Here is a 57,050-nt window from a genome sequence, read left to right on the forward strand (position 1 = left end):
GAAGATCGGCACCCTCTTTGTGGTTTATCGCCAATCTTCTTGTATGATTAACCATATAAATAGCGTAATATATTTATATTGTCAATTATTATTGTAGGCCAGACGTGCAGATGACTGCCGCGAAGAACCTCGCGTGAAATGCACAATCGCTATCTTGATAGATTGAAGGTGCTGTTCTTATCGCTTGAAACGTCGCGTGATCAGCGCCGGTTCAAACCCTGGCGGCTTTCAGGATTTCCTTGGCAAGTGCGGCAATCTCTTTGGCCGCCTTGCTGCTCGGCTGCACCTCATTGACCGCACGGCCCTCCGCAAGCGCGGCGGCGAAAACGACGCGATTGCCGACCCGTGACTTCGCGACCTGGGCACCAAAGGCCTTCATCTCGGCCAGCATCTCGTCGGTCAAATTGGCGCGCGGCGGCACTCGATTCAGCACAAGGAGCACAGGCACTTTCTCCCCGGCGGCCATTTCGAGAGTGGGCCGCGTCGCCCAGACATCCATCGGCGAGGGCTGAACCGGGATCACCACCAGATCGGCGGCGCGAACCGCCACCCTAGCCTCGGTCTCGGCATGCGGGGGACTGTCGATCAGCACAACATCATGAGAAGCCGCCAGCTTGTCCACCTCATTGCGGGTCCGCCAGCCCTTGACCTGATTGACCAGCAATCCCGCGCCCGCGTCGCCCAGTTGCTGTTCTCGCAAGCGGTACCACATGGTCAGCGATTGCTGCGGATCTATATCCACCACCGCAACCTTCTTGCCCACACGGGTGAAGGCGACGGCGAGATGGGCTGCAAGAGTGGTCTTTCCGGCTCCACCCTTCTGCTGGGCGACGGTAATGACGGTCGCGGTCATGGCCTGCAATCCTCTCGATAGATTTATGCTGCACTGCAATATCATATCCTGACACAGGGGTGAAGCCACCTGCAAGATGCCTCTGGAGCGCGAAGACTGGGCGCGACAACAAAGGGGCTGCGCAAGCCGAGGCAGCGCGCTAGATTGCGCCCACCCTAGAAAAAGCAGCGGCAGAAAGACCGAAACGAAGTATGGCGACCAGGATCAGAACAGCCAGCGACGAAGCGATAAGAGAAGCGGCCGCCCTGTTGCAGCAAGGTGAGCTAGTCGCCTTCCCGACCGAGACGGTCTACGGCTTGGGCGCAGACGCCACTCGTGATTCGGCCGCGGCGCGGATCTTTGAAGCCAAGCAACGTCCGAGTTTCAACCCCCTGATTGCTCATTTCGTCTCGCTGGAAGACGCGCGGACCCAGGTGGAATTCGACAGCCGGGCTGAAGCGGTTGCCAACGCTTTTTGGCCGGGCCCCTTGACACTCGTCCTGCCCCGCCTTGCCAACTGCAGTATCTCCCGCCTTTGCAGCGCGGGGCTGGAGACCCAGGCCGTGCGGATGCCCGCGCACAACATCGCCCGCGACCTGCTGACGGCCTGCGGCCTGCCTCTCGCGGCACCCAGCGCAAACCTTTCGGGCAGGGTCAGCCCAACGACCGCGGCACACGTGGCTGCCCAGATCGGGGAAACCTTGACCATGATCCTTGACGGCGGGCCTTGCGGCGTCGGGTTGGAATCGACGGTCCTCGATCTCAGCAACCCGCTTGCCCGGCTTTTGCGCCCGGGTGCAATAACCCAGGAAATGCTGATGGAGGTGGTCGGCCCGCTGGAAGTGGTCTCTTCCGATCATGTCCCATCGGAGGGAGCGGCCCTGACCTCACCAGGCCAGATGATAAGCCACTATGCGCCCACCCTTCCGGTTCGCCTCAATGCGGGTGACGTGGATCAGGATGAGGCCCTGCTGGCCTTTGGTCCCGACGTCCCGATAGGTGCTGCCCAAACTGTCAACCTCAGCCCAACGGGCGATCTGGTCGAAGCTGCGGCAAGGTTGTTCGACGCACTCCATTGCCTGGATCAAAAGCCGCTGCGGGCGATCGCGGTTATGCCGATTCCGGAAGAAGGGCTGGGCCGGGCGATCAACGACCGCCTGCGCCGCGCCGCCGCGCCGCGCCCGCCAGTGCAGGGCTGACTTCTTGTTTGGCCATTGGGCTTATCCACTGGAAAACTGTTATCCAAGGACACTAAACTCCCCACCATGACAGACCATACCCCCTACCAAGATGACGGACGGCTCAAGCGCCTCAAGGACTCGTTGATTGAGCGGCTTGGACCACAAGCGATCATCGACCAGCCCGACGACCTCGTTCCCTACGTCACTGAACGGCGGGGTCGGTACAAACCCCAGACTCCCTTCGTCGTCAGACCCGCGTCGACCCAAGAGGTCTCGGAGACCCTTAAGCTCTGCACTGCCCTGGAGGTGCCGATCGTGCCACAGGGCGGCAACACAGGGCTGGTGGGCGGTGGCGTGCCCTACGAGGGGCGCGGCGAGGTGATCTTGAATCTTGGTCGTATGAATAAAATTCGCTCACTCGATCCGGACAACTACAGCATCACCGTTGAGGCAGGTTGCATCCTGCAACGGATCCAAGAGGCGGCGGCGGACGTCGACAGGCTGTTTCCCCTTAGTCTGGGCGCAGAGGGATCCTGCCAGATCGGGGGCAATCTTTCGACAAACGCCGGCGGTATCCACGTAATCCGCTATGGGAATATGCGTGACCTCGTGTTGGGGGTGGAAGCGGTTTTACCCGATGGCCGCATCTGGAACGGTCTACGGTCGCTCAGGAAGGACAACACCGGCTACGACCTGAAACAGCTGTTCATCGGTGGCGAAGGAACCCTGGGCGTGGTCACGGCAGCGGTCCTCAAGCTCTTTGCGCGCCCACGGGAAACCGCCGTCGCCTTTGTTGCGGTTCAAGGCCCGGAGGCGGCGGTCAAGCTGCTAGGCGATCTTCGGCGCGCATCCGGCGAGGCGGTTCTCGCCTTTGAGATCATCCCGCGCATTGCCCTCGATTTTGCCTTGAAGCATGTCGCCGGGACCATCGACCCCTTGGGTCAGCCAGCGGCTTGGTACATCCTTGTTGAGTTGGCGGCCGGACGCCCGGACTCGGGTCTGGGCGACTTGCTGGAAGAGGCTTTATCGGAAGCTTTCGAGTCGGAGCTTGTTTTGGACGCCACCGTCGCCCGCAGTGAAGCACAGGCACAGCAGATCTGGTTCATCCGCGAGGCCATCGTCGAAGCCCAGAAGCACGAAGGCGGCTCAATCAAGCATGACGTCTCGGTGCCGGTAGCCGCAGTTCCAAGGTTTCTGGAGTTGGCGACCGCCAAAGTGCGGGAAATGATACCCGGAATTCGCCCTGTGCCCTTCGGACATCTGGGTGACGGCAACATCCACTTCAACCTCAGCCAGCCGTTGGGCGCCGACCGGGAGGCCTATCTGGCCCAGTGGGAAGTGGTGAACGAAGAGGTCCATATGATCGTTCATGCATTGGGGGGGTCAATTTCCGCCGAACACGGTTTGGGACGCCTGAAGTTGGAAGAGAACAAGCGGTTTAAAGAGCCGATCGAATTGGAGATGATGCGGGCAATCAAGGCCGTCTTCGATCCCAAGGGGTTGATGAACCCGGGCAAGATGATCGACTAAGGAATCCTGTGCCGAAACCGCGTCGCGCGGGCCGTCACCGACCCTCCTTCTCATCGATCTTATCAGTTTCCATACGGTGGGCTTCGATGCGCTGGCTGTCGCGTTGCGCTTCCTGCGCCGCCGCAAGCCGCTCGGCCTTGGTGCGTCCGTGCTTACGACGGTTCTCGGCCGCGCGGGCTTCCTGCTCGACTTTCTCACGCCGGCGACGCACCTGTTTCAAGCTAACGATGTTGTTCATGGCTGCCCCTCCCCGACCGAGCGCACAATATCCCAGCATTAGGCGCTTTAGGAAGAGCTAAGCACGCCATCGTGACCATACTCTGGACACGCCGGAACCCGGACTATGGTTGTGGAGGAGACGGCGGCGACGCCATAATGCAGTATGGAACTCACGTCTAGCAGACCACAGAAGGAACGGGATCGGTATGCAGGATTATCGGGCGCCTATCGAGGACATGCGCTTTGTCTTGACCGAACTAGCGGGATTGGACCGGATTTCAACGCTTGCCGGTTACGAGGATGCAACCCCGGATCTGGTCGATGCGATCCTTGAGGAAGCCGCCAAACTGGCCGGTAACGTGCTGTCACCGATCAACCAGTCGGGCGACCTACAGAAGGCACGCTTCGAAAACGGCGTCGTACGCACACCCGACGGGTTTGCGGGCGCCTACCGCCAATTCGTCGACGGTGGGTGGAACGCCCTGCCCTTCGATCCGGAGTATGGCGGCCAGGGGCTGCCCTGGTTGGTAGCGGCCCCACTGACCGAGATGTGGAACAGCGCCAACATGGCCTTCGCGCTTTGCCCGCTGCTGACTCAAGGCGCCGTCGAACTCCTGCAAACACACGGCAGTAAATCGCAGAAGGACCAGTATCTCGCCAAGCTTATCGCCGGAGAATGGACCGGAACGATGAACTTGACCGAGCCACAGGCCGGCACCGATGTCGGTGCGGTAAAGACGCGGGCACAGCCGGAAGGCGACCACTACCGGATCACGGGCCAGAAGATTTACATCACCTATGGTGAGCACGATTTTACCGACAACATCATCCACATGGTGCTGGCGCGCACGCCGGGCGCACCGGCTGGACCCAAAGGCATCAGCCTTTTCGTGGTACCAAAATTCCTCCTCGACGAAAACGGTAGCCCCGCCAAGCACAACGACCTGCGCTGCGTATCCATAGAGCACAAGCTGGGCATCAATGGTTCGCCGACCTGTGTCATGGCCTATGGCGACCATGAAGGCGCTGTTGGTTATCTGATCGGCGAGGAAAATCGCGGGCTCGAGTACATGTTCACTATGATGAACAACGCCCGCCTGACGGTCGGCATCCAGGGCATCGCCATTGCTGAACGTGCCTACCAGCAAGCCCGCGCCTTTGCGTTCGAGCGCGTGCAATCCAAGGAAATCGACAAGCCCGGCGGCGGGGCGGCGGCAATCATCAAGCACCCTGACGTGCGGCGCATGCTGGCGTCGATGAAATGCCAGGTGGAGGCGGCCAGGGCGATCGCCTACCGTGCTTCGGCCGAGTTGGACCTCGCCAAGCGCGCGCCGGAGGAGAATGCGCGACAAGGCCATCAAGTTGATGGGATCGACCTGCTGACGCCGCTCGTCAAAGCCTGGAGCACGGATTTGGGTGTCGAGATTGCTTCAACCGGCGTCCAGGTCCACGGCGGCATGGGCTTCATCGAGGAGACCGGGGCGGCGCAGCATTATCGGGATGCACGCATAACGCCCATCTACGAGGGTACCAACGGGGTCCAGGCCCTGGACCTCGTCGGGCGCAAAATACTGCGCTATAAGGGCGAAACCGCCCGTCGCTTCTGTGCCCGCGTCATCGATGAGACGGCTGCCCTGAAGGGCTCGGAAAACGTGACCGCGACCGCGCGATCCGTGGGCGAGGCAACCAAGATCCTGGAACAGGCAACGGATTGGCTCGTCGAAACGGGCAGCCGCGACCTGCGCAAGGCAGCCGCATCGGCAACGCCCTATCTCAGATTGTTTGCCACGGTTGCCGGCGGTTGGCAGATGGCGATCGCCGCAGCCCGCGCCGAGTCAAAGCTTGCGAACAGCGACGGCGATCCCGTTTTTATGGCAGCGAAGGTTAAGACGGCCGCCTTCTATGCCGACACGGTCTTGCCTCAGTGCTCAGGCCTGATGGTTTCGGCCACCAAGGGCGCGGACAGCACGCTCGCCTTTACGGACGAAGAACTGTAACAGCGCTCAAACCCGGTCGATCAAACCACGTCGCCGGACTTAAGCTGCTTGACGGCCAGCCGTGCGAGCTCGTCGGCCCGTTCGTTCTCGGGATGTCCGCTGTGGCCCTTCACCCATTCCCATTCGACTGTGTGGGGTGCCATGGCCGCCTCCAGGCGCTGCCAAAGGTCCTGGTTCTTGACCGGCTTCTTCGCAGCGGTCTTCCAGCCCTTGGCGCGCCAGCTATGAATCCACTTGGTGATACCGTCGCGCAGATAAGTCGAGTCGCTGGTCAGGCGCACCCGTGATGGCCGCTTGAGCGCCTCAAGCGCCACAATCGCCGCCATCATCTCCATGCGGTTATTAGTCGTGTCGGGTTCCGAACCGGAAAGTTCCTTCTCATGCGCGTTGTAGCGCAGCACCGCGCCCCAGCCGCCCGGTCCAGGATTACCGCTGCAAGCGCCGTCGGTAAATATCTCGATCAATGGTTCTTTCACCGTCATCCCAGGCCGTAGGCTCCGGGCCCTTTCACCAGTTGATGGAACCGCAGCTTTCGGCAGTATTCTCTTGGGTCCTTGGGCGTGACATATGCCCCCGGCGGGTGATTGAGAATGTCATAGAGCCGCGTGAGCAAAAACCGCAGCGCACTGCCCCGCGCCAGGATCGGCAAAGCCGCCAACTCGGCCTCGCTCAAGGGGCGGACACTCTGGTAGGACTGCAGAAGCATGCGGGCCTTGGTCGCATTGAAAGTGCTGGCGTCGCTCTCGAAGCACCAGGCGTTCAGGCAAACGGCAATCTCGTAGGCCAGGAAGTCATTGCAGGCGAAATAGAAATCGATCACGCCGGAGAGGCGCTCTCCGACGAAAAAAACATTGTCCGGAAAGAGGTCCGCATGAATGACACCCTCCGGCAAATCGCTTGGCCAGTTGGCCTCCAGAAAATTCAACTCCTGACGTATCAAGCCCGCAAGGCCCGGTTCAATTTCATCGGCCCGCCCCTCACAGGTGTCGACAAGCCCGCGCCAGCCATCGAGGGACAGGGCGTTGTCCCGTCTGATCTGAAAGGATTCACCGGCAAGATGCAATTCCGCCAGGGCCGCGCCAAGCCGCTGGCAGTGCCAGGGGTGAATGCGTTTGGGCCAAAGGCCGTCCAGGAAGGAGATTATGGCGGCGGGCCGCCCGCAAAGCTCGCGCAACGCAGAGCCGTCGCGGCCTTTGATTGGGACCGGGCAGGAAATACCGGCTTCCGCCAGATGCTCCATCAGCCCCAGAAAAAAGGGCAGATCGGCTGGATCAACGCGTTTCTCATAGAGGGTTAGGATGTAGTATCCGCTGGCGGTGTGCAGCACATAATTGGAGTTCTCAACACCCTCGGCGATGCCTTTCAACGAAAGCATCTCACCGATTTCATACTCCCGCAGAAACGCCTGCAGTTCCTCGTCGGAGACTTCCGTGTAAACCGCCATGACGTCGCCCGTTCCCTGACCTTTGCTCTATTCGTCTTGCTTACTGGTCCGCCCCAGCGCCCTGGAGCACTCTTGGCAGCTTGAAATGTACATCCTCACGTGTCTGCACACGCTCCTGCAGGGTCACGTCATAGCGTTCACGGCAGGCGGCAATCATTTCCTCAACCAACACATCCGGCGCTGAAGCGCCGGCCGTTATCCCCAAGGTGGAAACACCTTCCAATGCCGCCCAATCAATATCGCTCGCGCGCTGGACCAAGTAAGCCCTGTCACAGCCCGCCCGTTGGGCAACTTCCACCAGACGCCGCGAGTTGGATGAATTGGGAGCGCCTACGACAAGCAGTGCATCACACTCCGGCGCCAGCGCCTTGACGGCCTGCTGGCGATTTGTCGTGGCATAACAGATATCTTCCTTGCGGGGTGCCTCGATAGCAGGGAAGCGTGCCTGCAGGGCAGCGACGATTTCTGCGGTATCGTCGACCGAGAGCGTCGTCTGCGTCACGAAAGACAGCCGTTTGCCCGCGGGCGGTTCGAGCCGCGCCACATCTTCGAGGGATTCGACCAACGAGATGGCGCCGGGCGGCAATTGACCCAATGTACCGACGACTTCAGGGTGCCCGGCATGGCCGATCATCACGATGTGCCGTCCTTGCGCGTGATGGCGCTCGGCCTCCCGATGCACTTTGCTAACCAGCGGACAGGTCGCATCGACATACAACAATTCCCGTCGGTCAGCCTCCGCCGGGACCGACTTTGGCACGCCATGCGCAGAGAAGATCACCGGCACGCCACTCGGCACTTCATCAAGTTCCTTGACGAAAATCGCGCCCTTGGCTTCCAGCGATTCGACCACGAAACGGTTGTGCACGATCTCATGGCGCACATAGACCGGTGCACCATAAACTTCCAGGGCGCGCTCCACGATCAGAATGGCGCGCTCTACGCCTGCACAAAACCCGCGTGGTCCGGCCAGTAAAATCGTGAGCGGCTTACCTTGCATCAACTCTTCCTATCGCTCCAAGAGCATGGAACACTATATAAGAACCGTCGGCTCCCCTGTCGTTGCCCTTGTCGTCACACTCTGGCTTTTCTAGAGTGCGCTGGACAGTCGCCTGGAGTGCCGTCGGCCCGGTCGCTTGAGGACCGCGGGACAGTAAACCAGCCTGGCAGCAGAAGGAAAGAGCAAGATGGCCGATCCAATCCCCGCCCAGAAGGGTCCTTACAAGGTTTCAGTCGAGGCGGGGCGAAAATACTTCTGGTGCGCTTGCGGGCGCAGCCAGAAACAGCCATTTTGCGATGGGTCGCACAAGGGAACGGGATTGAACCCCGTACCTTTTTCGGCTGAACAATCAAAAGACTTGTGGTTTTGCGGCTGCAAGGCGACCAGTAAGCAGCCGTTTTGCGACGGCACCCACGCGAAGCTTTGAAAGGGCCCGGGGCTATGCAGAAACTCTCTCTCGGCGCCTTTGTGGCCCTGGCTTTCCTGGCAGGCTGCTCTAGCACCGGCATCTTCGAGGACGTCCAGGAAACCCGATCATTTTGCCCAGGGCTTGAACTGGTCGAAGGCGCGCAACGCATCGTCGAATACAAGGGAAGTGGCCGCGATTTGACGGACGTTTCCCATTTGGTGGTGATTTTGGACGCACAGTTCAGTTGCTTGGCTGATGACGACGAAGTCAGTGGCGACGTGCAGATCCAGTTCGAAGCGCGGCGCGGCCCGGCAAACGATGGCGTCGGCGCTCCCTTCAGGTACTTCGTCGCCGTAGCCGATTCACAACGCCGTATCCTGGCCCGCCAGAGCTTTGACGTTCTGGTGCCTTTCGAAGGCAACCGCGGACGTTTTGTTTTCAACGAAACCATCGAGCCGGAAATTCCCTTGGCCAATGAAGGCGACGGTGCGGGTTACCGAATATTCATCGGCTTGGAAGTGACCCGCGAACAATACCAGGAAAATCTTAGTGATATTCGCTAAGCGTGTTTTTGTTGACTTGTAGAAGACCCACGTTAGCCTAAGCGACGCTGAGTTCGGCTCAAGAGAAGAGTCGGAGTCTCGCCGCGAACGCCGCACGGGAGAGACCGGTCAAGACAGGCTAAAAAATGACCGGCGCCGAAGGAGCAACCGCCCCGGAAACTCTCAGGCAAAAAGGACCGTGCTGGCTAGGCGCCTCTGGAAAGCAGATGCTGTCCCTTGGGAAGGGCTGCGTCTCACCGAAGGGGTAAGTCCGGTTTTCGTCTCTCGATGATCCGGGTGATTCTCTCAGGTTTAGGACAGAGGGGGCTGTGGCCGCCAAGAGGCGGTTGCACCCTCACGTCCGTAAATGCACCTGGGAGGCGTCTTAAAAGTGGCGGAACAATCAGAAAACCTGCGGCACACGCCGCTCTATGACCTCAATGTGCAACTGGGCGGACGCATGGTCCCTTTCGCGGGCTATGCGATGCCCGTGCAGTTCCCGGACGGCATTATCAAAGAACACAACCACGCGCGCGACGCGGCCGGACTTTTCGATGTTTCCCATATGGGTCAGGCGATCCTGGAAGGCAGCAACGGCCATGATCCTGCTGTCGCCCTCGAAACCCTGCTAGCCAATGACATTCAAGCCCTGGCGCCGGGCCGCACCCGTTACAGTCAACTGCTGAACGAACAAGGCGGCATCATGGATGACCTGATGGTGACCCGGCGTGCAGACGGTCCCGGGTTGTTCCTGGTCGTCAACGCCGCCTGCAAGGACGCTGACCTGGCGCATATCGAGAAACGGCTAGACGGCAAGGCGTCGCTCACCCGAATCGAGGACCGCGCGTTGTTGGCGTTGCAAGGTCCCGCTGCCGCAGCCGTGTTAGCGCGCTTCGCGCCGGATTGCGGCGCTCTCGTGTTTCTTGAGCAGCGCGCAATGGAGGTTGCAGGCGTTCCCTGCTTGGTCGGTCGCTTGGGATACACCGGCGAGGACGGCTATGAGATCTCGGTGCCTGAAGCCGAGGCCGAGGGTTTGGCGCGACGCCTACTGGGCGAACCCGAAGTAAAACCAATTGGCCTGGGGGCTAGAGATTCACTACGGCTGGAAGCCGGATACTGCCTCTACGGGCACGATATCGATACCACCACCACGCCGGTCGAGGCGGATCTAGCCTGGAGCATCAGCAAGCGGCGGCGGCAGGAGGGCGGTTTCCCGGGCGACAAGATTATCCTCCAACAGTTCGCCGATGGGCCTCAGCGCAAGCGTATCGGCCTGCAACCGGAAGGGCGCTCGCCGATTCGCGAAGGCACGCCGCTGGCGGACAGCAGCGGTCAGGAAGTTGGCATCGTGACCAGCGGCGGATTCAGCCCTAGCTGCCAGGGACCGGTGGCGATGGGATATCTGCCTCCAGCGCTGGCCACACCCGGGACCGAAGTATCGGCAATTGTACGCGGCAAGGCAGTGCCCTGTCGTGTCGTCACCCTGCCATTTGTGCCCAGTCGCACGGTGAGCACAAAAAAGTAACCCATCAACCGAAGTCCAAGAAGCAGAGGAAACGTCATGTCGAGCATCAAGTTTAGCGAAGATCACGAATGGGTCGTTGTCGAAGGCGATATTGGTAAGGTCGGCATCACCAATTACGCGCAAGAACAACTGGGCGATGTTGTCCATGTCGAATTGCCGGAAGTCGGACGCAGCCTTTCCAAGGGCGACGAGGCGGCCGTGATTGATTCCGTGAAGGCGGCCAGCGAGGTCTACGCACCGGTTGATGGTGAGATTACGGAGATCAACGAAAGCCTGGCTGACGACTTCAGCAAGGTGAATAGCGACCCTCAGGGCGATGGTTGGTTCTTCAAGATCAAAATGTCCGACGCCAGCCAGCTTGACGGCCTGATGGATCAGGCCGCCTACGACGACTTTATCGCCGGTCTCTGAGCCAGCGCGACCGACGCATCGATAACGGGATAATCAGGAGTTCCCGCATGAACACGACTCGCACCAGCCTTCCCAGCCTTGAAGGCCAGGAGGAATTCGCCACCCGCCATATCGGCCCCGACGACAGGGAGGTCGCCGAAATGCTGGCGGTCCTGAAGGTCGACAGCCTGGATGAGCTCATCGAACAGGCCGTGCCCGCCAGCATCCGCACCTCCTTGACCGGCGATTTTCCCGACCCCCTGACCGAGCGCCAGGCCCTTGAGCGCCTGAGCGGATACGCCGCCCGCAACAAGGTCGTGAAATCGATGATCGGCCTGGGATACCACGATACCGAACTGCCCACCGTCATTTTACGCAACGTGCTCGAGAATCCGGGTTGGTACACGGCCTATACGCCCTACCAGCCTGAAATCAGCCAAGGGCGCCTGGAAGCGCTTCTGAATTTTCAAACTATGATCGCCGACCTGACGGGCATGGAACTGGCAAACGCCTCGATGCTCGACGAGGCCACGGCGGCGGCGGAGGGAATGACCCTTTGTCATCGTCTCGCCAAGTCGAAAAGCGACCGCTTCTTTGTCGATGCAAGGACGTTGCCGCAGACCATCGCGGTTCTGGAGACCAGAGCGCAGCCCCTGGGCATCGAACTGATCGTCGGCGACGCCACTAGCGAGTTGGCGAAAACCGAGGTGTTTGGCGTTCTGCTGCAAAACCCTGACTTGGATGGCCGGGTGCGTGATCTCAGCGAGACCATAGCCGTGGCTCATGAACAAGGCGCCTTGGCGGTTGTCGCAGCCGATCCGTTGTCGCTGGTGCTGGTGAAATCACCGGGTGCCATGGGCGCAGATGTCGTGGTCGGAAGCGCCCAGCGATTCGGCGTGCCGATGGGTTTCGGCGGGCCGCATGCGGGTTTTATGGCAACCAAGGATGACTACAAGCGCTCGCTGCCCGGGCGCATCGTCGGCGTGTCCGTCGACCGCAAGGGTAATCGCGCCCTGCGTCTTGCCCTGCAAAGCCGGGAGCAGCATATCCGCCGCGAGAAGGCGACCAGCAACATTTGCACGGCTCAGGTTCTCTTGGCAGTGCTGGCGGGTTTCTACGCCACGTATCATGGGCCGGAAGGCCTGCGCCGCATTGCGGCGCGCGTCCAGCGCCAAGCCAGCATCCTGGCAGCCGGCTTGAAGCGACTAGGGGCCACGCTGGCCAACGACGTTTTCTTCGACACGCTTGTTGTGGAAGCCGGCGGTGATGCCGACGGCTTCATCGAGCGTGCCTTGGCCGAAGGCATCAATCTTTGCTCACTGGGCGATGGCAAGGTCGGTATCGCAATCGACGAGACTACCGAACGGCGGCATTTGATGGCCGTCCTTCGGGCCTATGGGAAGGGTGATCCGGATTTCACGGTACTCGATCTGGACGCAGAGGTGACGGACTCCTTGCCGCAGGACCTCCTCCGAGAAGACGAGATATTGACTCATCCCATCTTCCACGCCTACCGCTCGGAAACCGAGATGTTGCGGTACCTGCGATTGCTTCAGGAAAAGGACGTGGCGCTGGATCGCTCGATGATCCCGCTCGGGTCTTGCACCATGAAGCTCAACGCCACCACGGAGATGATTCCCATCACCTGGCCGGGTTTTGCCAAGATTCACCCCTTTGCGCCCCTCGATCAAAGCGAAGGATATCGCACGCTGATTGGCGAGTTGGAGGACTGGCTGGCCAAACTCACGGGATTTGCCGCCGTATCCCTGCAACCCAACGCGGGTAGCCAGGGCGAATATGCCGGGCTGCTGACCATCCGCAAATATCATGAAAGCCGCGGCGAGGGACAGCGTAACATCTGCCTCATCCCCAGTTCGGCGCACGGCACAAACCCAGCCAGCGCCATCATGGCCGGAATGAGCGTTGTCGTGGTGAAGTGCGACGACCACGGCAACATCGATGTGGAAGACATGAAAGCCAAGGCGGCAGCCAACAAAGATCGGCTGGCGGCGCTCATGGTCACCTACCCTTCCACCCACGGCGTGTTCGAGGAAGCCATCGTCGATATCTGCGAGCTGATCCACGAGCATGGCGGTCAGGTCTATATGGACGGAGCCAACCTGAACGCGCTTCTGGGCATCGCCCAACCAGGCGTGATTGGCGCCGACGTCATGCATATGAATCTGCACAAGACTTTCTGCATACCGCATGGCGGCGGTGGCCCCGGCGTCGGACCGATTGGTTTGGCCGAACACCTCGCACCCTTTGCCCCGAATCATCCGATGCAAGCGGAAGCCGGCCCGGAGCTTGGTCTCGGCCCCGTTTCAGCCGCGCCTTGGGGTTCGGCGCTGATCTTGCCGATTTCCTGGGCCTACATCGCCATGATGGGCCGAAGCGGCCTGAAGCAGGCGACAAAGGTCGCCATCCTCAATGCGAACTACATCGCCGCACGTCTGGGCGACACCTTCCCGGTGCTTTATACAGGCGCGAACGGCCGCGTTGCCCATGAATGCATTATTGACCTCAGACCTTTGAAGGATCTGGCGCATGTCAGCAACGAGGACGTTGCCAAGCGCCTCATCGATTATGGTTTCCATGCACCGACCATGTCCTGGCCGGTCCCGGGCACCTTGATGATCGAACCGACCGAATCAGAGGCGAAGGCAGAGCTTGATCGTTTCTGCGAAGCCATGATCTCGATCCGTGCGGAAGCGGCGAAGATCGAGGCCGGTGATTGGCCGGAGACGGACAACCCACTGGTCAACGCGCCGCACACTGCCGAGCTGTTGCTGGCGGACGACTGGCAGCACCCCTACAGCCGAAGCGAAGCCGCCTACCCCGTCAAAGGTTTGCGCGGCGACAAGTATTGGGCACCGGTGGGGCGTGTGGACAACGCCTACGGCGACCGTAATCTGGTGTGTTCCTGTCCGCCGCTGGACAGCTATCAGGACGCTGCGGAATGACCTGAAGAAAGGAAAACTGGGGGGCCAATGAAAGTACTGATCGTCGGCCACGTAAAAACGGGAACGACGGCGCTTTACACGATTATCAAGGCGGCAATGCCTCAAGCTCACGGTGTGTTCGAGCCACGACACCTGGGCTTCGAGGCTGCGCACAGGCATCTGGTTACGAAGTACGTCCATCTTCCGACCTATAAGGGAGCCGCCGAGACCTATGACAAGCGCGTCGTTATCGTTCGGGACGGGTTTGATTCACTTATCAGTTGGTTGTTCTTCGCGCCTTCTTTGAAGCGCGGATTTTCCGATGATGAAAAAGTGCGCGATTATCTGCAGCAGATTGAGATGCTGCGCGCCGGACAGGCTGACTTCAAAGACCTGGATGCGCTCTTTCAACAAATATCAGGCCGCTCCGGCGCCGCACAGATTTCGCAGCAACAAAAGTTGCTCTGCACGATACACGACGACTTAGACGGCAATTGCCATCTCCTGCGCTACGAAGACTTGATCGCGGGCAGGCTGGAAAGCCTGGCCGACTATCTCGGGCTTGATCTGCAAGCCAACCACAAGCCACTTCCCTATCTCGGGGAACGCGTGGCGCGCAGCCGCAAGGCAGAGAACTGGAAGCGCTGCTTCTCGCGCCAGGATGTTCGGCACTTCGACCCTTACTACAACGAATTCCATAACCGCTATGGCTACAGCCTGTCGGCGGACGATCTTCTTTCCCGCGCCATCACCAAAACCGAGTCCAGTGACTTCGTCCTGGCGCGGATAAACGGATTCCGCAAAGCCAAACACCTTCCCCTGGTTGGGGAACGCCCAAACGGCTTTGCCGGTGGGGCCGCCTTTGAAAAGGCGCTCGTCGCTTTCAACCGGGAGGCCGACAAGAGCCGCGGCCTTGAGCACATACAAGAAGCAATCGCTGCTCAACCCGACATCGCTGGATACCATCTGCTTCACAGCCGCATTCTCGCGAACCAAAGACGATTGCCCGAAGCGCTCGCGGCGATGGACCGCGCGCTGCTGCTTTGCTCCTCGGAAAGCCGACCCGCGCTTTTGGCCGCGAAGGCAAAGCTGGCGGGTTGACGGGTTCGGGATAGAAACAAGGATCGGATTGGGGCGTCTGGACCTGCCTCAATCGGACCGGCTGCGCGCTTCCCAGGCATCTAGTACGCCTCGTGGCACCGCCTTGCGGGGGTCGAGTTGGGCTGCCTTGTCCGCGGCAGCCAACGCCTCTCGAGGGCGATCGACTTGGGCGAGACTGCGGGCATAGACGGCCCAGTGCGCCGCAGCGTCAGGGCTGAGTTCCAAGGCCTTCGAGGCGGCCTGTAACGCATCCCGGTGGCGACTACAGTGCAGCAACACCCGCGCATAGCCCTGCCAGTATGCGGAGTTGGCCGGAAATCGCCCCAGCAATTCCTCGCAGCACAACAGAGCCTCGTCAAAGGCTTGCTCCCGGATCAGGAGGAAGATCAACCGGCGCCAGGCGGCTTCCTTGTCTTCAAGCTTGGCAAGGTCCCTATGGAACGCCAGCTCGGCTGCCCTATCACTCCGCTCAACGGCAAGATCGCGCAACAAGGCGAGCAAGTCCGTACTTTTGGGAGAAAGGTTGAGCGCAGCCGTCGCCACCGCCTCGGCCGATGCCTTGCGGCCAAGCGCCAGCAAAATTCGCGCCTTGAGGCGATGATAGCCCGCAATTTCCGGTTCCTGCAGGATTGCCTCGTCGACGAACCCGACCGCCTCTTCCAGGTTCTCCTCTCGCATCAGCGCAAGAAAGGCCCGCTCGTAATCTCTCGTGCCGGCGAAGCGGCGACTGCCGGGACTATAGGGCGGCAACGCATTCTCCTGGCGAAAGCGGTTGACGACCTTGGTCACATAAGCGCCGGTTTCGTCCCACGAGGCAGATCGCGAAGCACCCGAACAAGGTTCCAAGCGGTACCCATAGTGATCATGGAAGCCTTCAAACGCTTCGGAGAACTTCAGAAAGTCGCGCTGTGAAAAGTACCGTGGCCAATTTTGAATCGATGTGGTGCGTTTAATATAATCTGACCAGCCGACCGCTGGGCCGGCTGCGCCGACCGGGCGCTCAAGAAACTGCGTCAGGGAATCGTACTGACCGGCCATGATGTCTTCGTAGCGCGCGACCAGATATTTCGATTTGGAAAGGCTGGCCTGAATATGCAACAGCTTGTCGGAGATATCGCGCAGGTAGGCCAATTGATCGACTTCGCTGATGTCGCTCAACAGGTCGCATAGGTCCGTCACGTCGGCCTTGCCCGCGCGGAGCTTGTCGATGCAGGCCAAGTACCTGTCGACCGCGGCGTTATCGGTAAAGCCATGGCAGATCGACGGGGCAAAGAACAAAGCGCTGATCAGGAAGTCGAAGCGATTGCGGACCGCCAGGATCACCCTATCGAAATTCTCTGCGCCGCCGTCATAAGTGAACAGCCGCAGAAACTTGCAAACAAGGCGCTTATTTCTTTGCGCAAGGTCGCCCAAGGTTATCGGTTCAAAGGCATGCAGGGCAGCGGGAAAACTACCGCAAACAGCATCGAACAATGCCGTTGTCCCGGATTTCGGCGTCCCAAGGATGAGAATCTTCATCCAGCCCCCCTCGGCACGGCAATACTATTGCTCGCACCTTCAAGCGCGCCGCTCTTCGGCGGTTCTTTGCGCTTAACCTATGGATACAGCATCATGGAAGCACAGCCCTCTGGCGGTGGCAACCGCTTGTACCCGCCGGCTCGCTTCAAAATAACGCGATAAGAAAAAAGAAAACGCGGCCCGGAGAAAGCCGCGTTCTTAACCTGCTACCCTTGTACAAGCGAGATCAGTTCAGCTTGGATCCCAGGCCCGCAATGCTGTCATCGACCAGCTTGCCCGCATCCTTGTCGGTTAGCTTGCTTTCGACCAGCTTGGCAGTCGCAGCGATAGCCAGATCAACTGCTTGGTCCCTGACTTCACGCAGCGCATGCTGTTCGGCCTGCGCAATTTTATCGAGGGCCTGCTGCTCGCGACGCACCAGTTGCTCCTTGAGGTCGGCCTCGGCTTTCTTCGCGAGACGCTGGGCTTCCTGCTTGGCGTGATCGACGATCTGCTCGGCCTCGGCCAGAGCATCGCGCTGTTTGCGCTTGTAGTCGGCCAACAGCGCTTGCGCTTCCTCACGCAAGCTACGGGCCTCATCGAGCTCGTTACGAATCTTCTCGGAGCGCTGATCAAGCGAATCCAGGAGCGGACGCATACCTTTCCAGACCGCCAGGCCAATAAAGATGACCAGCGCGGCTGCAACCCAGAATTCCGGAGAGCTAAACATCTCTACCTTCCTCTATCGACCCGACGCGGCAGGCATCAACCCTGCACCGCGGCAACGGCCTTCTCAGCGTCCTTTGCCGTCACACTCTTGCCCAACAAACGCTCGGTCGCTGCCATCGACGCTTCAACCGCAACGGTCTGAAGTTCGGACAGCGCTTCTGCTTTGGCGCGGGCAATCCGGTCCTCGGCTTCCTTCGTCTGCGCGTTCAGTTTAGCGCCAAAGTCGGCATGTCGCTTGGCGCTATCCGCCTGGACCTTGTCCGCCGCCTTCTTAAGCTCGGCCTGCGCCTCACCCCGCGCTTTGGCCACGGCCGCCTCATATTCCTCGAGAACGGCTTCGGCGCTTCTCTTCAGCTCTTCAGCCTTGCGCAGATCGTCTTCAACCTTCGCCTGGCGCTCTTCCAACACCTCGCCGATCCTGGGGATCGCGACTTTGGATAGCAGCAGGTAAAGACCCACGAAAACGATGGTGAGCCAGAAAATCTGGCTGGCAAACCACTCAGGATTAAATTGCGGCATCACGCACTCCTGACAACGAGAACGTCGAACGGCATTGCGTCAACAGCCCTGCGGCGGCTCAACCGGCGACGTTCGATTTGAAACGTCGGGCGAGCCCGCCGGGCCATCAGCGCCACCGATCAAACGACGAAGAGAGCGATCAGAGCAACGATCAACGCGAAGAGCGCGATAGCTTCCGTAACGGCAAAGCCGATCCAGATGTTTGCGCCGATCTCTTCCTTCGAAGCGGGGTTGCGCGCAATGGCCTGCATGTAGCTGGCCCACACGTTGCCCACACCGATACCGGCGCCGATCATGCCGATAGCGGCGAGTCCCGCACCGATTACTTTAGCTGCTTCTACTTCCATGGTCCCTACTCCTTGCCTGGCAGGCGGAACAGTTAAACACGAAGGGCATTTGCCCCCAAGTGACGATACTCAACAACGATCATTAGTGTAGATGGATCGCGTCATGCAGATAGATGCAGGTCAAAATCGTAAAGACATAGGCCTGCAACACTGCAACCAGGACTTCCAAGGCGGTGATGCCGACGAGAACCGCCAGCGGCACGACACCGAAGAAACCCATCATAATCACGAAGCCGGCCATGACCTTCAGCAGCGTGTGCCCCACCAACATGTTGGCGAAGAGACGCACTGAAAGACTGATCGGCCGCGATAAATAGGAAACCAGCTCGATCGGCACCAGAATGACGGCGGTCCAAAGCGGCGCACCTTCAGGAAAGAAGAGCCGCAGGAAATGCGCGCCATGACGGACAATGCCGATGACCGTCACCGCTACAAAGATGACCGACGCCAGGGCGAAGTTCACGATCAGGTGGCTGGTAAAGGTAAAAGAACCCGGGATCAGACCCTGCACATTACCGATCAGCAGGAACATGAATAGGGTAAAGATAAAGGGAAAGTACTTGCGACCTTCCGAGCCAACATTGTCGCGCACCATATTGGCGACGACCTGGTAAAGCATTTCCGCCACCGATTGCCAGCGGCCGGGCACCAAAGCGCGGCCGCGCATGGACAGAATCAGCAGAGCGCTGGAAATCAGCGCTGCGATCACCATCCACATGGAGGAATTGGTGAAGGAGAGATTCAGTCCCCCGACATGAATCGGCACCAGGGAAACAATCTCAAACTGGTGAATTGGATCGATGCCGCCGCCTTCAACTGCCACGAGACACCCTCACCTTCTCTCGTCGCCCCCGACCCGCATTTCGCGCTCTTCGCGAATTCGCCGGTCGTAGTCTCTGGCGACCCTGATAACATTCATAAAGGCAGCACCTGATCCCAAGATGAAGAAAACGATCAACATCCAAGGCGTACTGCCCCACCACTGGTCGAGTCCGATACCGATCCCGACCCCGACGGCCAGCGAGACGATCATTTCGACGACGATGCGGAACCCCACACCCATGCCGCGCGAATTAAGCCGTCCGCCCGCACCTGCGCCACGAGTCCGGCCTTCCAGCCGTTCCTTGGCACTTTGCAGCCGCGAATCAAATGACGTACGCGACTGACTTTCTTTGGGCTGCTTCCCCATCCACTCCTTCGAGCGGCCTTGCGACCCTTCGGAAAGGATTGCCGCCCCCGCCTCTGACAGACACCAAACTAGCACCTGCCAATCGCCTCATCAAAGGCGCGCGAACCTTACGGAGAGGCCTACCCCCTGTCAAGACCCAAAGGCCGCCACTCAGAACTGCCCGAAAATGGCTGAAATCCGGGCAAAAACCACCAAAAAAGCCGACTGCGACATGACAGCCCAAGAGCCCTTTTCAAGCTCACGCAGTTTCGCGCAGCGCCTCTGCTGCCTCAAGATCAACGGACACAAACTGAGACACACCACGTTCGGCCATTGTGACACCAAACAGACGATCCACGCGAGCCATTGTCATACGGTGGTGGGTGACGACGAGAAAGCGCGTCTCGGTCTGCTCCGCCAACTCCGCAACAAGGGAGCAGAATCGATCCACATTCGCATCGTCCAAAGGCGCGTCCACCTCGTCCAGAACACAGATTGGCGCCGGATTCGTGAGGAAGCAGGCGAACAACAACGACAAAGCCGTCAAGGCCTGCTCGCCGCCGGAAAGCAGGGACATGACCTGCAAACGTTTACCCGGAGGGCTTGCCATGATCTCCAAGCCTGCTTCCAAGGGGTCATCGGCCTCCGTCAGGGCGAGATGCGCTCGCCCGCCGCCGAACAAGCGCACGAAGAGTTCCTGGAAATGCTCATTGACCTGCTCGAACGCCTTGAGGAGGCGTGCCCGACCCTCCTTGTTGAGACTTGAGATACCCTGGCGCAACCTGCCGATGGCGGCGATCAGGTCATCCCGTTCGTTCTGCATCCCCTCAATCTGCTCCTGCAGCTCGGCGGCTTCCGATTCGGCCCGCAGGTTTACCGGGCCGATGTTCTCGCGCTCCCTTTGCAAACGCTGCAGGCGACTTTCGATCTCGTGACGGGGCGGCAACTCCTGACCTGGGTCAAATTCGGCCACTTCCAGCAGCGATTCGACACGCGCCTCCAAGCGCTCTTCAACCCGCAGTTCCAGGGTCTTTACCGTGGCCTGCGCCTGTTCGAGCAATCCTTCGGCACGAACTCGGTCTTCCCGGGCCGTTCCCAGATCGGCCTCCGCCGCCTTCACGCCGCGGTCCGCCTCGGCCTGAGCCGACTCGCCCAACGCCAACGCGTCCGCGGCCTCGCGTCGGCCCTGTTCGGCGACCTCTATCTTCTCCACCAACAGCCCGCGGCGCTCCGCCAACCCTTCCGGTCGGGTTTGCAGCCTCGCCAATTCGGCCTCGCCCTTCTGGCGACGTTCGCTCAACTCGGCCAAGTGCCGGGCCGCCGCCTCGGTCCTATCAATCCAGCCCTTGCGCTCGCTTTCGATGGATTGCAGTCGGTAGCGACGCTGCCCAGCCTCTGCCGTCAGACGGTTCAGAGTCGCCAAAGCCTCGCTTTGCCGGGCCCGGCGCTCCGCCAGGTCCGCACGCAAATCGCTCGCCCGCGCCCGCTCGGCGGCTAAATCCGGCAGCTCCTTGTGATCCGACCGAGCCATCGAGAGAGCCTGGCTGGTTTCTTCCTGCTCAGCCAGCAATCGTGCCTGCTGCTCTTCTAGGTTGGCCAGGCGAGCCGCCAGAGCCGAGGCTTGCTGAGCCAACCGATTCTCCGCCTGCCGGGCTTCGCCGACCTGCCGGAAGGCGGCGCGTTGCTCTTCCCTCAGCTCTTTCTCCTTCTCAACCACGGCTGCGACTTTCGCGCCGGCTGCCTTGAACCGCTGCTCCGCGGTCGTGACAGTCTGAAGGGCCACCTCGATCTCCCCGCGCACTTCACCAAGCCGATTGCGTTGCTGCAGGCGTTGCGCGGCCGTCGTGGGCGCACCCTGTCGCAACGTGTAGCCATCCCAGCGCCAGAGATCGCCATCGCGAGTCACCAACCGCTGGCCTGGCTGGAGTGCCGATTGAAGGCGTCGGCCGGTTGCCTTATCCGCAACCACGCCGATCTGCGACAACGCCCGGGTCAAGGCCTTTGGGCCCTTCACCCGGCCGGATAGAGGTTCGGCACCCTGCGGCAAGGCAGGCGGCCTATCCAATGGCGGCAATTCAAGCCAATGCGCGGGTGCCGCCTCGTCGCCAGAGGCGTCAAGCTCGTCGCCCAGCGCCACGCCCAGCGCCATCTCAAATCCGGCCGCGACCTTGACGGTGTGGATCAAGGGCGCCCAGATATCGCCTTCATCCGGTTCAACCAAAGCTGCCAGCGCGGCGGCCTCGGCCTCGCGCTTTTCCAGATCACGGCGCAGGGTCTCGAAAGCCTCCCGCTCCTTGGTTTCCGAAGCACGCACTTCCAGTGCTTCCACCTCGATCCGTTCAACCATTTTCTCCAGGTCCGCAAGGCGCCGCTCCGCCGTCTCGCGTGCTTGCACCGCCGCCGCCAAGGCGCCCTCTGGCAGGGTGTCCGCAGCGACCCTTTCGCGCTGCGCCTCGGTCTCCTCGCGTTGCCGGGTTAGTCTTGCCAACCGAGTTGCCAGTTCGTCGATCCTACGCTCCAGCGCTCCCGCACGCTCGGCATCGGCGGCGATCCGCTGATTGAGCGCACCCAACTTTTCTTCCGTTTCCGCTGCCTCGACGGTGACTTTCTCCAAGTGTTCGCGGGCCGCCTTCTCTGCCTCGGCCTCGCCGGAGGAAGCGTCTTGAAGTGCTGTAACTTCCAGATCCAGGCGCTGCTGCGCCTCGGCTGCGTCCGCCGTGACAGCCTGCGCCCTCTGGGAATCCTGATCCAACTGCTCCAGACGCTCTCGCGCCGCTTGCACCGCCTCGGCCAGTTGCTGCTCCTCGCGCTGCAGGCTGTCACGCTCCAGTACCAAGCGCTGCAGTGCCGCAGCGGCTTCCGCCTCGGCCTGACGAAGCAACGGCAGCTTGGACGCGATATCGGCTTGAAGACTGCTACGGCGGGCAGCTTCCTCGGTGAGGCTTACAACACGCTCGCGAGCCGCCTCCAAGCGCTCCTCAGCCCGCCCCAGTTCCGCGGTCGCCGCCTCCGCGTCCAAATGCAGCAACAGCGCTTCGGTGCGGCGCAACTGCTCGGCGATGTTGCGATATCGGCTGGCTTGGCGAACCTGCTTCTTCAGCCCGGCAAGCTGGGCTTCCAGAGCGCCAATCACATCATCGAGACGCTCCAGATTGGTTTCGGCGGCGCGCAGTCGAAGCTCTGCTTCGTGACGGCGCGAATGCAACCCGGTGATCCCCGCCGCCTCTTCGAGCAGAATACGCCGATCCGTGGCTTTGGAGGAAATGATGGCACTGACACGGCCCTGGCTAACCATTGCCGTCGAATGAGCACCGGTGGCTAGGTCTGCGAAAAGCAGTTGCACGTCGCGCGCGCGTACCTCCTTGCCATTAACCCTGTAGTTGGAGCCGGAATTGCGCTGAATGCGCCGCACGATTTCCAGTTCGGTGCTGTCGTTGAACTGCGGCGGAGCGCTGCGATCGCTATTGTCGATGGTCAGGGCGACCTCGGCCAAATTGCGTGCCGGGCGGCTTGACGTACCGGCGAAGATCATGTCGTCCATTTCGCCGCCGCGCATCCGCTTGGCGGAAGTCTCGCCCATGACCCAGCGCAGAGCCTCGACCAGGTTCGATTTTCCACAGCCGTTCGGACCGACGACACCAGTCATTCCTGGCTCGATCACGACCTCCGTCGGATCGACGAAGGATTTGAAACCGGAAAGGCGCAGCTTGGTGAAATGCACCCTGATCCTTCTCCTGTCTCTAGCCTCGTTGCCGCTTCATCCCGCTTCTCCCGTAAGGTGCGGTCGCTGCTTCACCAAGAACGCCAGAGACAATGAGACGCCGCCGGGACGGGCGGCATCCCCTCCTCAGGTTTTGGGCGCAACGCCTTCCAGGATTTTCTCGAGATCCTCAAATGACCGACCCCCGCGATAGACCTCACCGCCGATGACGAAACTCGGTGTCGCCTCGATCTTATAGGTCTCCTGTGCATGCTTGAGTTTTTCAAGGATCCGATTTAACTGCGCTTCGTCCTGCAGACAGGCGTCGAAACGCTCGCGGCTCATGCCGCCGATTTTCGCCAGGGACGCCAGTTCTTCCAAGGGATTCTCCGCCCGAGACCACCGCGCCTGCTGTTGGTAAAGCATGTCGACAAACGCGAAATAAGCTCTGTCACCATCGAAACAGTGGGCAATCATCGCTCCGGTCAAAGCGACCCGGTCCAGCGGATAATCGCGGTACACCAAACGCGCCCGGCCGTCCTTGATCCAACTATCCTTGAGCGGTGGCAGCGTATCAGAATGGAACCTGGCGCAGTGCGGACAGGTCAGTGACGCGTACTCAATGATCGTGACCGGCGCAGCAGGGTCGCCCAAAATACGATCATCCTCGAAAACCTGCTCTTCCGCCCGTGCCGGATTCGGCATCAAGAAGGCACCACCACCCACCGCGAGGGTCGCCAGTGCCGCCGTTCCCAACATGATCTGCCGTCTTTTCATCGTTCACCTACCATATATTGTGGATGCTATTCCGGTTCAGGAGATTCCTCAAGACGAGTCTTATCCACAGGAATTCCCCTCTTAAAGAGGGAATGGGGCAGGTTTGCGGCAGGTTTGCAACTTAACTCTTCGCGAGGTCACCGCCGCGCGAGCAGTTGGCGGCCCAAGCGTTCCAGCGACGCCCGTAACTCGGGATTCTCCACCTCCGAAAGAAGAGCCTGCAGCTTTTGCTCCTCCACAGGCGTCAACGGCCTGGATGCTTTCGCCTTTTCCCAGGGGTCTGGATTGCCTCTACCCTCGGATTTCGAGCGCTGTCCCGGTAAAGGGCCTGTCTGAAGGCGGAGCTTAGCAACCGCACCGTAACCGAAATACCCGTTGATCCGCTCTAGCACGACATCTTGACTATGGCTCAGTTCCGCTGCCCAGGCGCCGGATTCCACCCGCAGGGTCAAGACAGCATCGCGACGAATCTCCCGGTCCGGAAACCGCAGAGACACCGGCAAGCAATGGCGCGCGGTTTCCTCACCGACAATGCTGGGCCAATCGGTCAGGAAAGCCGCAAAGGCGCGGCCTTTACTGCCCAATGCCTTTCGGGCGATGCCCGCTCCCGCCGCACCAAGGCTGCGCCAGCCGCCGCCGCGTCGCTTCGATAATCCGCTGTTTCCGAACTTTTCGGTCACCCTTGGCCTTTCCCTGGAACCGCGCCGCCCCCATTATTGCCAGCGACATGGAAAGCGCCACAAGCAATACCACAATGACCAAGAACAACCGGGATCTTCCTGGTGCGCTGCTGGCTTGGTACAACCGTCATGCCCGACGCCTGCCCTGGCGTGCGCCGCCGGGCGCGAAACCGGATCCTTACCGGGTCTGGCTAAGCGAGATCATGCTTCAGCAAACCACTGTTGTTACCGTTGGTCCCTACTTCGAGCGTTTCGTCGCGCGCTGGCCAAGTGTTCAGGCGTTGGCCGCCAGCCCCCTAGAGGAGATTCTGACCGAATGGGCCGGGCTCGGTTACTACGCCCGTGCGCGCAACTTGCACCGGGCGGCGCAGATGGTCACCGACAAGTTCGATGGACGTTTCCCCGACGACGAAGCCGGTCTCAAATCACTGCCCGGCATCGGCGACTATACCGCTGCCGCCATCGCGGCCATTGCCTTTGATCGCCCGGCGGCGGTCCTGGATGGGAATATCGAGCGCGTCACTTCCCGACTCTATGCGATCACGGAGCCCTTGCCAGGCGTCAAGCCGGTATTGCGCCGTCTCGTCGCCGAGATCACCCCCCGGCAAAGACCAGGTGATTTCGCCCAGGCCATGATGGACCTTGGCGCGATGGTCTGTCAGCCGGCGCGACCGCGGTGCCTGCTCTGCCCCCTTGTCCGGTTTTGCGAAGGAAGCGCCCAGGGAATTGCCGCCGAGCTACCACGAAAGGCCGCGAAGAAGGCACGACCGACACGCCATGGCATCGCCTTTTGGATCACCGACGAGCAAGGCCGCGTACTCCTACGCAAACGCCCGGAAAAAGGCCTGCTGGGATCGATGACGGAAATTCCCTCAACAGATTGGCGGGAAGACAAGCCCAGTCAGAATGCAGCGGCAAACGCCGCCCCCTTGGCTCTGGACTGGAGCCCCTTGCAAGGTCGGGTAAGGCACGTCTTCACCCACTTCAGCCTGGAGCTGGAAATCTGGAGCGCTGACGTGGAAGGGTCGGCGGCGCCGGAAGGCACCTTCTGGTGCCGCCTCGACGATCTCGGCAATCAAGCGTTACCCAGCCTGATGCGCAAGATCGTCAAGCACGTGCTGACGGCAAAGTAACTGCCGGATCGTTCAGTTCAACTCCGCGCGCAGCTTGTCGCGCAAAACATCGATGGGGACACGCTTGCCTTCGGCATTGAGGCACCAGAACTGCCAGCCATTGCAGGCTGGGGCGCCCTGGACGTGTGCTCCAACCTGATGGATGGAGCCTGAAAAACCTTCGGTCACCAGAGTGCCGTCGGAGCGAACCTTGGCCCGGTAGCGTCCGTTGTAACTGACCAGCGTGGTCCCGGCCTCCAGCAACCCCCGTTCGACCAACCAGCCAAAGGGAACGCGTTTCTGCTCTCGTTTTTCGGTGATCTGGAGCGATTCCGGATCGCCCGGTTGAACACGCGATATGCGCTTCCGGGCCACGGCCGCATATTTCTCCTCGCGTTCGATGCCGACCCAGCGACGACCGAGCTTTCGGGCCACCGCGCCGGTGGTTCCACTGCCAAAGAAGGGGTCGAGCACCACCTCTCCAGGCTTGGTCGAGGCCAGCAGGCAGCGATGCAACAATGCCTCAGGCTTTTGCGTGGAGTGCGCCTTCTTGCCCTCGCTGTCGCGCAAACGCTCCTGGCCGCCGCAGATCGGGATGAACCAGTCACTGCGCATTTGCAGATCCTCGTTCAGCGCCTTCATGGAGCGGTAGTTGAAGGTGTAATTGGCCTCCTGATCCTTGGAGGCCCAGATCAAGGTTTCATGCGCATTGGTGAAACGGCGGCCTCGAAAATTCGGCATCGGATTGGATTTGCGCCAAATCACATCGTTTAAAATCCAGAAGCCCAGATCCTGAAGCCCCGCACCGACCCTGAAAATATTGTGATAACTCCCGATTACCCAAAGCGTGCCATCGGGCTTCAACAGCCTTCTGGCCTGGCGCAACCAGGCATTGGTGAAATGGTCGTAGGCTGCGAAATCGTCGAAACGATCCCAAGAGTCCTCGACACCATCGACGCGGCTGTTGTTCGGCCGCGTCAGTTCTCCCCCGAGCTGCAGATTGTATGGCGGATCGGCAAAGATCATATCGACTGAGCCTGCTGGCAGGCCCTTCATGATCTCAACACAGTCGCCTACGAGAACTTCGCCCAGGGGCATGCTGCCCTGCACAGACATGCCCATAAATTCCCCGTTGTTGTCTCTGTTGTTCGCTTGAGGAGGAATCTTCACTGATGCGGGATTCTACGTCAAGAGTCTTTCTGACTCAGTGAGTTATGGAAAGACTCTCAAAAACCGGTCGAAAAGAACGGCGATGTGCCAAGGTTGCGCCCTTGGATTTTAACGCTGCTAGATGGTCCGCCGTGCCATAGCCGCGATTGCGTTCCCAGCCATAACCCGGGAACTGCTCCGCCAAACGATCCATCTCCAGATCGCGCGTTACCTTCGCGACAATCGAGGCCGCGGCAATGGAGAGGCTTCGACTGTCGCCTTTGACCACGGTATCGGCGGGAGATCCCATTTCCGGCGGCAAGCGGTTCCCGTCGATCAGTAAAGCCGCAGGTCTGCATGGCAGGGAGGCAACCGCGCGGCGCATCGCCAGAAACGTGGCCTGGAGTATGTTAATGCGATCAATTTCCTCGACAGATGCCTGCCCGACCCCGACGCAGGCATTCCCTTGGAGAAATTGGTTCAAGCTTTCCCGCTTGCTGGGGCTCAACTTCTTGCTGTCATTCAACTGGGCAAGGAGCCGTGGGTCGAGCACCGCGATATCCAGAATGACCGCGGCGGCCACAACCGGTCCGGCCAAAGGCCCGCGTCCAGCTTCATCCACACCCGCCACTGGCGACAGGCCGCGTTCGATCCAAACCTCTTCGAGACGATAATCGGGCATCAGAAGGGAATTGGGGGCAGCCCGCTAGCGGCGTCCTTCGCTCGGGCCTCGTCATCCAGGTTGTCGTATTTCGGGTCATCGTCACGGTCTTCCGATTTAACGGAAGAATTCCAGCCGAACAGCGCAGAGAGCCGCGCGACCAGCTTCAATATTTCGCTACGCTCTGGCTGCAGGATCAGGCGAAACAACTCGCGGCCCGACGAAACGCCAGCCAGGGAGTAGCGCAGTGTTCGGCGCGCCACCACCATCCAAGCCGGAGAAAAAACGAGACTGAGCACCGTAACCGCCACGATCAGGCGATAGGTTTCGTCGCCCAAAAGTCCAAAGGCCAAGGCCAGAGCCCCGAGCACGAAAGCAAATTCGCCTATCTGACCGAGCAGAGCACCCGGCACCACCGCGCACTCCCAGGATTCTCCCAGCAGACGCAGGAAAGCGATGTTGGCCGCCGTCTTGACGAGCAAGACCAGCAGTACGAGCAGGCAGACCAACAGCAGATTGTCGACGATGAAATCAAGATCGATCAGCAAGCCGATCGACAGGAAGAAAACCATGACCAGGATGGATTGCACGGGCAGGATGCTTTGCTGCATCTCGTGGCTGGAGCGTGAGTTGCCGATAACGAGCCCCGCCAAGAAAGCGCCATAGGCCGTGGAAAGACCAATCAGTCCTGAAATCGCGGCGGCGGCAAAGCAAAAGGTGATGCCGCCCAAGACCCTCAGATCCGGGTTCTTGGTAATAATCGCACTGAAAGGCAGTTGCACCGGGCCGCGACGCAAAAGAACGAACACCAGCACCGCCATGATGCCCAGAGCCAGAATCAGCTTTCCGGCAATGCCCCAACCAAGCCCATCGCCGCTACCGAACGCGGCGATCACCAGCATCATGGGGACCACCGCCAGATCCTGGGCGATCAGGACACCAACGGCGATCTGCCCGCTGCGTTCCTCAAGGTCACCGAGATCCTCAAGCATTTTGATTGCAACTGCCGTCGAGGAGAGCGAGAGGACGAAGGCCAACACAAGCGTCTCCGGCGTATCCCATCCGAGGATAAAGCCCACAAGAAACGCCGCCGCAAGGCCCAGCGTCAGTTGCAATCCGAAGGTTCCAAAGGCAATTCGCCACAACTGGCTGAAGGTCTTGAGCGAAAGCTCCATGCCGACCAGAAACAGCAACAGGATAACCCCCAATTCGGCCATGAACTGGATCAGTTCCCGGTTTTCAACCAGTCCCAGCGCCGAAGGGCCCATCACAAGCCCCGCCAGAATGTAACCGACAGCGGCAGGCTGCTTGATCCTGGCCAGCAATACCCCGCATGCCAAAGCGATCACCACGACGATCGCAAGGCCGGTCAGATGTCCAAGTGCGGCGCCATGGTCCATCGCAGCGCCAGCAGCATCAACCGCATTGGCCGCAGCTTGTTCGCCGGTAATGGTAGGCGTGATCCCCGATTCACTCATGGCCACAGCCTAGCATGGCCCGTCGCATCCATTGAACCGGATTTACGCAGAGAAAGGTAAAAGGCGCCGCCTTGGGTCAGTGCATCCGAGATCCGTTGGGTACTGGCTTGTCGGCAGCCAGCAATACCACTGCGCCATTCTCGTCAGCCAGTCCCAGCACAAGTACCTCGCTCATGAACTTGCCGATCTGCTTAGCCGGGAAATTAACGACGCCCAGAACCTGTCGGCCCGGCAGCTCCTCGGGCTTGTAATGCACCGTAATCTGGGCGCTCGTCTTGCGTTCGCCAATCTCAGGGCCGAAGTCAATCCACAACTTGATCGCCGGCTTTCGGGCCTCGGGATAGGGCTCGGTCCGTAGTATCGTCCCCACACGAATATCCACCTTGAGAAAATCGTCGAAGCCGATCAGTTTATCCTCGTCGTTCATCGCAGCTGTCCCTGACGTTCTTGGGTTTGCTCGCCAGCCTTAGACAAAGCTTCGGCATTGCTCAAGAAAAAGGCGGCCCCTCGCGGCAACCGCCTTTCTCGTCGCTTGCAATCCGAGCGGGCTTAGAGTTGGGCGAGAACCGCCTCGGCGCTCGACACTTCAAAAGCGCCCGGCGCCTCTTCGACCGCTATCCAGGTCACCACGCCCTTGTCGGCGATCAAGGCAAAACGACGGCAGCGAACTCCGAGACCCGCGACCGACAGATCGGCCTCCAGCCCCAGAGCCTTGGTGAATGCCGCCAAACCGTCGGCCAAGGTTTCGACTTTGCCTTCCGCCGCTTGTGATTCGGCCCAGGCTTTCATCACGAAGGCATCGTTGACGGAAAGGCAGACAATCTTATCAACGCCCTTGGCCTTCAAGGCATCGTACTGTGCGACAAAGCCCGGCAAATGCTTAGCCGAGCAGGTCGGTGTGTAGGCCCCCGGCAGACCAAACAATGCAACTTTTCCACCGGCGAATAGCTCGCCGGTCGAGACATCTTCCAAGCCATTGGCGCCCAGATGCTTAACCGTAACGTCCGGGATCGCGTCACCTACCTTGATCATCCTAAGTTCCCCTCTCTACAAAACGCTAAAACTGAAAACGACTGGTCGCTGCCCTTTGGAGGCGCACCCATCTATAAACAGGCCACACCAAGTTTAGGTCCAGGACCACCAAAAGGTACAGACCGGTCAACACTCATCCGCCCCGCGCCTGGCGCAACCCTTCAAGCACGGCATCATCGGTCAAAAGCTCGGGCAAGGGTATCCCCTGCGGCGCAGCGGGTCCGTAAACCACGTTAAATGGAATCCCGTAACGCCCAAAGGACTCTAGAAAGGCCGCTATCTTTTCGTCCGGATTGGTCCAGTCGGCCTGCAAGGCAACAACACCCTCCGCCCGCAAGGCATCCAGAACCGGAGATCTTCCCAGCACCAGGGTCTTGTTAACTTGACAGGTGATACACCAATCAGCCGTCACATCGACGAAAACAACCTTCTTGTCAGCCACCAGTTCGGCGATTTCCACCTGCTTGAAATCACCCCAGAGATCGTCGGCTGCTACAGCCTCCCGACCCCCGGGCCTGGGCATCATGGCACTGACCATTACCACCAGAAGAGCAAGCGCCGCCACGCTTGGCAGCGCGAGGCCCCGACGCAAACGGCCCGCGCGTGATCGCCAGATTACAAAACCGATCAGCAGCAACAGGATTCCTACAATCGCCGCCGCATAGAGATCGATCTGCGCTGCCATCACCGAAAGCAGCCACAAGGCAGTACCGGCCAGCGCAAACCCGAGAAGTCGCCGCAGTGTGATCATCCAGGGCCCCGGCTTGGGCAGACGCGTAGCAAGTCGTGGAAGCGCCGCGACAAGCAAATAAGGTAACGCCAGGCCGACGCCCAATGCTGCGAAGATCAGAAGAATCTCGGCCGGTCCTCGGGCCAGCGCGAAGCCCACGGCAGTGCCCAGGAATGGCGCCGAACAGGGTGTCGCCAGCAAGGTCGCAAAGGCTCCCGTCATGAAGTGGCCGACGACCCCCTCATGCCGTGCCCCGGCCGCCACCTTGCCCATAGAGGATGGGAGGGGAATTTCAAAGAACCCGAAGAGATTGCAGGCAAAGAGCGTAAGCAGGAACGCCATGACTGCGAGGAAAATCGGCTGCTGAAACTGGATGCCCCAGCCGACGGCCAAGCCCGCCTGTTTCAACCCAATGGCCAGAAATGCCAGCAACAAGAAAGAGGTCACGATGCCAGCCGAGGACGCCAGAAAACCCATGCGTACGGCGCGTGTTTCCCGACCGCTTTGCTTCGCCACCGATAAGAGCTTGATGGAAAGGACCGGCAAGACGCAGGGCATCACATTGAGAATCAAACCGCCGAGCAGAGCCATGCCGAGAATGGTCCAGAGCCCAAAAGATGCAAATTCGGTCGTGGGCGCCGCCAATACGCCCGACACCTCCGTGCCCGCGCCAAAGCGCGCCAACCAGCTTCGTTCCAGTCCCCGGTCTCCATCCATTACCGTCAAAGTGAGTCGTTTACCGTCCAGAACACCTTCGGCGAGACTGCCTTTTCCAACAGTCACCTTTATCAGAGCCTGGCGGTCTGCATCACTGAGCGTCACCTCAGGCTTGCCATAGAAAAACCCCGGCGGGCCTTCGACGAGCAGATCGGGTCGCTCCAATGGTTGGTCGGAACGCAGCGTCGCCTCGATGATCGGCGCATTGAGGGTCCCGGCCAAGGCAAGGGTCTCCAAGGTGAGCCCGTCAGATTCTGACCCCGGCACCTGACTTTCGTATTGCTTGATCAGCAGATTATCCAAAACCTCCCCACCGTCACCCGACGGAAGGGTCAAATCCAATACCGCACTCTGCGGGACGCAAATTTCCGAGCAGGTGAGATAGTCGACGCTGCCAACCAACTGCGTTGCCTGACCGGGGTTCTGTAAGGTGACGGTCAAGGGAAAGATTACTTCATCGCCATACCCGAAGGTCTGTAACCCAAAGAGCTCGAATCTATGAGGCAGCGGCCAAGCCATCTCAACGGCGGCGACATTGTTCGAACCGCTCCAATCAACCTGCGGCGGATAGCCCGCATCACCCGGTGATCGCCAGTAGATCTTCCATCCGGGCTGCATCTCGAAGTGAAGGCCGGCGGCGAAGTCGCCCGTATCGCCAACGCTGTCGACACCCGTGATCAGCCGTACCCGACCCTGCTCGTTGGCGGCCCAGGGGCTGCTGGCCGCTTGGGGATTCCCGGCGAACAGCATAACCAAAAGCCCCGAGAAGAGGGCTGACATCCAAAAGGAGCCCGATAATAAGCTGCGCATTGCCGTGGTAGTCACTTTGCTTCCTTGACGCTAAACTATGGCTGGTCAGTGTTATGTAACAACACGCCCTGCGCTGTCAGGTCACTTTTTTGCGTGTTGCGCCGGAAGGATGGAGAATTATCTAGGTAAAAGACAGTGACGGATCGACGCGCATGACGGACCAGCAAGAAAACCAAAAGACGGACAAAGCCCAAGGCAATTCAAAGAACACCGGTTTGACCGGTCAACTTTTGATTGCCATGCCCGGCATGTCCGACCCGCGTTTCAATCGCAGTGTCGTCTACATTTGCGCCCACAACGCCGACGGGGCCATGGGCCTTGTGATCAACAAGGCGGTCGATGAACTGACCTTCGATGATCTGCTGGAGCAATTCGAGATCGAGAATCAAGCGGCATCCGACGCGATTTCCATCCACTTCGGCGGTCCGGTCGAGACGCGAAGAGGGTTTGTGCTGCATAGCCCGGATTATCTAAGAGAAGGTTCGCTACAGGTGGACGAACACGTAGCCCTGACCGCCACCGTCCAGATACTCCAGGATATTGCCGCTGGAGCCGGCCCGCGCTTCAAACTCTTGGCTTTGGGATATTCAGGCTGGGGGCCGGGCCAGCTTGATGCGGAGATACAACAGAACGCCTGGTTAAATGTAGCTGCCGACGACGCCTTGGTTTTCGGGCCGGACATTGCCGCCAAATGGGAGTCGGCGATCCGGAAACTTGGCGTTGAACCCTCGATGCTATCCGGTAGCGCCGGACACGCTTGACCTAATCACGATTCCGCTGGAAGGACTCGCCAGACGACGGCGTTTCGCAGGTCGCTGTCTTCAAGCTCGCGCGTGGTTTGAACGGCATAGGTGTTCACACGCTCCAAGCCGGTTTTTGGCAAATAACTTCGCCCCGGGTCGCCGAGAAGCACCACGGCTCCAGCGCTCGCCAGCGCCTGAAGCCAAGCGAAGAAGCGGGCTGCGGGCGCTTGTTCATAGCAGATGTCGCCGGCAAGAACGACCGCCCAGGCCGGGTCGATCCGCCCGACCAGGTCATCGGAAATAACGGTGAGCCCGACGTCATTGGCGGCGGCATTCAACGTGATGGCCGCCAAGGCAAAGGGATCAATGTCATTGGCCGTTACGTGACGAGCCCCCGCCATGCATGCGGCTATGGCAACCACGCCGGACCCGGAAGCGAAATCCAAAACATTACGTCCCTTGACGATCTCCGGATGGTCGAGAATGTGGCGGGCCAAGCCCTGCCCGCCGGCCCAGGCAAAAGCCCAGAACGGTGGCGGCACGCCCTCGGCCTCCAAAGCTATCTCGCTTGCCTGCCACAGAGGCAGCACTTCGCTGGCAAGGTGCAGGCGCAATTCGGGCAAGAGTGCGGGGGCTTCTAGAATGGTGTTGGCAAGAACGAAGGCGCGGGGAGCCTGTGCGCTCATGCTGCTACGACGGGCGACAGCATGATGCCCAGCCACAGGATGAGTCCGAAATAACGGTTCGATTTGAACCGCAGCAGGCAGTTGTCGGGATTGTCGATATCGAGCGTCCAGACCTGCCAACCGGCCTGCAAGGCGACGCCCACCACCGCCAGCCAGAAAGGCCAGCCCAGACCGGTCAGGCCGCCCGCCACCGCCATCAACAGTACCGCGACAGCATAAAATCCAGCGACCCAGGGCCGTGTCCGGTCACCCAGCTTCAAGGCCGAGGACTTGATTCCCACCAGCACATCATCCTCGCGGTCCTGGTGCGCGTAGATGGTGTCATAGCCAAGGGTCCAGGCAAGGCTGCCCAAATAGAGGACCACCGGCGGCCAAGCCAGGCTGTCGGTTACCGCCGCCCAGCCCATCAGGGCACCCCAATTGAAAGTGAGGCCGAGAAATGCCTGCGGCCAGTAGGTCACCCGTTTCATCAAGGGATAGGCGACGATCAAGGCAATCGAAGAAACACCCAGCAAGATCGCGGTGGCAGTCAACTGCAACAGGATAAGCAAGCCCAGCAGCAGTAGGATGCCCAGGAAAAACAGGGCTTGGCGCGGTGTGACCTGCCCGCTGGGCAAGGGACGCAAGGCCGTCCGAGCCACCTTGCCATCAAGATCGCGATCCCAAAGGTCGTTGATGACGCAGCCCGCGCCGCGCATCACGACGGCACCCACGCCAAAAAGCAACAGCAGCCAGACGTCGGGCGGGCGCGCCTCCTGCGCCGTCGCTAGCGACAGACTCCAAGCCCCCGGCCAAAAAAGCAACCAAGCGCCGATCGGACGATCGAAACGGGTCAGGCGCAAATAAGGATGAAACATGCGCGGCAAAACCCGGAAAGACCAGTGATCGCCAACGATGTCACTTGCACTGCTTGAAGGGTTGGGCACACTCATGGCCTAATCTCTAACCCCGAAGCGGGGTCTAAGGAAAGTCGCGCGACCATGTCCAGCGAAAAGATTGCAACCAGATTGTACATCGAGCAAGACCTGCGGGCGGGCGCAACCATCGGCCTTGATCATTCCCAGGCTCATTTCTTGCGCAGCGTACTGCGATTAGAGGCTGGTGTTAGTCTGGGCGTTTTCAATGGACGGGACGGCGAGTGGCGCGCAGAGATAGAGGCGATTGGCAAGGGATGGGTGTCCTTGTTGGTCCACGAACAGCGCCGGCCCCAAGAACGAAGCCAGGATCTCTGGTTGGTGTTTGCGCCGGTAAAGCGCGCGCGAATCGATTTCATCGCCGAGAAGGCAACCGAGTTGGGCGTTTCCCGACTCCAGCCCGTGTTGACCCGTTATACCGATGTCTCCCGCGTCAATTGCGATCGCTTGGCCGCCACCACGAAAGAAGCAGCGGAACAATGCGAGCGCCTGGACCTGCCCGATGTAAGGGAGCCGATTACATTGCCGCGCTTGCTGGAGACCTGGCCCAGCGAGCGGCGGCTCTTATTGTGCGCCGAAGCCGGCGATGCCACACCCATAACCGAAGCGCTGCAAAAGATCGCTGGGGCGCCTGGGCCTCTCGCAGCCATGACGGGACCGGAGGGCGGCTTTGCGCCAACTGAACTTGACGCGCTGATGCAACTCCCATTTGTTACTCCTGTAAGTCTCGGGCCGCGCATTCTTAGGGCCGATACGGCGGCGCTTGCCGCGTTGACCTGTTGTCAATCGATGCTGGGCGACTGGAAACGTCGACCCGCATTTCGGACGTGAGGTTGATGCCTGAGACCGCATAACCATATTGCAACGACCGGCTTGGCGTTCTTCGCTCGGGACCGGACTGCTCACCAGCAACCTTTCGGGAGCCAAGAACCCGCCAATGTCCGCACCTCCACAAGCCAAGGGCGAGCCCGTAACGTCTAAGAGCCAATTGATCGAGTATCTGTCGGAGGGCTGTAAACCCAAAGATCAGTGGCGAATTGGTACCGAGCACGAAAAATTCGTCTACCGGTTAAGCGATCTCCAACGCCTGCCTCATGACGGCGAGCAGTCGATTCGCGCCCTCCTTGAAGGCCTAATCTCGTTTGGCTGGGAAGGAATCACCGAAAACGGCAACCTCATCGCCCTGAAGATGGGCGCGTGCAACATCACGCTGGAGCCGGGCGGTCAGCTTGAACTCTCCGGCGCGCCCGTGGAAAACCTGCATCAGACCTGCAGCGAAGTGCACAGCCACCTCGATCAAGTCAAGCAGATCGCCGAGCCGCTAGGCATCGGACTGCTGGGAATGGGCTTCGATCCCAAGTGGAAACGCGAGGACGTTCCCTGGATGCCAAAAGGCCGCTACGCGATCATGAAGAAGCAGATGCAGCGGCGCGGCAAACTTGGTCTCGACATGATGCTGCGCACCAGCACCGTGCAGGTGAACCTCGACTTCGATAGCGAAGCCGACATGGTGCAGAAGTTTCGCGTCAGCCTGGCGCTGCAGCCCGTGGCGACGGCACTCTTTGCGAACTCGCCTTTCACCGAGGGTAAAGCCAACGGCTTCTTGAGCTATCGCAGCCATATCTGGACCGATACCGACCCGGACCGCTGCGGCATCCTGCCCTTCGTTTTCGAAGATGGCATGGGTTTCGAGCGCTACGTCGATCACGTTCTCGACGTACCGATGTATTTTGTCTATCGCGACGGTGCTTACATTGATGCCGCGGGCCAGTCCTTCCGCGATTTTCTCGAGGGTAAATTACCGGCTTTGCCCGGGGAAATTCCAGCCATATCCGATTGGGCGGACCACCTAACCACCTTGTTCCCCGAAGTCCGCTTGAAACGCTTTCTGGAGATGCGCGGTGCCGATGGCGGCCCATGGCGCTCGCTCTGTGCCCTGCCCGCTTTGTGGGTCGGCCTGCTCTATGACAGCGACAGCCAACAGGCGGCTTGGGACCTGATCAAGGATTGGACGCCGCAAGAGCACCAAAACCTGCGCGACGAGGTGCCGCGACGGGCGCTCAAGACTCCCTTCCGAAAGGGAACCTTGCAGGATCTGGCCTTGCAAATTCTGGAAATATCCGAGGAAGGACTCGCGCGGCGTGCAAGGATCAGCGGCACAGGCGAAGATGAGCGCCAGTACCTCTGGACCTTGCGGGAGATCGCGGAAAGCGGCGTAACGCCCGCCGAACGCAAGCTGCAGGAGTTCGAGGAAACCTGGCATGGCGATATCGATCCAGTGTTCCGGGTCCACGCCTACTGATTTTTGCCGGCTGCGAATCGGTCCGGACCGAAGGGTGCAAGCAGAACGTCGCGCCTACCGGTCAGGATTTCCGATGCGGCGAAACTCCCAATGGCCGGGGCCAGTGTGATGCCGGAGTGCATTGTTGCCAGATAGAGGCCGGCGATGCTCTGTGGCCGCCCGACCACCGGAAAGCCTTCGCCAGGCGTGGGTCTATGGCCCAGGCTGAAGTGGTCGAATTCCAAGGTCTCACCGGAGCGCAGCAGATTCTTCAGTTGGTCGAAGACAGCGCGTGCCGATGCCAGAGCGTCCTCGCCCGGATCGCTTCCGCCGAAATCATCGCCCGCGATAACACGCCCGTCTGCGGTCTGGCGCAGATGCATCTCCGGCGCCATGACAAGGCCGTTCAACAATCTGGAGTGCGGCTTCGAAACGACCAATAACCCTGGAGGAGCCGTCATCGGTATTTCGATACCCATCGGGGCCGCGAGCTCGGGCGTTGCGACCCCTGCGGCCAACACAACCTCGTCGGCATCGATCATGCCGCCGTTGGTTTCGACTCCAACGAGTTTGCCGGCCCGCTCCACCAGATTCAGGACCGGCTGTCGGGTAATGATCTCTGCGCCTCGGCTTTTTGCCGCCGCCAGCAAGGCCAGGGTCGCGGCCAGTGGCTCTACGGCGCCTTCCTCCGCAACATGAAGAGCCCGTTCGGGCGGCGAAGCGAGTTGTGGCTCGATGCGCTGCGCTTCGAGCGCGCCGACACGCGCTACGCCGTAACCCCAGGCGCTGTGTTGTCTGGCATAGGCGTCGAGTTCGTCTGTCGGCATGTCCCAGATCAGGCCGCCACCCCAGGCAACGGTAATCCCCGGCACATCCCTCTCCAGGTCATGCCACATCGCCATGGAGCGATGCCGCAAGCGGAAATATGGCTCGGGGTTTCCCCAACTCGCATTGATCCAGGCCCAGGAACTGCGGGTCGCAAGCCCCCCGGCCTCACCGGCTTCGATCACGACCGGTTGGGCGCCCGACCGAGATAGGTGCCACGCGATGGACGCCCCAACGATGCCGGACCCTACGATCGCTATCTTAGGAGTGCGCGCCAAGTTGCGTTCCCTATCCCACCGCCAGCAGTTCTCTGGATTTTGCGACACAGGCTGCCTTGTCGGGCCTGAAATCCTCGGCGATCCACCAGTCCTCGACCTTCTTCAGCAAGCGCCCCATTTCCGGACCCGGCGCCACTCCCAAAGCCAGCAAGTCTTCACCCGAAAGGGGAAGCCGTGTGTCATCGTCCCAGTCATGAATGACGTCGAGCGCTTCAGTCAAAGCAGTCAGCGAGACCCTTTGACGAGCGGCTGCCAGTAAGCATATCGCCAACGCGTCCGATCGGCCCGTCCGGTAACAGAGCACTCGCAACGTCGCCGCACTGGCCGGCAGAGACGGTGTAACCGGGGGTGCAACAAGCAGCGCGAGGCGTTGGCTTTCCTGATTGGAGAATCGCATGCGCCTTGCAAGATCAATCGCCCCGTCTCTTTGGGACGGCAACAACGCTGCCAGCCGGACGAGGGCGTCTGGCTCGTCCGGCTCCACGCCGAACGCTCTCTCCAATCCCAGGACCGCTATGAGATCCGAAAGGCCCACCGGTTGCGGCAAGAGGCGCGCCAGCACGCCATGGCGCACCATCAACTCGAGGGCCGGGGCCGGATCCCTTGCCGCCATGAGCTTCAAGAGTTCGCTACGCAACCGCTCGCCAGAAAGACTTTCGATACCTGCAAGCTCGGCCTCGATAGCAGCCAGCGTTTCCGGATCCGGAGCAACCCGTCCATAGAGTGCCAAGAAGCGGAAAAAACGCAGGATCCGCAAATAGTCCTCGCGAATGCGCTGCGCCGCCTGCCCAACAAACCTGATGACACCGGCAAGAAGATCGGCGCGTCCGCCGAAGGGATCGTATAGCAAGCCTTCCGGGGTTAGTGACATGGCATTGATGGTCAGGTCGCGCCGGGCAGCGTCAGCGGTCCAATCCCGGGTAAAGGCAACCGTTGCATGGCGGCCAAAGGTTTCCACATCGCGGCGCAATGTCGTGATCTCGAATGCCCGTTTTCCTATGACGGCGGTTACGGTCCCGTGCTCCAGGCCGGTCGCAACGGCCTTGATACCGGCCGCATTCAGTAGTGCCAACACCCTTTCGGGCACGGCGTCCGTCGCAATATCAATATCTTTGACCGGACGGTGAGCCAGCGTATCCCGCACGCACCCGCCGACAAAACGCGCCTCGGCACCCGCTGCCCGCAACACCTCAACTACCTGTCGGGCAGGCCCGGCGGTCATCCATTCCTCGGGAGCGATCGTTTCGACAGGCTCCATAGCAGACGCAGGTCCTTATGGGTTGTGGCCACTAATCCTCGCGGAGAATCTCCGCCAGATTAGATAGCATGCCAGCGGTCGCTCCCCAGATGTAATGCTTCTCATAGGGATAGACGTAGAAAAATCGTGTACGACCCTGCCATACACGGCTGTGAACCTCGCGATTTGCAGGATCCAGGAAATAGCGCAGCGGCACCTCGAAAGCCTCCGCCACTTCAAAAGCGTCCAGCTTTAGTTTGAAGGGTGTGGCTACCAGCCCCACGACCGGCGTCACCTCGAAACCGGTACGGGTGATGTAGGTGTCCAATCGCCCGACAACCTCGATTCCATCCGGCGGTAGCCCGATCTCCTCTTCCGTCTCCCGCAAGGCGGCCGCATCCGGATCGGCGTCACTGTCTTCGATGCGCCCGCCGGGAAAGGAAATTTGACCGGCGTGATCGCGGAGATGGTCAGCGCGCTTGGTAAGCAGAACGGTTGGCAACTGATCCCGGCGCTGAACTATCGGTACCAGCACAGCGGCGCCTATCAGCGTGCCCGCCGGAGGATAGAAATCCTTGTTCAGATCGTGGTCGCCTCTCGGAAGGTCGGTACTCGGATGACCACGACTGGGGTGATCCTCCTCCACGCTTTGGGGCGCGCGTCGGGTGAAACGTACGCGCGGTCGCGACAGACGCTTCACGATCTCCTCGGGGGTCACGCTTCGCTCTCCCCAAGATCAAAAAACACGCCGCCGCTCCACACACCTAGACGCCCGTCGCTTTGCGGGCTGGGTTCGGCAAGGTCGGCCAATTGATAAAAAACCGATCGGGCGATGAGCGCTTCCAGACCCGGCCTCATCCGTACATAGGGGCTTGGCTCGCCGGTATCCCGATTCTCAACGACGCGAATCGGGTGTGCGGGGCCCGCCACAATCCATTCGTCGATGTTGCTGCGAAACCGGAGCTGACGATCTCGGCCGCTCCCCTGGACTTCCAACTCCACCGCAACGAAGGGGGCATCTTCGACCTGAATACGCGTCTCCTCCACCGGCGTCTTGAGCCAATAATCACCAGCGTCATCGCGACTCAGAATCGTCGCGAACAGCTTAACCAGAGCCATTCTATCTATGGGTGTGCCCTTATAGAACCAGGTTCCATCACGTGCGATTCGCATGTCGATATCGCCGCGAAAAAACGGGCCTTTCTTTGCCTGAGTCATGCCCGGTTGGAACCTCCTTTAATCAACTCTTGGCGACCAAGGCGACTAATGCGCCCCCTTTTAGCCATCTTCGCTTAAGAATATGGTGAAGACTGACGCAAGCAAACAGGGGCAAGATAAACGAGTGGGAGGCCGAGCGTGAAGACAAGTGATTATTCGGACGACACCAATGGCCCAGAGGGTCTCGTGAAGGAAAACCTCGTGAAGGATGTAGAGACACTGGGAAACAAGCTGCGGCTTGTTCGCCAAGCTGTCGGCGAGGTCATCTTCGGTCAGGAACAGGTTGTCGAGCGCACCCTCATAACATTGCTCGCCGGTGGACACGCCCTCTTGATCGGCGTGCCCGGGCTCGCCAAGACGCGATTGGTCGAGACGCTGGGCACCGTCTTCGGGCTGGACGATAAACGTATTCAGTGCACGCCCGACCTGATGCCGGCGGATATACTTGGCTCTGAGGTATTGGAGACCGATGAGGCCGGCCGGCGCAGCTTCCGCTTCATCCCCGGACCGGTATTCTGTCAGCTTCTCATGGCCGACGAGATAAACCGCGCCAGCCCGCGCACCCAGTCGGCTTTGCTCCAGGCGATGCAGGAACAGCGCGTCACGGTTGCTGGGCAGGCACATGGTCTGCCGACGCCCTTTCATGTGCTGGCGACCCAGAATCCGCTCGAACAGGAAGGCACCTACCCGCTACCCGAGGCGCAGCTCGATCGCTTTTTTATGGAGATCGACGTCGACCATCCGGATCTGGCCGCCGAGCGGCAAATGCTACTCGAAACGACGGGCGCGGAACAGAAGCAACCAAAGGCCGTCATGACACCCGCCGAACTGATCGCGGCACAGGCGCTGGTGCGCCGGGTGCCGGTTGGCGACAAGGTGGTCGATGCAATTCTTTCCATCGTGCGATCGGGCAGGCCGGAGCACAGCGAATTGGAGGAAGTTCGAAATCAAGTGGCTTGGGGTCCCGGACCGCGCGCCAGCCAGGCATTGATGCTGGCGGTGCGTGCCGCTGCCGTCATGGACGGTCGCTATGCACCCTCCATCGACGATGTGGTGACCCTGACCCCGCCGGTGCTGCGCCATCGCATGGCACTCAGTTTCACTGCGAGAGCGGAAGGTGTGACCTTGGATGACATCATCGGGCGCCTCTTGGCGCCACACCGCTGACGGGACGACGTGGATAAGCGGCACACCAGAGAGGGTGTCGGGCGCGAGGCGCTTCGCTTGCGCCAGCAGAGCGAACAGGCTGCGTCTCGGCTGCCTGCATTGCTACTGAATGCAGAGCGGGTCGCTTCCACCGTCGCGCAGGGCGTTCACGGGCGCCGCAGGGTTGGACAGGGGGAGACCTTCTGGCAGTTCCGACAGTACGAACAGGGTGACTCGCTGCAACAACTCGACTGGCGGCAATCCGCCAAGAGCGACCGACTTTACATCCGCGAGCAGGAATGGGAGGCGGCGCAATCCGCCTGGCTCTGGGTCGATGCTTCCGCCTCCATGGATTGGCGTTCCCTCGATACTCTGCCGTTCAAGAGCGAACGGGCCAAGCTGTTAATGATGGCCCTGGCCGTGTTGTCGATCCGCGCCGGGGAGCGCGTGGCCTTGCTGGGCAGCAATCAGTCGCCGCGTAGCGGTCGGGGCGCGCTCATGAACTTGGCCAGCCAACTGTCTGTTGTAGCCGACCGCGGCCTGCCGCCTCTGCGGCACCTTCCCCGCAACGCCCAGTTGGTTTTTTGCAGCGATTTCCTGATGCCATATGACGACCTTGAGCAGCGCCTTCGTCACTTTTTAGCGTCCGGTCTGCGTGGCCATCTTGTGCAGATTTTGGATCCGGCTGAACTTGCGTTGCCCTACCAGGGGCGCACAAGGTTCGAGGGTTTGGAGGGCGAGGAAAGCTGGCTTTTGTCGCGCGTCGAGGCCGTCCGTCCCCGCTACATAGAACGCCTAAAGAGATTGCGCGAAAGCTTGGTTGATTTCTGCGCCGCGGCCGGTTGGGGCTATAGCTTGCATGTTACCGAACGAGCACCCGAAACTACACTGCTAGCGCTGCATCAAGCACTTTCGGCCAATCGGCGGATGTTCTTCTGATGTTGAACCTCGGCATCATCGCTTTCGCGCAACCCTGGGTGCTGCTGGGATTGGGCGCATTGCCGGTGCTATGGCTGTTACTCCGTGTCACGCCGCCTGCACCCAAACGCCAGCTTTTCCCGGCGCTGCGGTTGCTTCTTGGTCTCAAGCCAACGGAGGAAACGCCGGCCCGCACGCCCTGGTGGCTGCTGGCGCTGCGCATGCTGATTGCCGCATTGCTGGTTGTCGCCGCTGCCGAGCCGCTATTCAACCCCAGCGCGTGGCTCGCCGGGCGCGGCCCGCTGCTGCTGGTCATCGACGACGGTTGGTCCGCGGCACCGCGATGGGAGGACCGGGTCACGTCCTGGAACCAGTTGATTGAACGCGCGGAGCGGCAGCAGCGCCAAGTCATTCTGGCAACGACGGCTGAGGATACCGGTGGCCAAACGGGCCTGATCAGCGACCAACTCAGCCCCGCGCAGGCCCGCGAACGTCTGTCGGCATTGCAGCCCAAGCCCTGGCCCGTAAACCGGCGCGCATTGCTGGAATCCCTAACCGGCCTGGCACTACAGGCGGGGACGCAGGCCTTCTGGTTGAGCGATGGATTGGCAAGCGACGGCGCCGCCGAACTGGCAACGACGCTCCAGAGGTTGGGATCCCTGACTCTGATCAGTGACCCACCGACCGTACTCGCCAAGACCCTGTTGCCGCCCGAGCACGGCGCACAGAATTTGGGCGCCATCGTGCGCCGCAGCGTGATCGGCGCGGCGGAAACGGTTGCGGTTGAAGCCTATGCGGAAAACGGCCGACTCCTTGGACGATCGGAAGCGCTGTTCGAACCCGACGCGGGCGAGGTTAGTGTTTCCTTCGATTTGCCGATCGAACTGCGTAATGAGGCTGTGCGGCTTTCGCTGGCTTCCGCTGGCGGGCGAAGCGCAGCGGGTGTCGCGCTACTCGACGAACGTTGGCGGCGCAGGCCGGTAGGGCTATTCTCGCCTGACCGACTGGCGGCCGACAAACCTCTGTTGGGAGAGCTTTTCTTCCTCGAAAAGGCGTTGGCGCCCTTCTCCGAGTTACGGCGCGGCAGCATCGAGGAATTATTGTCGCGCGATCTCTCTATGCTGATCCTCGCCGATAGCGGCACGCTCAGCCCGGAGGAACACGACACGCTGGTTGATTGGGTCGAAGCGGGCGGCTTGCTGGTTCGCTTCTCCGGCCCCCGGCTCCTGGATGCCGTCGCTGCAACCGGTGGCAGCCCACAAGCCCTACTGCTTCCCGTTCGGCTGCGCCCTGGGGATCGGTTGTTGACCGGTTCCCTGGCTTGGGGACAGAGCGGGACATTGGCCGATTTCCCGCCGGACAGCCCGTTCCACGGCCTGGCAGGAAGCACGGAGGTTTCCATCGGACGCCAAGTGCTTGCAGAGCCCTCGTTGGATCTGGCCAACAAGACCTGGGCACGATTGGAAGACGGCACGCCACTGGTGACTTCCGCTCCGCAAGGCGAAGGCAGATTGGTGCTCTTCCACACCTCCGCCAACAGTAGCTGGAGCAATCTTCCACTTTCCGGGCTGTTCGTCGATATGTTGCGACGGATCGTCGAGGTCAGCGAAGGCGTCGAAGCCTCGGCAGAAGGGACATCCCTGCCGCCTATTCAGTTGCTCAATGGCTTCGGCCACGTCGTTTCGCCCTGGTCGGAGGCTGGCGAACTGACCGACCCCGCGACGAAACCATCTGCTGCCACACCACCGGGGCTATACGGTTTGCAGGGGGAGCGGCGCGCCGTCAATCTTGGACCGAACCTGAGCGAGCTGGCACCCTTCGAGGTCACAGCCGCCGGCGTCATCCAAGAAACTTATCAGCGGGATCAGGAAACGAACCTGTTGACGCCCCTGTTAACGGCGGCGCTGCTCCTGGCCACTCTCGATCTTCTGATTGCGTTGCTGCTGCGCGGTCTGGTGCAAAAACCTCGATTCCTGACTGCCGCGGGCTCGACCGGCGCCGTCCTCGGATTTGCTTTGCTGGTTTCCCTGCCCTTTGGCGCCTTGGCCCAGCAAAGTATTTACGAGGGAACCCCGCAAGACCCGGAGCTCTTTGCGTTGGAAGCCTCTAACGAGACACGGCTCGCCTATGTTCTGACGGGCGTGCCGTCTATCGACAGGGTCAGTGAAGCCGGATTGACTGGCCTGACGCTGGTGTTGCGCCAGCGCACTTCGATCACCGCGGCCGCACCCTTTGCTGTACAGCTCGGCAGGGACGAACTGGCTTTTTTCCCCCTGCTCTATTGGCCGGTTACCCGCGAGCAACGGCCGTTGGATGCCACGGCCAGACAGGCCGTTGCCGACTACATGCGCAACGGCGGCACCATCGTCTTCGATTTGCAGGAGGAACGGGTTGGGCGCGGATTGGGCGGTCTGCTGACACCCGGCGAAGCGGCACTTCGGGCCATAACCGCCGGTCTGGACCTGCCGCCACTTGCCCCGATAGACCCCGACCACGTGCTAACCAAAGCCTTCTATCTGTTGCAGGATTTTCCGGGACGCTTGCAGGGTGGCCTGCCCTGGGTCGAAAACGTCGGCGAAGAGCAGAACGACGGCGTTGCCTCACTCATCATCACAAGCGGCGATTGGGCGGGCGCTTGGGCCATCGATGACCGCGGCGCCCCGATCCTTCCGGTTACACCCGGGGGCGAGCGCCAACGCGAGATGGCCTATCGGGTCGGCGTCAATTTGGTGATGTATGCGCTGACCGGGAACTACAAGGCCGATCAGGTTCATGTCCCCTTCATTCTGGAAAGGCTGGGACAGTGATGAGCGACGCTCTCAGCCTTTCTTTCTCGCCGTTGCTGCCATGGCCCTGGCTTTTGATCTTGGGCGCGCTATCGCTCGGCGTCACGGCGCTCTGCCTCTTACGCCAGGTGCGCGGCAGCCTGCCCCGCACCCTGTTCGCGCTGCTGTTGCTGATTGCTTTGGCGAACCCCTCGCTGATCGCCGAGCAACGCGAGGGGCTTCCCAACGTTGTCCTGATGATTCTGGATGAAACGCCAAGCCAGCAGGTCGCGCCCCGGCCCGATCAGTTGCAGGAAGCCGAGGCCTATTTGCAGGCGCAGTTCGATACCTTGCCAAACCTGGAGGTCCGAACCCTTCGGCTGGAAAGCGACCTTGGTCAGGACAATGACGGAACGCGTCTCGCCCCGGCTTTGCGGCGGGCGTTGGGTGAAGTGCCGCAGGGCCAACTGGCAGGCGTATTCCTGGTGAGCGACGGACGTATCCATGACGTGGATGCAGTGCAGGGCCTGCTGGGTGAGGAAGCGCCTCTGCAGGTGCTGCTCACCGGACAGCGCGGCGAAGGCGACCGGCGCATCACGATCACCCAAGCCCCTGCTTACAGCCTGGTGGACCAGGAGCAGAAGATCACCCTCAGGGTAGATGATCTTTCGGGGGACGAGGCCGGGCAAACAGCGGCCATGCCCCCCGGCGGACAAGCGCTTGTTCACCTGCGTCAGGCAGGAATGCCACCCCGGAGTTTCCTAGTGCCTTTGGGCAAGGAGTCGGATGTCTCCTTCACCTTGGACCGGCGTGGCCGCAGCATTTTGGAAATCGAGGTGGACCCTGGGCCTGACGAGCTTTCCCTCATCAACAATCGAGCGGCGGTGGAAGTACAGGGGGTTCGCGAAAGACTGCGGGTGCTGCTGGTGTCGGGCGAACCGCATGCCGGTGAGCGCGCTTGGCGAAACCTGCTGAAGTCCGACCCTTCAATTGATCTCGTCCACTTCACAATTCTAAGACCCCCGGAAAAACAGGACGGAACGCCGATCCGCGAACTTTCGCTGATCGCCTTCCCGACTCGCGAACTCTTCGAGGTCAAGCTGAAGGAGTTCGACCTGATCATTTTCGACCGCTACCAGAGACGCGGCGTGTTGCCGCAACTCTATCTGGCCAATGTCGCCCAGTACGTAGAGGAAGGCGGCGCGCTGCTGGAGGCTGTTGGACCGGCTTTCGCCACGCCTTTGTCGCTCTACCGTACGCCGCTGGGCGCGGTCCTTCCGGGCGAACCGAGCGGGCGCATTCTCCAGCAACGCTTCACCCCGCGCCTGACCGCTACGGGCTTGCGCCATCCCGTGACCACCGGGCTACCGGGCGTGGCGTCGGCCCAGGAGGTTCCTACCTGGGGCGACTGGTTGCGACAGATCGATTTGGATAGCCGCCGGGGCGAGGTGGTGATGAGCGGAATCGAACAGAAACCCTTATTGATCCTGGATCGTGTTGGCAGCGGCCGCGTCGCCCAGCTTGCCAGCGATCACATTTGGCTTTGGGCACGCGGCTACGACGGCGGAGGACCGCAGCGTGAGTTAACGCGGCGGATTGCTCACTGGCTGATGAAGGAGCCGGAGCTGGAAGAGGAAGACCTGCGCGCCAAAATCGAGGGCGCAACCCTATCTATCGAGCGCCGCTCCCTGACCGTGGCGGCGCGCAGGATTCAAGTCGTCGCGCCGGACGGCACAGAGACATCCTTGGTTATCGAGCCCGACGAAAAAGGCGCGATGCAGGTCGAACTACCTGTCAGTCAGCCTGGTCTCTACAGAGTCAACGACGGCGATCTTCAGGTCCTGGCGACCGCTGGCCCCTTGAACCCGCTGGAATACAGGGACTTGCGCCGTGATCAAAGGACCCTGGCGCCCTTGATAGCGGCGACGGGGGGACGCGAGACAACGCTCGACCAAGCGGATTGGCCGAACGTGCGTATGGTTTCCCCGGGCCGCGACCGCAGCGGTCGCGACTGGCTAGGCATCGTTGACCGGGCAGCCTTCCGGGTTACGGGAATTGACCGCACCCCCCTGCTGCCCGGCCTCTTGTTATTGCTATTGAGTATCAGCGCCCTTGCCTGGGCTTGGCAGCGTGAGGGACGTTGAGCCGGGCCGAGGCATCGACCGCTGGCGCGATCAGACCCGAGACACCCTTCAAAGCGCCCTGGCGCAATTCAAAGACCTGGAAGCGATCCGGCTCGACCGGACCCGGGAGCCGCAACTTTCGGGCCCCGGCGTTCTCGAATCCATAGGGGCCGTAATATTCAGGCGCGCCCACAACCAAGCAAAGCCGATGGCGCTGGCGTTTGGCGGCGGCCAGACTATGCCGCACCAATGCCCGGCCAATTCCCCGGCCTTGCAAGGACGGCTCAACGGCGAGTGGCCCGAGAAGAATTGCCGGCGTTGCCGCCTTGCCGATCACAATCGGCCAATAGCGGATCGATCCCAGCAATTGCTTATCAGGATCAACCGCCACAAACGACAGCGCCACAACCGGCTCATAACCGTCGCGCAACCGGTAAACGGTTTTGGATTTACGCTCGGGCCCAAAGGTCCGTTCCAGAAGAATATCAATCCGGCCCGCATCCTGCGGCCGTTCGGCAATGATTTCAAAACTCATAGCATTAGAACTCCAGCGTGACTCTTGACGATTCGTCGGCGTCGTTCCGCTTTGCGGCGGTCGGTCACTGTCTTGCTGTCTGGTGTTCGTCATCTCCGCTTTCTTGGGAGTGACCCGGCTTGGATGTATTCCGGCGCATTCGACGAGCAGACGCACCGCCACCCGCAAAGGGAGGCGTCAGGATCGTCGTCGTAGTCGTTGCCGAGTCAGCATGGATCATGCCTCTGATAATCTTGATGGTTTTCTCCTACCACAAGCTTAGGATCGCCGCCAACACGTAACTTCACCGAACGGCGCCGCGACGAAGCTGCGAGAAGGCATCGATACCGCCAGCCGTTGCCACCAGCACGCAGCCGATCAACTCGCGAAAACCAAAGGGTTCGTCCGTCAGGATCGCAGCGGACACCGTTGCAAAAATCACCTCCGTCATCATCAACAGCATGGCGCGCCCCGGCTCGAGTTTTTTGGTTGCCCAGAACACAACGATTGCCGCCGGTATGAACCAAATCACCGCGCTGATCGCCGCCACGCCCATCGCGGCGGTGATCTGGCGGCCGGTCGGCGTTGCCCCCAATTCGGGGTCGAGCAACAAAAACAGCGCAAGCAGCGTCGCCACGACGTAAGCGACCCCGCTTTGCGACGGACCGCCAATCCCCGGCGTCATCCGGGAGAACAAGGCGGCAAGAGCAAAAGCGATTCCGGCGAAAAGGCCGAACCAGTCGCCGGTTTGCTGCGGCAAGGGCAACCCGTCCTGCAACCCCAACACAACCGCCGCGCCAAGGAGACCACAGAAAATTGCGAGTATGCGTAGCGGCCCGACACGGTCTTTCAGGAAAAGGCGTCCCAGGATGCTGGCCCACACCGGTGATAGGTAAAAGAGCAGAATCACGCGAACAACCTCGCCGGTTAGGATCGCCGCACCCCACAGCATCAACGCCGCACCAAAGAAGAAAGCGGAAGCCCAGGCCAGCCGGGCTTCCCAGGTGAAGGGGAGCGGACGCAGCCAAAACGCAGGCAGCATGAAGACCGCCGCTGCGCCGTAGAGCAGGATATTCACCCAACCCGGCGCCAAGTCGTACTCCGCTATCCATCGGATCGGCAGCCAGGAGGTTCCCCAAAGAAGCGCCGCGAACAAAAGGGCCCCCGGCGCCATCCAGGAGGAAGCCTGACGGCCGTCGCCAGTCGGGTGCTTGCCTGCGGTCATACCTGCTCCATCATGGCAATCCTTCTTCCCAAAAGGGCCTGCCACCAAACCGCGCGGCGAGGAAATCAATAAATACCCGGACCTTCGGAGAGAGGTTGCGGGCTGCTGGATACACCGCATGAACAGCCGTGTCGGCTTCATCCTGCCAGTCGCAGAGGATTGGAAGCAAGCGCCCCTGGCGCAGAGCGGTTCCCGCCATGAAGCTGGGCAGCAGTCCAATACCCAACCCGGCTTCGCAGGCCTGCAACAACGCTTCGCCGTGATTCGCCCGAAGACGGCCTGAAACCGTTACCTGCCGCCGCTCGCCCTTTGCGTTCCGAAACTTCCAGCGCTCGCCGGAGGCCTGGTACCTATATAGCAAGCAATGATGATCCCGCAGGTCGCGCGGATCCTCCGGCAAGGTCCTGCGCCGGAGGTAATCGGGACTGGCGCAGAGATATCGACGACTGGGCGCCAGGCGGCGCGACACGAGACTGGAGTCGTCCAATTCGCCGATCCGGATTGCCAGGTCGATCGCGGACTCTACCAAGTTTATCATCTGATCGTTCAACGTGAGATCGATGGAGATTTCCGGATAGCGATGCATGAACGCAGGCAAGAGCGGTGCAATCTGGCGCGCGCCAAAAGAAGCCGGAACGTCCAGGCGCAGCAGGCCGCGCGGCGCTTCGGCCAAGGGTCTCAGGGTCGCCTCAGCCTGCTCGGCCTCGTCCAGTATGGTCCGACAACGCGCATAAAGCGCCTCTCCCGCTTCCGTCATCGAAAGACGGCGCGTGCTACGGTTGAGCAGGCGGAGCCCCAAGGCATTCTCCAGGGACGCAACGCGTTTTGAAACCACAGCCTTGGATTGGTCAAGCGCGCGGGCCGCACCGGTGAAACTGCCTTCGTCGACGACAGCGGCAAAAACTGCCATTTCAGTCAGGCGATCGAGATTCATATTGTTCACCTATAGAAACAATTATGTTCGATTTTAACCACTAATACATTAATAGCCAAGCCCCCATCTGTGATCGTGAAGGCGGTTACCACACCGTCACTATCCTTGGATTACACTGAAAGGAAGCCGATCATGACGAAGGTTCTGGTTCTCTATTATTCCTCTTACGGCCACATCGAGACGATGGCGGACGCCATCGCGACAGGTGCGCGGGGCGTGGCCGACACCGAAGTGACGATCAAACGTGTGCCCGAGCTTGTTCCGGCGAACATTGCCGCCCAGTCCGGAATGAAAGTCGAGCAGGACGCGGAGATCGCAAAGCCGCATGAGCTGGCGGATTATGACGCGATCATCTTCGGGACACCGACGCGCTTCGGCAATATGGCCTCGCAGATGCGAAACTTCCTCGACCAGACCGGCGGCCTTTGGGCCAAAGGCGCTTTAGTGGGCAAAGTCGGAAGCGCATTCGCGTCGACGGCCACCCAGCACGGCGGCCAGGAGACGACCTTGACATCATTCCATACGACTCTGTTCCATCACGGCATGGTGGTTGTGGGTGTGCCCTACTCAGTTCCGGAGTTAGGAAACATGACGGAAATTTCCGGTGGTACGCCTTACGGTGCGACGACGCTTGCAGGCGGCGATGGATCACGCCAGCCGTCGGAAAACGAACTTGCCATCGCCCGGGCTCAGGGTCGCCATGTGGCCGAGATCGCCAAGAAGCTGGCTGCCTGAAGGCAACAGCTCAAAGAGCAGAAGAGGAGTCCCTAACAATGTTAGACCTACGATCTTTCGACACCCTGGGACGTTTCCGGAATGACTGGTTGAACGCTCGGCATCATTTCAGTTTCGGCAGTTATTATGATCCGAAGCGGAGCGGACTTGGCGCATTGCTGGTCTGGAACGATGACACCATCGCCCCCGGCACCGGCTTTGATCTACACGGCCATCGGGACATGGAGATCATCACCTATGTCCGCAAAGGTGCCATCACCCACCGCGACCATCTCGGAAACACGGGACGGACAGAGGCGGGTGATGTCCAGGTCATGTCGGCAGGCAAGGGAATCCAGCATGCCGAGTTCAATCTGGAGGATGAGGAAACAGAACTGTTTCAGATCTGGATCATGCCCAATCAGCAAGGGGTTGAGCCACGTTGGGAACAGCGCCAATTTCCCAAATCCAGTCGATCTGCCGGCCTGGTAGCCCTGGCCTCCGGACGTAACGGGGACGAAGACGCCCTACGGATACACCAGGACGCGGCGGTCCTAGCGGCCAGCTTGGGCAACGGGCAAACGGTTCGTCACCAACTTACGGCCGGCCGCGTTGCTTATCTTGTCCCCTCTACCGGGCGCCTGACCGTTAATGGAAAGCCGGTGGAGACGCGCGATGGCCTGGCCGTACGCGGACCGGAGACTCTCGAGATCACTGCCGTAGACGACAGCGAAGTGGTTCTCGTCGACGCGCCGGAGGTTTGATGGCGTCTTGAACGGAACGATCCATGGAAGCACCAAGGGGGGCTCGCGCAGCGACGCCTGGGCGGTTATCCTCTTGGTGTGATCCAATGGAAAGGACTTCATGGTGCGCGCGGCCAGACTGCTTCCCACCCTCGCGGTTTTCATCCTCCTGCTAACGCTGGCGATTCAACCAAGCCATGCACAGCAACTCAACGACATACGTCAGACCCTGGCCGACCGGAGCGGTTCGCTAAACGAAATCGATGACGATCTCGCAAAGCAGCCCCTTACAGACAAGCTCGCTGGGCAGATTCGAGACCAGGTGGAACGGACGCTTGATGACCTGAACGGCGTCAAAGACGACATCCGCCGTTTGCTGGCACCCGTGCGCACGCAATTGGCGGCAATGGGACCCGCACCCGAGGAAGGACAACCGGCGGAAACGGGACAGGTCGCACGTGAACGCGATCGGCTGAATGAAAGAGCTGCGGAGTTGGAGGGGTTGCTACGCCAAGGCGATACGATACAGGCGCGCGCGGAAGTCGTGCTACGGCAACTCTCACTCGAACGCAGCGCCACGGTTGCGGCGGAACTCTTGCAGCGCGGTCCCTCGCCTCTTTCATTGGAGGTCTGGCGCAAGGGCCTGCAGGAAGCATCCGCCATCGCGTCGGAGCTAGCCCATCGGCCAGTCCTCTGGTGGCAGGCTGCGCGACCGGCAGTTGTCGGCTGGAAGCCTTACTTGACCGTATTGTTGGCTTTGATCATTACCTTGGCCTTGGGCGCGTTGATACGCCACCGGCTCAAGGCTCGCTACGGTCAGCGCTCGGATATTGAAACGCCCAGCTATCCAAGGGCCGTCATGGCCGCGGCGATCGTGGGGCTGACAGACAGTCTGATCCCCGCCGCCAGCGCCTATGTTCTGCTCTTGCTGTTGCACCAGACCGGTTTGGTTCCCGACGAATCGGCGCCGCTGGCGCGCGGTATCGCCATGGCAATTATCTTTTACAGTATCGTGGGTCAGTGCGCGCGTGCCGTATTGGCGCCGCAGAAGCCGCAATGGGCGATTGTGCCGTTGGACGCAGACCGGGCCCGAAAGGCCGGATTCCACACGAAGCTACTCGTGGCATGGTTGTCGCTGGGAACGGCAATCTGGATCGCAACCGAGCCGTTTCGGCCGGCATCGGCGGAAGTCTCCATGCTCTTCGCATTACTGGGCAACGGAATCACGGCGTTCTTCCTGCTTCCTTTCCTGGGAAATTGGCTCTGGAAGCAAGAGAAGCCATCTGAGAGCGGTGAAGGAGAAAATCCCGGTACCAGCCATCTGCCCTTACTGCGCCTTTTCATAATTCTGGCTGTTGCCGCTATCCCGCTATCCGCCCTGTTTGGCTATGCCAACCTTTCCTATCAGATCGCCAGCGGGGTGGTTCTGACGGCAATACTGATTGGCGGACTGCTTTTGGCACGCACAATGTCCAATGCCTTCGTCAACGCGATTTTTGCCCCGGCAGGAAAGGGCGGCTGGATATCAAATCAGCTGGAGATCACGGAAAACGGCAGCCAATCGATCGGCTTCTGGTTCGGGTTGCTGATCGATTTCGGGCTGCTTCTCCTAGGTTTGCCGCTGCTGCTGCTCGTCTGGGGCGTACCCGAGACGGTCATCGCTTACGGCGCTGCGGAGTTTATGCAGGGATTCACCGTGGGCGGTATGACCTTCCAACCCGTTTCACTTTTCTGGGCGGTGGTGATCTTTGCTTTGGCGCTCATCGCTTTCCGGTTCCTGCGGAAACTTCTTAATCAACGCGTACTGTCGCGCACCCGGTTGGATGTTGGCGCCCGCCACTCGATATCCGCGGCTCTAGGTTATGTTGGCTTCTTCATCGCCTTGATGCTGGCCGTTGCCACCATGGGGCTTGACCTGTCGAACATAGCGATCATTGCCGGTGCCCTGTCGGTCGGCATAGGCTTTGGTTTACAAAACGTGGTGAACAATTTCGTCTCCGGGCTTTTGCTGTTGATTGAGCGGCCCATCAAGGTCGGGGATTGGATTGTCGTCGGTGGCTACGAGGGTACAGTAAAGCGCATCTCGGTTCGCTCCACGGAGTTGGAAACGTTCGACCGTGCGGAAGTCATCGTTCCAAACTCGGAGCTGGTATCCGCGCCCGTGGTCAACTGGACCCACAAAACCCGGATCGTGCGCGTGACGATCCCGGTCGGCGTCGCCTATGGTTCCGACACCCGGCTTGTTGAAAAGCTGCTTCTGGATTGCGCCAAAGACCACCCGGATGTGCTCAGCTATCCAGCGCCGTTCGTCGTTTTCATGGCCTTCGGGGATTCGTCGCTCGATTTCCAGCTACGCGTTTACGCCCGTGACACCAATTACTTCATTACAGTCACCAGCGACCTGCACTTTGCCATCGATAAGGCCTTCCGCGAAAACAACGTGGAGATTCCCTTCCCGCAGCGTGATCTGCATGTGAAGAATCCAGAAAGGGTCGTAGAAGTCCTTCGTAACGGCAGCAAGAAACAAAGCGAGATTCCGCCACAAGGCAGCGACGACTGACCAATTCGTTGTAATGCCGTCAGAGGTGAGGTGCGATCTTTGCGTCGTAAACACCCAGGTTCTCGCTCGCCTTCGGGCCGTCGCACCCTTCCGCCTTGACGGTCTTCTTCGATTCCTGCTTAGCCGCATCGATCAACGAAAGCTGTTTGCCGATGGCGACCTTGTTACCGGTTTGGGCGGAAATGATCGCCGTAACCTTTTCGTTCAGCCCCTCATCTTCCAGCTTGCGACAGTTTCTCGTGATATCGAAAGCGCGGTAAAGGTCCTGAAACATTGCCTCGGCCTGGTCTTGGGTCATGGATTGCACTTGATCGGCATCGCTGGTCTGCGCACTGGCCGCCAAGGGCCAAGTCGTCATGAACGTCATCATCAGCAGGCCCCGGATTATAAATTTCACGGTCCACTCCTTTTAAAACGACGCATGGGGATCATTCGCCAGGAAATCCATTTCTTCGGTCGTCGTGATTCGTCCTAGCGCTTCGTTACGGTGCGGAAATCTCCCAAACCGCTCAATGATAACCTTATGCCAGACAGCGTATTGCAGCCAGTCGGGGTTTTCATCCAAGGCCGCGATCAGGGCACAGGAACGTTCTTGCGCCCCAAGTGTCTCACTATGTTCGAAAGGCAGATATAGAAAGAGCCGTTCTTTTTGCCGCAACCCGCGGTCGAATCCTCTATCAACTGCCTCTTCAGCGACCTCCAAGGCCGACGCGTCGCCAGCAAATGCCTGAGCCGTGCCACGATGAAGGTTGCGTGGCACCTGGTCCAGCAACAACACCAGGGCCAGGGCACCGCGCGGGCTGCCACGCCAACCGTCCAGCGCTCCCGCGAACGCCAGCCTCGACAAATCGCCAAGCCGTAGCGCGACACGATCATCGAACTGCTTGTCGCCTGCAAACCAGAAAGGCTCATTCTCGGGGGAGAACCAGAAATCAAGGACATGTTCGATCCGGCTCATGCCTAATCCTTGAAGGTCCCGTGAGCGAACGTCGCGTAGAATTTACGCGTCGCGGCTCTATAGTACTGGGATTTGACGCTTGCCAATCTTACAAAAAATTACGTAATTGCTGCGTTCAAATTCGTCCAGCGCACATTAATAAAGCCGCTAACCGCTCCAATAATCAGAATCACCGTTGCAGCGATCATCCCGATCAAGATCGAATATTCGATCAAAGAGGCGCCGCTCGAATCACCGGCAAACCTACTCAGCGTGCTTTTCAATGCCGGTCCAAGTGCCCTCATCCGCATGTCCGACTCCACTTCATCTCACGTCACGTTGCTTTTCCCGGAGCTTTTGCCCAGTGCCCCGCGTATTTTCTTGGTTAGTATTACAATTATTAAACACAGCGTAAACCGAAACTGTAAACAAACCGTTTAGAAGCCTAAAATTTAATAACAATTTTTTGGAGTCTAATTTTACTCATCCTAGCGACTCCAAGAACGGATCCTCGACGTCCTCCCGCTACCCTTGCAATCTCCGGTGTGTCGGTCAATCAAGGGCGGACCACTTACATTTATGGTAGTCTGTTACGCCACAGAGATTTCTATGGGTTGCGAATTGTCTGGACCTATGACAACCAATAAAATCGGTACAATCAACAACGACTGCGCGGATAAGGATCAATTTGGCGAGCAACAAACGTAAAGCAGTTATTTCCGAAAAGAGGGAGAAGGCCCGACGCTGGCCTGAGGACGCGCGGCTCGCAACTTTGCAGGATTTTGACATTTTCGGCTCTGAACCCGATGTCGAGTTCGAAGGTTTGGCCCAAATAGCCGCGCATCTCTGCGATGCGCCGATAGGTTTGATCGTTTTTTCTGACGGCAACCGGCAGTGGATCAAAGCCAGTGTAGGGTGGAGCGCGCCGGCATTGAAGTCAGCCGCGTCCAGCGGACAATCGATACTGTTCAGCCAGGATATCCAGATCCTCGACGATTCCGGTAAAGACGGGACCTTCCGTAAAACGCCGTTCTACGCCGCAGATAAGGACTTGCGGTTTTATGTGGGTGTGCCGCTACTGGCTGGAGATTGTCTCCCGCTCGGGATGCTTTGCGTTTTGGACTACAAGTCCCGAAGCCTGAAAAGTTCTCAAAAAACAGCGCTGCGAGCCGTGGCCGACCAAGTGATGACCTTGCTGAATCGTCGAAAGGATCAGCAGCGATTACATAGTGTCATCGATAGCGTTCCTGACATTTTCATGATCCTTGCGAGCGACGGCACCATTGGCTTCCTGAACGATCAAGCCACCACCTTCCTGGGCTGCGGCAAGGCAGAAGGCATTGGAAGACACCTGGTGGAAATGCCGGTTTTCAAAGATGAGCTGGCGCTCGCTTCTAAGTTTTCCGAAGTGCTGGAGACGCCGACGCCAACACGGTTCGAGGTGGCCCTGAAAACCAGCGGCGCCTGGCTCGAAGTGGCCACCAGCAGCGCGCCTGCGGGTCTTGTGATTCAGATACGCGACATCACAGACAGCAAGCGCACTGATTTTCAGGACGCGACCGCAAGTCGGGCCTTGGAATTGGTTTCTTCCGGCGCCACGCTGGAAGAGGTCCTCGATTCCATCGCCCGGGCGGTCGATCAGCTCATGCCGGGCGTCAGCTCCTCTATATTATTGCTCGACCCCGACGGTATCCATGTCAGACACGGAGCAGCCCCCAGGTTGCCGGATTCCTATAACAAAGCGCTCCATGGGTTAGCCATCGGCCCGCGCACCGGGTCCTGTGGCACTGCCATGTACCGCCGGGAACCGGTGATCGTAACGGATATAGCGAACGATCCACTTTGGGAGGATTACAAGGACTTAGCCGTGCCTCACGGTTTACGGGCTTGCTGGTCCATTCCAGTCATTGCATCGAATGGCGAAGTTGTCGCGTCCTTCGCTCTCTACTGGAACGAGCCGAAAGCGCCGAAAGCCGCCGACCATGTAATGGTAGAGCGCTACGCCAATCTCGTAGCTGTCGCCGTGGAGCGCCACCGCAAGGACCATGCGCTCAAAGAGAGCGAACTGCGG

53 protein-coding genes and 1 riboswitch (1 of these 54 running past the window's edge) are annotated in these 57,050 nt (G+C 60.1%); of the genes, 21 read left to right on the forward strand and 32 right to left on the reverse strand.

Annotated elements, in window-relative coordinates; translation table 11 throughout:
- Positions 1-211 precede the first annotated feature (211 nt).
- On the reverse strand, positions 212-853 hold the full coding sequence (gene parA, locus FHR98_RS11050; RefSeq protein ID WP_183416761.1) for a ParA family partition ATPase: 642 nt from the start codon (positions 851-853) through the stop codon (positions 212-214).
- Between the two features lie 191 nt (positions 854-1,044).
- Between parA and FHR98_RS11055 the strand changes: the two genes are divergently transcribed.
- The gene (locus tag FHR98_RS11055) at positions 1,045-2,031 is read left to right on the forward strand and encodes an L-threonylcarbamoyladenylate synthase (RefSeq protein WP_183416762.1); all 987 of its coding nucleotides are present in this window, start codon (positions 1,045-1,047) and stop codon (positions 2,029-2,031) included.
- 66 nt (positions 2,032-2,097) lie between these two features.
- The gene (locus FHR98_RS11060) at positions 2,098-3,543 is read left to right on the forward strand and encodes an FAD-binding oxidoreductase (protein WP_183416763.1); all 1,446 of its coding nucleotides are present in this window, start codon (positions 2,098-2,100) and stop codon (positions 3,541-3,543) included.
- Positions 3,544-3,577: 34 nt separating this feature from the next.
- Here the strand turns inward: FHR98_RS11060 and FHR98_RS11065 are convergent, their stop codons facing one another.
- A complete protein-coding gene (locus FHR98_RS11065; protein WP_183416764.1) occupies positions 3,578-3,781 on the reverse strand; it encodes a DUF4169 family protein in 204 nt (67 codons plus the stop codon).
- Positions 3,782-3,968: 187 nt separating this feature from the next.
- Between FHR98_RS11065 and FHR98_RS11070 the strand changes: the two genes are divergently transcribed.
- Positions 3,969-5,759 carry an acyl-CoA dehydrogenase gene (locus FHR98_RS11070; protein ID WP_183416765.1) on the forward strand — a complete coding sequence of 597 codons (1,791 nt, stop codon included), beginning with the start codon at positions 3,969-3,971 and terminating at the stop codon, positions 5,757-5,759.
- A gap of 20 nt (positions 5,760-5,779) precedes the next feature.
- Here FHR98_RS11070 and rnhA read toward each other — a convergent pair whose 3' ends face one another.
- The 3 genes from rnhA to ispH are packed head-to-tail and all read right to left on the reverse strand — an operon-like array spanning position 5,780 to position 8,203.
- Positions 5,780-6,241, reverse strand: coding sequence for a ribonuclease HI (gene rnhA / locus FHR98_RS11075; RefSeq protein WP_183416766.1), 462 nt, complete (start codon positions 6,239-6,241; stop codon positions 5,780-5,782).
- Positions 6,238-7,203, reverse strand: a complete 966-nt coding sequence (locus FHR98_RS11080) for a homoserine kinase (protein ID WP_183416767.1) — start codon at positions 7,201-7,203, stop codon at positions 6,238-6,240. The genes rnhA and FHR98_RS11080 overlap by 4 nt, the downstream gene beginning before the upstream one ends.
- Positions 7,204-7,243: 40 nt before the next feature.
- Positions 7,244-8,203 (reverse strand): 4-hydroxy-3-methylbut-2-enyl diphosphate reductase, encoded by a 960-nt coding sequence (gene ispH / locus FHR98_RS11085; protein WP_183416768.1) that lies wholly within the window; start codon positions 8,201-8,203, stop codon positions 7,244-7,246.
- Between the two features lie 187 nt (positions 8,204-8,390).
- Between ispH and FHR98_RS11090 the strand changes: the two genes are divergently transcribed.
- The 6 genes from FHR98_RS11090 to FHR98_RS11115 all read left to right on the forward strand — a co-directional run bounded on the left by FHR98_RS11090 (position 8,391) and on the right by FHR98_RS11115 (position 15,112).
- Complete coding sequence (locus FHR98_RS11090) at positions 8,391-8,630, forward strand: CDGSH iron-sulfur domain-containing protein (RefSeq protein WP_183416769.1); 240 nt, start codon at positions 8,391-8,393, stop codon at positions 8,628-8,630.
- A 14-nt stretch (positions 8,631-8,644) separates the two neighbouring features.
- Entirely contained in the window at positions 8,645-9,175 is a 531-nt protein-coding gene (locus FHR98_RS11095) for a hypothetical protein (protein WP_183416770.1), read from the forward strand.
- An 85-nt stretch (positions 9,176-9,260) separates the two neighbouring features.
- A riboswitch (glycine riboswitch) is annotated at positions 9,261-9,364 on the forward strand.
- 181 nt (positions 9,365-9,545) lie between these two features.
- Positions 9,546-10,679 (forward strand): glycine cleavage system aminomethyltransferase GcvT, encoded by a 1,134-nt coding sequence (gene gcvT, locus FHR98_RS11100; RefSeq protein ID WP_322091247.1) that lies wholly within the window; start codon positions 9,546-9,548, stop codon positions 10,677-10,679.
- Positions 10,680-10,715: 36 nt separating this feature from the next.
- The gene (gene gcvH / locus FHR98_RS11105) at positions 10,716-11,090 is read left to right on the forward strand and encodes a glycine cleavage system protein GcvH (RefSeq protein ID WP_183416772.1); all 375 of its coding nucleotides are present in this window, start codon (positions 10,716-10,718) and stop codon (positions 11,088-11,090) included.
- A gap of 47 nt (positions 11,091-11,137) precedes the next feature.
- Positions 11,138-14,032 carry an aminomethyl-transferring glycine dehydrogenase gene (gene gcvP / locus FHR98_RS11110; RefSeq protein ID WP_183416773.1) on the forward strand — a complete coding sequence of 965 codons (2,895 nt, stop codon included), beginning with the start codon at positions 11,138-11,140 and terminating at the stop codon, positions 14,030-14,032.
- A gap of 27 nt (positions 14,033-14,059) precedes the next feature.
- Complete coding sequence (locus tag FHR98_RS11115) at positions 14,060-15,112, forward strand: sulfotransferase family protein (protein WP_183416774.1); 1,053 nt, start codon at positions 14,060-14,062, stop codon at positions 15,110-15,112.
- Positions 15,113-15,160: 48 nt separating this feature from the next.
- Here the strand turns inward: FHR98_RS11115 and FHR98_RS11120 are convergent, their stop codons facing one another.
- The 9 genes from FHR98_RS11120 to FHR98_RS11160 all read right to left on the reverse strand — a co-directional run bounded on the left by FHR98_RS11120 (position 15,161) and on the right by FHR98_RS11160 (position 24,529).
- Positions 15,161-16,630: a tetratricopeptide repeat protein gene (locus tag FHR98_RS11120; protein WP_183416775.1), complete on the reverse strand. Its 1,470-nt coding sequence runs from the start codon at positions 16,628-16,630 to the stop codon at positions 15,161-15,163.
- A gap of 226 nt (positions 16,631-16,856) precedes the next feature.
- Positions 16,857-17,339 carry a F0F1 ATP synthase subunit B family protein gene (locus FHR98_RS11125; protein ID WP_183416776.1) on the reverse strand — a complete coding sequence of 161 codons (483 nt, stop codon included), beginning with the start codon at positions 17,337-17,339 and terminating at the stop codon, positions 16,857-16,859.
- 35 nt (positions 17,340-17,374) lie between these two features.
- Entirely contained in the window at positions 17,375-17,857 is a 483-nt protein-coding gene (locus FHR98_RS11130) for a F0F1 ATP synthase subunit B family protein (protein WP_183416777.1), read from the reverse strand.
- Positions 17,858-17,976: 119 nt separating this feature from the next.
- Positions 17,977-18,204 carry a F0F1 ATP synthase subunit C gene (locus tag FHR98_RS11135; RefSeq protein WP_183416778.1) on the reverse strand — a complete coding sequence of 76 codons (228 nt, stop codon included), beginning with the start codon at positions 18,202-18,204 and terminating at the stop codon, positions 17,977-17,979.
- An 82-nt stretch (positions 18,205-18,286) separates the two neighbouring features.
- Positions 18,287-19,006, reverse strand: a complete 720-nt coding sequence (locus FHR98_RS11140; RefSeq protein WP_354504578.1) for a F0F1 ATP synthase subunit A — start codon at positions 19,004-19,006, stop codon at positions 18,287-18,289.
- A 30-nt stretch (positions 19,007-19,036) separates the two neighbouring features.
- Positions 19,037-19,468, reverse strand: a complete 432-nt coding sequence (locus tag FHR98_RS16795) for an AtpZ/AtpI family protein (RefSeq protein ID WP_183416779.1) — start codon at positions 19,466-19,468, stop codon at positions 19,037-19,039.
- 163 nt (positions 19,469-19,631) lie between these two features.
- The gene (locus FHR98_RS11150) at positions 19,632-23,093 is read right to left on the reverse strand and encodes a chromosome segregation SMC family protein (protein ID WP_183416780.1); all 3,462 of its coding nucleotides are present in this window, start codon (positions 23,091-23,093) and stop codon (positions 19,632-19,634) included.
- Between the two features lie 126 nt (positions 23,094-23,219).
- On the reverse strand, positions 23,220-23,849 hold the full coding sequence (locus FHR98_RS11155; RefSeq protein ID WP_183416781.1) for a DsbA family protein: 630 nt from the start codon (positions 23,847-23,849) through the stop codon (positions 23,220-23,222).
- Between the two features lie 137 nt (positions 23,850-23,986).
- The gene (locus FHR98_RS11160) at positions 23,987-24,529 is read right to left on the reverse strand and encodes a DUF721 domain-containing protein (protein WP_183416782.1); all 543 of its coding nucleotides are present in this window, start codon (positions 24,527-24,529) and stop codon (positions 23,987-23,989) included.
- Positions 24,530-24,603: 74 nt separating this feature from the next.
- On the opposite strand from FHR98_RS11160, the gene mutY reads away from it, so the two are divergent.
- Positions 24,604-25,662, forward strand: coding sequence for an A/G-specific adenine glycosylase (mutY, locus tag FHR98_RS11165; protein ID WP_183416783.1), 1,059 nt, complete (start codon positions 24,604-24,606; stop codon positions 25,660-25,662).
- A gap of 12 nt (positions 25,663-25,674) precedes the next feature.
- Here the strand turns inward: mutY and FHR98_RS11170 are convergent, their stop codons facing one another.
- The 6 genes from FHR98_RS11170 to FHR98_RS11195 all read right to left on the reverse strand — a co-directional run bounded on the left by FHR98_RS11170 (position 25,675) and on the right by FHR98_RS11195 (position 32,233).
- A complete protein-coding gene (locus FHR98_RS11170; protein WP_246377749.1) occupies positions 25,675-26,757 on the reverse strand; it encodes a site-specific DNA-methyltransferase in 1,083 nt (360 codons plus the stop codon).
- 88 nt (positions 26,758-26,845) lie between these two features.
- On the reverse strand, positions 26,846-27,472 hold the full coding sequence (rnhB, locus tag FHR98_RS11175) for a ribonuclease HII (RefSeq protein WP_183416784.1): 627 nt from the start codon (positions 27,470-27,472) through the stop codon (positions 26,846-26,848).
- Positions 27,472-28,929 (reverse strand): cation:proton antiporter, encoded by a 1,458-nt coding sequence (locus FHR98_RS11180; protein WP_183416785.1) that lies wholly within the window; start codon positions 28,927-28,929, stop codon positions 27,472-27,474. The genes rnhB and FHR98_RS11180 overlap by 1 nt, the downstream gene beginning before the upstream one ends.
- A 76-nt stretch (positions 28,930-29,005) precedes the next feature.
- Positions 29,006-29,356, reverse strand: coding sequence for a tRNA-binding protein (locus FHR98_RS11185; protein ID WP_183416786.1), 351 nt, complete (start codon positions 29,354-29,356; stop codon positions 29,006-29,008).
- Between the two features lie 122 nt (positions 29,357-29,478).
- The gene (locus tag FHR98_RS11190) at positions 29,479-29,961 is read right to left on the reverse strand and encodes a peroxiredoxin (protein ID WP_183416787.1); all 483 of its coding nucleotides are present in this window, start codon (positions 29,959-29,961) and stop codon (positions 29,479-29,481) included.
- 133 nt (positions 29,962-30,094) lie between these two features.
- Positions 30,095-32,233 (reverse strand): protein-disulfide reductase DsbD family protein, encoded by a 2,139-nt coding sequence (locus FHR98_RS11195; protein WP_221205860.1) that lies wholly within the window; start codon positions 32,231-32,233, stop codon positions 30,095-30,097.
- 137 nt (positions 32,234-32,370) lie between these two features.
- Here FHR98_RS11195 and FHR98_RS11200 point away from each other — a divergent pair, with 137 nt between their 5' ends.
- Positions 32,371-32,979, forward strand: coding sequence for a YqgE/AlgH family protein (locus tag FHR98_RS11200; protein ID WP_183416788.1), 609 nt, complete (start codon positions 32,371-32,373; stop codon positions 32,977-32,979).
- Positions 32,980-32,984: 5 nt separating this feature from the next.
- On the opposite strand, the gene FHR98_RS11205 is transcribed toward FHR98_RS11200, so the two are convergent.
- Positions 32,985-33,647: a class I SAM-dependent methyltransferase gene (locus tag FHR98_RS11205; RefSeq protein WP_183416789.1), complete on the reverse strand. Its 663-nt coding sequence runs from the start codon at positions 33,645-33,647 to the stop codon at positions 32,985-32,987.
- Positions 33,644-34,579 (reverse strand): 4-hydroxybenzoate octaprenyltransferase, encoded by a 936-nt coding sequence (gene ubiA / locus FHR98_RS11210; protein ID WP_183416790.1) that lies wholly within the window; start codon positions 34,577-34,579, stop codon positions 33,644-33,646. Before ubiA ends, FHR98_RS11205 begins: the two co-directional genes overlap by 4 nt.
- Before the next feature lie 48 nt (positions 34,580-34,627).
- On the opposite strand from ubiA, the gene FHR98_RS11215 reads away from it, so the two are divergent.
- The gene (locus FHR98_RS11215) at positions 34,628-35,392 is read left to right on the forward strand and encodes a 16S rRNA (uracil(1498)-N(3))-methyltransferase (protein WP_183416791.1); all 765 of its coding nucleotides are present in this window, start codon (positions 34,628-34,630) and stop codon (positions 35,390-35,392) included.
- Between the two features lie 106 nt (positions 35,393-35,498).
- Entirely contained in the window at positions 35,499-36,863 is a 1,365-nt protein-coding gene (locus FHR98_RS11220) for a glutamate--cysteine ligase (protein ID WP_183416792.1), read from the forward strand.
- On the opposite strand, the gene FHR98_RS11225 is transcribed toward FHR98_RS11220, so the two are convergent.
- The 4 genes from FHR98_RS11225 to FHR98_RS11240 are packed head-to-tail and all read right to left on the reverse strand — an operon-like array spanning position 36,857 to position 40,400.
- Positions 36,857-37,945, reverse strand: a complete 1,089-nt coding sequence (locus FHR98_RS11225) for an NAD(P)/FAD-dependent oxidoreductase (RefSeq protein WP_183416793.1) — start codon at positions 37,943-37,945, stop codon at positions 36,857-36,859. The genes FHR98_RS11220 and FHR98_RS11225 overlap by 7 nt on opposite strands.
- A 10-nt stretch (positions 37,946-37,955) precedes the next feature.
- Positions 37,956-39,203, reverse strand: a complete 1,248-nt coding sequence (locus FHR98_RS11230) for a CCA tRNA nucleotidyltransferase (protein WP_183416794.1) — start codon at positions 39,201-39,203, stop codon at positions 37,956-37,958.
- A 31-nt stretch (positions 39,204-39,234) separates the two neighbouring features.
- On the reverse strand, positions 39,235-39,900 hold the full coding sequence (locus FHR98_RS11235; RefSeq protein WP_183416795.1) for a CoA pyrophosphatase: 666 nt from the start codon (positions 39,898-39,900) through the stop codon (positions 39,235-39,237).
- On the reverse strand, positions 39,897-40,400 hold the full coding sequence (locus tag FHR98_RS11240) for a DUF1285 domain-containing protein (RefSeq protein ID WP_183416796.1): 504 nt from the start codon (positions 40,398-40,400) through the stop codon (positions 39,897-39,899). Before FHR98_RS11240 ends, FHR98_RS11235 begins: the two co-directional genes overlap by 4 nt.
- 186 nt (positions 40,401-40,586) lie before the next feature.
- Between FHR98_RS11240 and FHR98_RS11245 the strand changes: the two genes are divergently transcribed.
- Genes FHR98_RS11245 through FHR98_RS11260 form a run of 4 tightly spaced genes read left to right on the forward strand, consistent with a single transcriptional unit; the run spans position 40,587 to position 47,373 of the window.
- Positions 40,587-41,567, forward strand: coding sequence for an AAA family ATPase (locus FHR98_RS11245; RefSeq protein WP_183416944.1), 981 nt, complete (start codon positions 40,587-40,589; stop codon positions 41,565-41,567).
- 9 nt (positions 41,568-41,576) lie between these two features.
- A complete protein-coding gene (locus tag FHR98_RS11250; RefSeq protein ID WP_183416797.1) occupies positions 41,577-42,485 on the forward strand; it encodes a DUF58 domain-containing protein in 909 nt (302 codons plus the stop codon).
- Positions 42,485-45,271, forward strand: coding sequence for a DUF4159 domain-containing protein (locus tag FHR98_RS11255; RefSeq protein ID WP_183416798.1), 2,787 nt, complete (start codon positions 42,485-42,487; stop codon positions 45,269-45,271). Before FHR98_RS11250 ends, FHR98_RS11255 begins: the two co-directional genes overlap by 1 nt.
- Positions 45,271-47,373: a hypothetical protein gene (locus tag FHR98_RS11260; protein WP_183416799.1), complete on the forward strand. Its 2,103-nt coding sequence runs from the start codon at positions 45,271-45,273 to the stop codon at positions 47,371-47,373. Before FHR98_RS11255 ends, FHR98_RS11260 begins: the two co-directional genes overlap by 1 nt.
- Here FHR98_RS11260 and FHR98_RS11265 read toward each other — a convergent pair.
- The 3 genes from FHR98_RS11265 to FHR98_RS11275 all read right to left on the reverse strand — a co-directional run bounded on the left by FHR98_RS11265 (position 47,333) and on the right by FHR98_RS11275 (position 50,025).
- Complete coding sequence (locus FHR98_RS11265; RefSeq protein ID WP_183416800.1) at positions 47,333-47,887, reverse strand: GNAT family N-acetyltransferase; 555 nt, start codon at positions 47,885-47,887, stop codon at positions 47,333-47,335. The two genes, FHR98_RS11260 and FHR98_RS11265, sit on opposite strands and share 41 nt — an antisense overlap.
- A gap of 283 nt (positions 47,888-48,170) precedes the next feature.
- Positions 48,171-49,091: a DMT family transporter gene (locus FHR98_RS11270; RefSeq protein ID WP_183416801.1), complete on the reverse strand. Its 921-nt coding sequence runs from the start codon at positions 49,089-49,091 to the stop codon at positions 48,171-48,173.
- Positions 49,092-49,101: 10 nt separating this feature from the next.
- Positions 49,102-50,025 carry a LysR family transcriptional regulator gene (locus FHR98_RS11275; protein ID WP_221205861.1) on the reverse strand — a complete coding sequence of 308 codons (924 nt, stop codon included), beginning with the start codon at positions 50,023-50,025 and terminating at the stop codon, positions 49,102-49,104.
- Positions 50,026-50,157: 132 nt separating this feature from the next.
- Here FHR98_RS11275 and wrbA point away from each other — a divergent pair, with 132 nt between their 5' ends.
- The 3 genes from wrbA (at position 50,158) to FHR98_RS11290 (ending at position 54,042) form a co-directional block, all read left to right on the forward strand.
- Positions 50,158-50,760 (forward strand): NAD(P)H:quinone oxidoreductase, encoded by a 603-nt coding sequence (gene wrbA / locus FHR98_RS11280; RefSeq protein ID WP_183416802.1) that lies wholly within the window; start codon positions 50,158-50,160, stop codon positions 50,758-50,760.
- A gap of 38 nt (positions 50,761-50,798) precedes the next feature.
- Positions 50,799-51,503, forward strand: a complete 705-nt coding sequence (locus FHR98_RS11285) for a pirin family protein (RefSeq protein ID WP_183416803.1) — start codon at positions 50,799-50,801, stop codon at positions 51,501-51,503.
- A gap of 100 nt (positions 51,504-51,603) precedes the next feature.
- Positions 51,604-54,042 (forward strand): mechanosensitive ion channel family protein, encoded by a 2,439-nt coding sequence (locus FHR98_RS11290; RefSeq protein WP_183416804.1) that lies wholly within the window; start codon positions 51,604-51,606, stop codon positions 54,040-54,042.
- Between the two features lie 19 nt (positions 54,043-54,061).
- On the opposite strand, the gene FHR98_RS11295 is transcribed toward FHR98_RS11290, so the two are convergent.
- From FHR98_RS11295 to FHR98_RS11305, 3 genes are all read right to left on the reverse strand, one after another.
- Positions 54,062-54,439 carry a hypothetical protein gene (locus FHR98_RS11295; RefSeq protein WP_183416805.1) on the reverse strand — a complete coding sequence of 126 codons (378 nt, stop codon included), beginning with the start codon at positions 54,437-54,439 and terminating at the stop codon, positions 54,062-54,064.
- 12 nt (positions 54,440-54,451) lie between these two features.
- The gene (locus FHR98_RS11300; protein ID WP_183416806.1) at positions 54,452-55,000 is read right to left on the reverse strand and encodes a DUF924 family protein; all 549 of its coding nucleotides are present in this window, start codon (positions 54,998-55,000) and stop codon (positions 54,452-54,454) included.
- 98 nt (positions 55,001-55,098) lie between these two features.
- A complete protein-coding gene (locus FHR98_RS11305) occupies positions 55,099-55,290 on the reverse strand; it encodes a Flp family type IVb pilin (RefSeq protein ID WP_246377752.1) in 192 nt (63 codons plus the stop codon).
- Positions 55,291-55,667: 377 nt separating this feature from the next.
- Between FHR98_RS11305 and FHR98_RS11310 the strand changes: the two genes are divergently transcribed.
- On the forward strand, positions 55,668-57,050 hold the start of the coding sequence (locus FHR98_RS11310; RefSeq protein WP_183416807.1) for a PAS domain-containing protein. The gene runs 1,887 nt beyond the window's last position; 1,383 of the gene's 3,270 nt are visible here — the first part of the coding sequence; it begins with the start codon at positions 55,668-55,670; its stop codon lies off the right edge, out of view.

The sequence above is a fragment of the Limibacillus halophilus genome (genome assembly GCF_014191775.1).
Lineage (GTDB): Bacteria > Pseudomonadota > Alphaproteobacteria > Kiloniellales > CECT-8803 > Limibacillus > Limibacillus halophilus.

Excerpts from the sequence above, each read along its gene's own strand:
- parA (WP_183416761.1), bottom strand. The coding sequence starts at position 853 with ATGACCGCGACCGTCATTACCGTCGCCCAGCAGAAGGGTGGAGCCGGA.
- FHR98_RS11055 (WP_183416762.1), top strand. The coding sequence starts at position 1,045 with ATGGCGACCAGGATCAGAACAGCCAGCGACGAAGCGATAAGAGAAGCG.
- FHR98_RS11060 (WP_183416763.1), top strand. The coding sequence starts at position 2,098 with ATGACAGACCATACCCCCTACCAAGATGACGGACGGCTCAAGCGCCTC.
- FHR98_RS11065 (WP_183416764.1), bottom strand. The coding sequence starts at position 3,781 with ATGAACAACATCGTTAGCTTGAAACAGGTGCGTCGCCGGCGTGAGAAA.
- FHR98_RS11070 (WP_183416765.1), top strand. The coding sequence starts at position 3,969 with ATGCAGGATTATCGGGCGCCTATCGAGGACATGCGCTTTGTCTTGACC.
- rnhA (WP_183416766.1), bottom strand. The coding sequence starts at position 6,241 with ATGACGGTGAAAGAACCATTGATCGAGATATTTACCGACGGCGCTTGC.
- FHR98_RS11080 (WP_183416767.1), bottom strand. The coding sequence starts at position 7,203 with ATGGCGGTTTACACGGAAGTCTCCGACGAGGAACTGCAGGCGTTTCTG.
- ispH (WP_183416768.1), bottom strand. The coding sequence starts at position 8,203 with ATGCAAGGTAAGCCGCTCACGATTTTACTGGCCGGACCACGCGGGTTT.
- FHR98_RS11090 (WP_183416769.1), top strand. The coding sequence starts at position 8,391 with ATGGCCGATCCAATCCCCGCCCAGAAGGGTCCTTACAAGGTTTCAGTC.
- FHR98_RS11095 (WP_183416770.1), top strand. The coding sequence starts at position 8,645 with ATGCAGAAACTCTCTCTCGGCGCCTTTGTGGCCCTGGCTTTCCTGGCA.
- gcvH (WP_183416772.1), top strand. The coding sequence starts at position 10,716 with ATGTCGAGCATCAAGTTTAGCGAAGATCACGAATGGGTCGTTGTCGAA.
- gcvP (WP_183416773.1), top strand. The coding sequence starts at position 11,138 with ATGAACACGACTCGCACCAGCCTTCCCAGCCTTGAAGGCCAGGAGGAA.
- FHR98_RS11115 (WP_183416774.1), top strand. The coding sequence starts at position 14,060 with ATGAAAGTACTGATCGTCGGCCACGTAAAAACGGGAACGACGGCGCTT.
- FHR98_RS11120 (WP_183416775.1), bottom strand. The coding sequence starts at position 16,630 with ATGAAGATTCTCATCCTTGGGACGCCGAAATCCGGGACAACGGCATTG.
- FHR98_RS11125 (WP_183416776.1), bottom strand. The coding sequence starts at position 17,339 with ATGTTTAGCTCTCCGGAATTCTGGGTTGCAGCCGCGCTGGTCATCTTT.
- FHR98_RS11130 (WP_183416777.1), bottom strand. The coding sequence starts at position 17,857 with ATGCCGCAATTTAATCCTGAGTGGTTTGCCAGCCAGATTTTCTGGCTC.
- FHR98_RS11135 (WP_183416778.1), bottom strand. The coding sequence starts at position 18,204 with ATGGAAGTAGAAGCAGCTAAAGTAATCGGTGCGGGACTCGCCGCTATC.
- FHR98_RS11155 (WP_183416781.1), bottom strand. The coding sequence starts at position 23,849 with ATGAAAAGACGGCAGATCATGTTGGGAACGGCGGCACTGGCGACCCTC.
- mutY (WP_183416783.1), top strand. The coding sequence starts at position 24,604 with ATGACCAAGAACAACCGGGATCTTCCTGGTGCGCTGCTGGCTTGGTAC.
- FHR98_RS11170 (WP_246377749.1), bottom strand. The coding sequence starts at position 26,757 with ATGTCTGTGCAGGGCAGCATGCCCCTGGGCGAAGTTCTCGTAGGCGAC.
- rnhB (WP_183416784.1), bottom strand. The coding sequence starts at position 27,472 with ATGCCCGATTATCGTCTCGAAGAGGTTTGGATCGAACGCGGCCTGTCG.
- FHR98_RS11180 (WP_183416785.1), bottom strand. The coding sequence starts at position 28,929 with ATGAGTGAATCGGGGATCACGCCTACCATTACCGGCGAACAAGCTGCG.
- FHR98_RS11185 (WP_183416786.1), bottom strand. The coding sequence starts at position 29,356 with ATGAACGACGAGGATAAACTGATCGGCTTCGACGATTTTCTCAAGGTG.
- FHR98_RS11190 (WP_183416787.1), bottom strand. The coding sequence starts at position 29,961 with ATGATCAAGGTAGGTGACGCGATCCCGGACGTTACGGTTAAGCATCTG.
- FHR98_RS11200 (WP_183416788.1), top strand. The coding sequence starts at position 32,371 with ATGACGGACCAGCAAGAAAACCAAAAGACGGACAAAGCCCAAGGCAAT.
- FHR98_RS11205 (WP_183416789.1), bottom strand. The coding sequence starts at position 33,647 with ATGAGCGCACAGGCTCCCCGCGCCTTCGTTCTTGCCAACACCATTCTA.
- ubiA (WP_183416790.1), bottom strand. The coding sequence starts at position 34,579 with ATGAGTGTGCCCAACCCTTCAAGCAGTGCAAGTGACATCGTTGGCGAT.
- FHR98_RS11215 (WP_183416791.1), top strand. The coding sequence starts at position 34,628 with ATGTCCAGCGAAAAGATTGCAACCAGATTGTACATCGAGCAAGACCTG.
- FHR98_RS11220 (WP_183416792.1), top strand. The coding sequence starts at position 35,499 with ATGTCCGCACCTCCACAAGCCAAGGGCGAGCCCGTAACGTCTAAGAGC.
- FHR98_RS11230 (WP_183416794.1), bottom strand. The coding sequence starts at position 39,203 with ATGGAGCCTGTCGAAACGATCGCTCCCGAGGAATGGATGACCGCCGGG.
- FHR98_RS11240 (WP_183416796.1), bottom strand. The coding sequence starts at position 40,400 with ATGACTCAGGCAAAGAAAGGCCCGTTTTTTCGCGGCGATATCGACATG.
- FHR98_RS11255 (WP_183416798.1), top strand. The coding sequence starts at position 42,485 with ATGTTGAACCTCGGCATCATCGCTTTCGCGCAACCCTGGGTGCTGCTG.
- FHR98_RS11260 (WP_183416799.1), top strand. The coding sequence starts at position 45,271 with ATGAGCGACGCTCTCAGCCTTTCTTTCTCGCCGTTGCTGCCATGGCCC.
- FHR98_RS11265 (WP_183416800.1), bottom strand. The coding sequence starts at position 47,887 with ATGAGTTTTGAAATCATTGCCGAACGGCCGCAGGATGCGGGCCGGATT.
- FHR98_RS11270 (WP_183416801.1), bottom strand. The coding sequence starts at position 49,091 with ATGACCGCAGGCAAGCACCCGACTGGCGACGGCCGTCAGGCTTCCTCC.
- FHR98_RS11275 (WP_221205861.1), bottom strand. The coding sequence starts at position 50,025 with ATGAATCTCGATCGCCTGACTGAAATGGCAGTTTTTGCCGCTGTCGTC.
- wrbA (WP_183416802.1), top strand. The coding sequence starts at position 50,158 with ATGACGAAGGTTCTGGTTCTCTATTATTCCTCTTACGGCCACATCGAG.
- FHR98_RS11285 (WP_183416803.1), top strand. The coding sequence starts at position 50,799 with ATGTTAGACCTACGATCTTTCGACACCCTGGGACGTTTCCGGAATGAC.
- FHR98_RS11290 (WP_183416804.1), top strand. The coding sequence starts at position 51,604 with ATGGTGCGCGCGGCCAGACTGCTTCCCACCCTCGCGGTTTTCATCCTC.
- FHR98_RS11300 (WP_183416806.1), bottom strand. The coding sequence starts at position 55,000 with ATGAGCCGGATCGAACATGTCCTTGATTTCTGGTTCTCCCCCGAGAAT.
- FHR98_RS11305 (WP_246377752.1), bottom strand. The coding sequence starts at position 55,290 with ATGCGGATGAGGGCACTTGGACCGGCATTGAAAAGCACGCTGAGTAGG.